The sequence below is a fragment of the Pseudomonas sp. MS19 genome (assembly GCF_013277615.1).
GTDB lineage: Bacteria > Pseudomonadota > Gammaproteobacteria > Pseudomonadales > Pseudomonadaceae > Aquipseudomonas > Aquipseudomonas marincola.
The window spans coordinates 113,129-170,799 of the sequence record NZ_VBTO01000008.1 but is presented as its reverse complement, the minus strand read 5'-3'; the positions used below and the strand labels follow the sequence as shown (position 1 = coordinate 170,799).

The following is a 57,671-nucleotide window of genomic DNA, read 5'->3' as shown; positions in this document are numbered from 1 at the left end:
GGCCACCAGCAACGCCACGACGCCAAACACCACACCGATGCCCATCGAGAAGAAGCCGGCGCAGAGCAGACCCAGGGCAATCCAGAAGGCAATCCGCAGGCCCAGTGACGAGACGCGCATGATGATCGCCGAGCCAAGAATCACAATCGCTGTCAGCGACAAACCGACCATACCGCTAAACAACGGCGTGCGGCCCGAGAACAGCAGGTAAACCAGAATGAACAGCGGGATCAGCAGATACCAGCGGGCTTTTACCGCGGCCCACGGATCCGGGCACTGATCTTTCGGCAGGCCCAGCAGGTTGGCCCGCTTGGCTTCCAGATGCACCATCCAGAATACCGAGCCGAAGTACAGAATGGCCGGCAGCAATGCCGCCTTGGCGACTTCGTAGAACGGCACGTTAATGGTTTCAGCCATGATGAACGCGACCGCACCCATCACCGGCGGCATGATCTGGCTGCCCATACTGGAGGTGGCCTCGACGCCACCGGCAAAGGCCGGGCGATAACCGAAGCGTTTCATCAGCGGAATGGTGAACTGGCCGGTGGTTACCACGTTGGCAACGCCGGAACCGGTGATCGTGCCCATCAACGCAGACGACACCACCGACACCTTGGCCGGGCCGCCGAGCTTGTGGCCGAAAAAGCCCAAGGCAAAATCAGTGAACAGCTTGATCATGCCGGCTTGTTCGAGGAACGCGCCGAACAGGATGAACAGAAAGATATAGGTCGCAGATACATAGGTCGGCGTGCCGTACAGGCCTTCAGTACCGTAGGCCAACTGATTGACCAACTGGTCGATCTCATAGCCACGATGCTGCAAATCACCCGGCAGGTATTGCCCAAGCAGGCCATAAGCCAGAAACAGCGCGCAAATAATCGGCAAGGCGATGCCCATGACCCGGCGCGCGGCTTCGAACACCAGGAACACCAGCACCAGGCCGACAAACATATCCATGCTGGTGAGGTCGCCGGAGCGCTGAATCAGGTCGGCTTCGAAAATCCATTGATACGCCGCCGTCGCCATACCGGCCAAACCCAGCAGCCAGGCCAGCGGTTGCCAAGGGCGACCCTTGCCAGTGGCGGAGAAGCTGATAAACACCGTCAGCAACAAGAAGCCAACGTGAACGGCGCGCAACACCTGGCTTGAAACCGGATGAAACGCGGCAGTGATGATCTGAAAAACAGAGAACAGCAGCGCTACGATAAACAGCGCTTTTGGCCACTCGCCGGGGTTGGCGGACAGGCCCTGATTTTGCTCGCTCATGGCGCAAACACTCTCAATATTGCTACTGCGATAGAGGTGCTAACAAAACCGACTGCCATGGCGGCACTGGCTTTATTAGGCTCCCTCTGCAAAACGCCTGCAGCCGATACCAATCACACGTTAAGCATGTTCGGCTGCATCGGTTGTTGCGATTAGCCCAGGTGCGGGGTGCCACGCCAAGGCTGCTTTGGACCGGGCGGCAGCAGCCACCCGGTCACTTTGGGCAAACGATGCTTACAGCGCGCCAACTTCTTTGTAGTAGCGCTCAGCACCTGGATGCAGTGGGATCGGCAGGTTCTTGGCAGCAGTTTCCAGCTTGATGTCCTTGGCCGCAGCGTGGGCGTTGCCCAGACGGTCTAGGTTTTCAAACATCAGCTTGGTCATCTGATACGCCGTTTCTTCCGACACGCCTTCGTGGCTGACCAGAATGTTGGTGATGGCCACAGTCGGCACATCAGCTGTCTGGTTGTCGTAAGTACCGGCCGGGATCACAGCAGCCTGATAGGCGTCGTTACCGATTTTGCTGACAACGTCGGCTGGCACCGAAACGAAGTTGATTGGCAGAGTTGCAGACAGGTCACGAATCGCCGCCATGCCCAAACCCGAAGATTGCAGGGTGGCATCCAACTGACGGTTCTTGATCAGCTCAACCGACTCGGCATAAGGCAGGAATTCGACCTTACCCATGTCTTCATAGCTCAGGCCAGCGGCCTTGAAGATTGCACGGGCGTTGAGTTCGGTACCGGACTTGGGTGCGCCCACCGAAATGCTCTTGCCTTTGAGGTCAGCCAGCGTGGTGATGCCGGACTCTTTGCTGGCAACAATCTGAATGTAGTTCGGGTAAGTACCGGCGATTGCACGCAGCTTTTTCAGCGGAGCCTTGAAGCCTGCGTCTTCCACGCCTGCCCAGGCATCCGCAACCGAGTCACCCAAAGCCAGCGCCAGCTCGCCGCGACCGGCTTGCAGCAGGTTGAGGTTTTCAACCGATGCCTTGGTGGCCTGTACGGAGGTTTTCGAACCTTCGATGCCATTGCTGTAGAGCTGCGACAGCGCAACGCCAATCGGGTAATAAACACCGCTGGTGCCGCCCGTGAGGATATTGATGAATGTCGGCGCCGCGAGTACGGCAGTGCTGGCAGTCAGCGTTGCGGCAGCAGCAAATAGGCTTAAACGTTTGGTCATTCGCATGGAAGAAGCTCCGTCGTTGTTATGGCTTTATGCAGAGTTTTCAATGTAGACGATCAGTCAGCACGTCACCGGACAGGCGACTACCTGTGCATTGAATACAGGCCTGTGATCGTTATTGTTCGTGGCCGCAGATGCACCGGCCTGACTAAAGCTATAGCAGATGCCGTGCCAAGCGGCCAAACACCCGTGCTAGAGCCATCTCGATTGAAAAACCAGCCATATCAGGCGGAAAACCGCTTATACGAAAAATCCCATAGGCAAAAATCCGCCTATTCGTCATCCACGCTGCCAGCCGGGCGATAGGTGCTGCGCTGCAGCCCATGGCGTTGCATCTTCTCATTCAGGGTGCGCCGCGGCAGACGCAGCATTTCCATCACCTGATTGATGTTGCCCTGACAACTGAGCAACGCGTTGTGCAGGCACTGCGCCTCGAATGCTTCCATCTGCTCAGCCAGCGAGCTGCTCTCGACGTGCTCGGCCGGCGCACTCAAACCCAGCGCATGACGCTCTGCCGCGTTGATCAACTCGCGCACATTGCCGGGCCAGTCATGCCCCAGCAACCGCGCCAGTTCGCTGGACGCCAGCGCCGGTGCCGCGCGTTCATGGCGCACGGCCGCCGCCTGAACGAAGTGCTCGAACAGCAGCGGAATATCTTCCCGCCGCTCGCGCAGCGGCGGCAACTGCAAGTCAGCCACATTCAGGCGATAGTACAAGTCTTCACGGAAACGTCCGGCTTTAACCTCGTCAAGCAAGTCGGGTTTGACCGCACTGATGACCCGCAGATCCACCTGAATGCTGCGGTTGGAGCCCAAGCGCTCAAGGCTTTTCTCCTGCAAAACGCGTAACAGCTTGACCTGCTGGGCCAGCGGCAGGCTTTCGATCTCGTCGAGAAACAGGGTTCCGCCGTGAGCATGCTCAATGCGGCCAATGCGCTTACCTTGTGCGCCCGTGAAAGCGCCACTCTCGTGGCCGAATAATTCGCTCTCGAACAAGTGCTCTGGAATCGCCGCACAGTTGAGCGCAACAAACGGCTTGTCGGCGCGTGGACTGAAGTCATGCAGGCAGCGCGCAACACGCTCCTTGCCGCTACCGGTGTCGCCGCGAATGAGGATATTGACCGAGGTTCCGGCCAGCTCGAGGATCTGCCGACGCAAGTTGACCATCGGTTTGGAAACGCCCAGCAACTGGCTTTCTATGCGGTTTTTGAACGCCGACTGCTGGCGCAATTCGCGGTTTTCACACACCAGCCGACGTTTATCCACAGCCCGGCGCACGCTGTCGAGCAGGCGTTCCGGGGTGAAGGGCTTTTCGATGAAGTCGTAAGCGCCGTTGCGCATGGCCTCAACCGCCATCGGCACATCACCATGGCCAGTGACCATGATCACCGGCTGGTCAGCATCCTGGGCGAGCAGTTTATCCAGCAACTGCAAACCATCAGTGCCGGGCATGCGTACATCGGTGATAACCACGCCGCTAAATTCGCGATCGACCAGATTCAGAGCTTGGGCCGCGCTGGCGCAGGCAGTGACCTCGAAGCCGGACAGCTCCAGCCACTGCTGAACCGCATCACGGATTGCCGCTTCATCATCGACTACCAAAACCTGACCGCTCATATCACCTCCTGACTGACCGGCCGCAGTGTATCGCCAACCGCAAAATTCTCTAGTGCGAAAATCATCTGCACGGCGCAATCAGTCACAGTCAACTCAGGAGACGGCTGCCAGTTTGAGGGTGAACACAGCACCCGCCGCGCTGTTTGCCGCCTCCAGTGTACCGCCCATTTCACGCACGATTCCGTACGAAACCGCCAGACCGAGACCCAGCCCCTGGCCCACTGGCTTGGTGGTGAAAAAGGGCTCGAAAACCTGCGCGAGTTGATCGCTGCTAATCCCGCCGGCGTTGTCCTCAACCCGCAAAACAGCGTGTTCGCCCTCCTGCGCAATAGTTATCCACAGCTGCGGATGCGCCTGATCCGTAAGCGCATCGAGGGCGTTATGCAGCAAATTGAGTAACACCTGTTCAAGGCGGATGGCATCGCCCATGACCATTACGTTGTCGTCTGTCTCGCGTCTGAGCTGCACATTTTCACTGCGCATGCGTGGGGCGAGTAATTGCAGGGCCTGCTCCAGCACATCATCCAGGCGCAGGCGCTCTTTAAGCCCGGACGGGCTCTTGCGCGCAAAAGTTTTCAGGTGTCCGGTAAGCCCGGCCATGCGCTGCAACAGCCCATCAATACGTTGCAGCCCTTCATGTACATCTGCCTGGCGACCGCTATCGAGCAACAGGCGCAAGCTGCCCAATTGCATCTGCATGGCTGTGAGAGGCTGGTTGATTTCGTGGGCCATTGCCGCCGACATCTGCCCCAGCGCGGCCATTTTGGCGGCATGTACCAGGCCTTCCTGCGCTTCATGCAGCTCGGCGGTGCGCAGCTCCACTTCGCGCTCCAGGCGTTCGCGAATACCGATCTGCAAACGCTGATTCTTGCGCCGCTGAACCAGATACAGCAGCAAAAATACCAGGGTCATCCAAACGCCGGCGGCGGCCAGCCGATAGCTGCGAATGCTCTCGTCAAAACTCGAAGGCTCGACCAGATAGTGCAGCGTCCAGCCTTCTTCGGGCATCAACAGGCTCTGCCACAGGTAGTCACGCTGACCATCCGGGCCATCCACTGTGCGCCGCTGCGCGTCGTTATCAATCTGCTGGCGCAAGGTGCTGGGTAAGGGTTTGAGTGCCTGTTCGGCATATTTGCGCACCTCCACCAACTCGTTGCGAACGCTGTCACTCAGCGGCTGCAGCGAACGGAAACGCCAGGCCGGGCGGTTACTCAGAATCACCACTGAATAGCCGTCAGCCACCAACAACACGCCGCTCTGCCCTGCCCACTCACGCTGCAATTGCTCGAACTCAAGCTTGACCACCAGCACGCCGATTACGCTGCCATCGTCATCGTGCACCGCATGCGAAAGGAAATAACCGGGAATTCCGGTGGTCACGCCAACGGCAAAAAAACGCCCGGCAGACTGCTTTAGCGCATCCTGAAAATACGGCCTGAAGGCGTAATTGTTGCCGACAAAACTGCTCCAGTCCCGCCAGTTACTCGCCACCAGCGCTTGCCCGCGCATATCCAGCAGATACAAGACGTTGGAACCGGCGGCCAAGTTGAGCCGTTCGAGACGCTGATTGAGTTTTTCGCGGAGCAGGCGATCTTTGGGCGCACGCAGCAGGGTTTTAATGTCGCTGTCGAGCGCCAACACCTCTGGCACCGAACGGAACCGTTCAACCAGCGCGTGTACCGATTGGGCATACAACTGCAGTTGATCCCGCGCTTCAACGCTGCGGTCCTTCCAGGCCTGATTCTGCGCATAACGTCCGGCCACCAGCATGCTCAACAGCAAGCCGATGACGATCAGCAGAACAATCCAGAACACCCGATAACGGACAAACAAGGCAGGCATGTGCAACTCATCACTCGGCAATTCAGGCATGGTAAGGCAATGCGCTGAATTGTGCAGGGTGATCGCCTGCCCTCACACGGTCAGGTCATTCGCGGGCCTTGCGGTCAGCGGTAAATATCGGCCCGGCTCCAAGGCAAATCATGCCCGCCATCGGGATACGGTCGGGTAACAAGAATCTGATGAATGTTGACCCAGTTATGCGCAAAGCCATACGAGCAGCCTGCCAGATAAAGCCGCCAGATTCGCAGCGCCTGATCCGGCACCAGCTTGCTGGCGCGGTCGAGTTGGCGCTCGAGACGCTCGCTCCACATGGCCAGCGTGCGGGCGTAATGCAGGCGCAGACTCTCGATATCGACCACTTCCAATCCGGTTTCGCTGAGCAGGCTGGTCATGGTTGCGACATGCGGCAATTCACCGTGCGGAAAAACATACTGGCCAATAAAGTCGCCAGCGCCCCGGCCAACCGGGCGGCCGTCGGTGTATTTGGAGGTAATACCGTGGTTGAGCATCAGCCCGCCCGGCTTTAATGCGCCGTATAGGCAACTGCAATACAGCGGCAGATTGGCCAAACCGACGTGCTCGAACATGCCGACGCTGACAATCTTGTCGAACTGGCCCTGCTGCGGCAGGTCGCGGTAATCCATGAACTCGAGGTTTACCTGCCCTTCAAGTCCGTCGTCTTTAACCCGTTGCCGCGCCAGTTGCAGCTGCTCTTTGCTCAACGTGATGCCAAGCACCTGCGCGCCGAATTCACGCGCCGCAAACCGCGAAAGCCCGCCCCAGCCGCAGCCTACATCCAGTAATTTATCGCCTGGTTGCAGGCGCAATTTGCGGCAGATATGGCGAAGCTTGGCTTGTTGAGCCTGCGCCAGCGTCTCATCACCCTGAGGAAAATAGGCGCAGGAATAGACCATGTCCGGGTCGAGCCAAAGGGCATAGAAGTCGTTGGAGAGGTCGTAGTGATAACTGATGGCCGCCGCGTCCACTTCCTTGTCATGAGCTTGATGCTCAGGCTCGGCTGACACGTCATCGCCCAAAACCGCCTGACTCAGGGCGTCTCCCACCTCGATTACATCGCGCATTGAGCCTTCGAGGTCGATGCGCCCCTCAACATAGGCACCGCCTAACGTATCGAGACCCGGATGTGAGAGCTGGGCAATCAGCGTCGGGTCTTTCACCACCAGCGTCACACGGGGGCTGGGGCCAAGATCGTACTGTTTGCCGTCCCACAAGCGCAGGCGTAGCGGCAGGTTGAGATTATCGAATGATTGCGGAAGATGCGCGAGCATTAGGGCCTCCAATTCTCAGTCAACAACACCTGAAAAAAAGGATAGCCCACTCACGAAAATATTCAGCTAATGAGCGCGATAGCCAAACTTAATGCGCCTGCAAAATGCCGTCGCTGAGCCACTGGCGCAGCCAAGTGACGGCTTGAACCGGCGCGTTATCACCCAGTTCAGTCAACGCTGCACATAAGCCCGAGAAGTTCATGCCTTGCACAGCCATGCCCTGCAACGCTCCAGTCTCGGCCTCGCCTAAACTGCGATAGCGGGTGACCAGTTCTTGCCGCCAAACCAGACATACACTGGGCTGCTCAAGTTTTACACTGCCTGGAAATTCACCCTGATTCTTCAGCGCTCGCCAGATGTCCAGCGTGTTAAAAGTAAATGCTTGCCATTGCACACTGGGCAACAAGCGCACCTGCAAGTTCGGCCAGTCTTCTGCCGGCAATGCCGCGACCTGCTCGAACAGCAAGGCCTGCGCATCCGGCGCATCGAACGCCAGAGTGAATGCCCACTCAAGCCGCGCCAGCTCACTCAAGGGTTGCGCTTGTTCAGGTATCAGGTGTGCATCGATAAAGTCGGCAAAGTCAGCGCCAAGCCAACGCAAGCTGAAGTGCTTGGGCGGATGGGCATCGATATACGCCTGAGCCAGGGCCGCAAACTCTTCGTCACCCAACCATTGATGCACAGCCTCAAAATCACCGCGCAGCACTTCCTGCAAGCGCGCGCGATAGGCGTTGTGATAAATCGCCAGCCCCAGATCGACATCCAGTGTCGGGCCGCCAATCAGCGTGTCGCGCAGCGCGGCATTGGGCACCGAGTCGGCGTTGAGCAGGTAGTTCTCGATTTCATTCTGCCATTCGATCAGACGCATGCAGGCTCCTTGGCAAAGGCGCGGGCGGCAATGCTGCGGGCTTTTTCCAGCTCGTCCATCAACTCCGCAAACGGCGGAAAGTGATCGTCGCGTTCGATCATCGTTGCAACGGGGCCAAAGTGACGGGCCGTGCGCTCATAAAGCTCCCACACCGGATCACACACAGGGTGATCGTGAGTATCAATCAAGTATGTGCCGTAATCGGTGTGCCCGGCCAAGTGCATCTGGCGGATCTTGTCGGCCGGTAAACTGCTGATGAATTCCCAAGGATCAAAGCCATGGTTGCGCGCACTGACATAGACGTTATTGACGTCCAGCAGCAACTCACAGCCGCTCTCGGCACTCAGCGCTGAGAGAAATTCCCACTCGGTGAATTTGTCGCCCGCACTGCGGATATAAGTCGAGGCGTTTTCCAGCACCAGCGGCCGCTCGATAACATCCTGGACTTGGCGCACGCGACTCGCCACATGGCTCAGGCTTTCTTCGGTGAAGGGCAGCGGGAGCAGGTCGTGCAGGTGATGGGCGCTGCCACGACTCCAGCACAAGTGATCGCTGATCCATTGCGGTTTGACCCGCTCGGCAAGCGCTTTCAGGCGTTTCAGGTAATCGTTGTCGAGATCATGCGGGCCGCCGATAGACAGCGAAACGCCATGCATCACCAGCGGATAGTGCTCGCCGATGGCATCGAGGTAATAGAGTGGCTTACCGCCCTCGACCATGTAGTTTTCGGAAATGATCTCAAACCAGTCGACCGCAGGGCGCTGTTCAAGAATTTCCTGATAGTAGTTGGTACGCAAACCCAGGCCGAAGCCCAGAAATTGAGATGCAGCCGGCATTGGCACTCCTCAAGGAACCTCTGAAAAAACATCGAGCCAACGCTTTGGTTTGACTGCCTTTTCAGAGGCGCCTGAAACAATCAGATAAAAGCCGCAGCGGCTCTTGTGAAGAACCGCTGCGTTTGTGCATTACTCGCCAACAGTACCTTTAGCGGCATTGCACTCAGCCAGTGACATCGCTTTGAAGCCCTGACCCTTGCAAATGCCTTGGCCTTTGCAAGCGTTGTTAGCTGTTTTGCAGTCGTTCTGGCCTTTGCAGGAGTTTACGCCGAAGCAATGGACTGGAGATTCTTCAGCCACTACAACCGTGCTCGCCATGGTGGCAAACATTGTGGCAGCAGCGAAAGCGATAGCAGCACCAGTAGCAGCAACGTTTGTTTTAGTCGACATAAGTTCATCCTCAAATTGTTTTTAAAACCAGTCGAGCAGAACTGCTCATGACTCTGGCAGGAAATTAGAGCCTGCGCTAATCGCTGCGTTACAGCACCAATCAAATTATTTGCCAGAAGTTTTACCAGAATCGCTAAAACCGCCGTGCTAGAGGCTTCGCAACCAGCCTCGCAATAATGGCAAAGCGCTATTGGTGAATCGAGATTTCTCGACGTTGTTTCAAAAATGAAACAAGCCAGCGCTCTATACCCCGCATATACGCTAGCCGGGAAAGATACTCAGGCCAGTGTTTCAAAGTTGATACAGCCGTGTCTGTTGTCCGTCCGGTCAATGAAAACGGGGGGTCAGCACGATAAATGCGCTGGATGTGTATCACCGGCGCAACAGTAAAAAGTTTTGAACTTAGGCGAAATTTTATAAGTACCTGATTAACCGTATAAAACCATTTCCGGCATGAGTTCTGCGAGTACCACCGCGCATTAACACCAGAGAGCAGTGACATCCATTTTGCGATTTGTGCGGTTTTGTAGGGAAGAACAAGGAACGCATGTCATGGAAATTATTAGAACAACGAGCTTGCTAGGGCTTATCAGTGTGGCGGCGGCGATTTGCATCGCAACGCCAGCTATTGCTGCAGATGGCATCATCGTACTCAACCGGGAAGTACAGCCTCGCGTTGCCACTCATCCTACCGACATGCCTGACCCGAATCCTACTGTGGTCAACACCAACATCTCGCGTGACGTCAACAACCTGCTCAATGGCTCTGCCAGCGGCAATCGGGTCAGCGCTGAGCTGAGTGACAGCGACTTTGCCGGTGTTACCAGTGGCTCCAGCATCAAGTCGACCATCATGCCCGGCGGCAACCTGACGGGCCTCAGCACATTCGGCACCACGCCCACTAGCACGCAAAATACTGGCGGCAATGATGTCGGCCATGCGGGCGGTGCCGGTGCGGGTTTGAGCAATACCATCAACGGTACGATTCAACGCGGGCTTGCGCCGCTGAATATGCTGGGTGGAGGCCAATAAAATGAAACATTGGCCGCTCATCGTGCTGCTTTGCGTGCCTGCGTTGGCATTGGCAGACACAGCACCGACCCATAACTCAACCATTGCCAACAGCGGCAGCTCCTACAGCGGCGCGCTGTCAGTCAATCAGGCCGCCGGGGATATGCAGCAGCAGAGCAATGCCCGGGCACTGGCTGTCGGTTCAGGCGCCAATGCCGCCATTGTGCAAAAACAAGATATTCAAATAGACGGCCTGGATTCAGTCATGAACACCAGCGCCGCGATTCAAGGCTCTGCCTTCAGCAACGGTAATGGTGCCCTTGGGGTCAACCAGTCTGCTGGCGCGGCAACTCAACAAGTCAACGCGATGAGTATCAGTGTGGGCACTGGCGTCGAGAGCATCGACGACTCGGTTCTGGCCCAAAGCATCGCTGTTTCAGGAATCTCAGGAGCAGGTGAATCAGCCACAGGGGAGAGGCGCGTCGTTACTGACGACAGCGCATTTGGAGGCAGTCGTGGCGTGGTGCAGCTGAACCAGAGTGCCGGGGTAGGTAACCGAATGGCCAACTCCCTCAGCATCAGGGTTGTGGAATGACCCTGCAGTAACACCCAACAGTAAGTCCAACACAGCAAGGCAAGGAGATACACCATGAAAACCAAAATGGTAGTAATGACGCCGATCGCTATTGCATTGGCAACCGCCATGGCCGCCACGTCCGCTTATGCCGAAAATAAAAAATCCTGGTTTCCTGAAACAGGTGCCTCGGCAACCGTGGAAGACAGCCAACTGATCCAAAACAACAAGGTAAACAACGAAGGCACTGAAAACACTGCGACTGTTGACGATGTAGGCCAATCGGCATCAGGTAACGTTGGAGTCAACGTCGTTGCCGGTACCAATAACCAGCAAGCCAACGCTGCGGCTCTGGCCAGTGCGGATGCACAATTCATCTTTGGTACCGCTGAAGCGTCTACCAACGTGACCCAGAACCTCAAAAACAACAGCGTCAAAAACTACTCAAACCCAAGCGCTGCCTCGCTCACAGGTTCGCTTAACGGTGCGAGTGGTAATGTCGGTGCCAACGTAGCGGCGGGTACTTACAACCAACAGAAGAACGACATGGCTGCCGCTGTGTCTGCCGGTGCTTTCTCTACTGCTAGCAGCAGTGCGACTCAAAGCATCAAAGGCAATACCACCAACAACTACGCCACGCTCGATTACGGCAAGGCCAAAGTTAACCTGACCCTTGAAGGCGAAGGTTCCTACACTGGTATTTCTGATCAGGTTGGCGATGTGTATCTGGATACCTGGTCGGGCCAAAGCCATACCGGTGGCACCAACACTGGCCACGTTGACGTCGACAGCGACGCTCAGGGTGCTCAGGCAGGCCCTAATGGTGAAGGCGCATTCCTCTTCGACGAGGCTGGCGACATCACCCTTGGTGGCTCTGTAACCGGCTCGATCCCGGTTGTTGCAGGGTTCAAAGCACCGGTGGTCAACACTGCTGACCTGTCCGGCTCGCTCAACCGTGTATCCGGTAACGTTGGTGTGAACATTGCTGCAGGCTCCGGTAACCAGCAGAGCAACTCGCTGGCTATAGCAGCGGGCTGCACCTCGTGCCCAACCGGGGGGGAGTAACAGCTCCTTCAATACCGAGAGGTAATGGAGGAGGTGAAAGACTCTCCTTTTAGCACCCGGTGAAACAGGGCTCCGGCTTCGGCTGGAGCCCTTCTCCCAATCAAAGGACTGACTCATGCGCGGTTTACTGCTCAGCGTTCTGCTGCTTACCTGTCCTGCGGCCTTTTCAGCCCAAGTAGGTATACCTGCCATGCAGGGTGGCGGCCTTGTGTACAAGTCCGTTGAAAGTATTCGCGAGCGCAAGTTCAGCAATCTGATCGAGCAGAAAACTGACTTCAGTTGTGGCGCCGCCTCACTCGCCACAGTGCTGTATCAGGCCTACCGTTTCGATATAGACGAGGACATGGTGATCCAGGGAATGCTGGTCAATGCTGACCACGATCTGGTGCAAAGCCAGGGCTTCTCGATGCTGGACATGAAGCGCTATGTGGAAGGTATCGGTATGCGCGCACGCGGCTACCGGATTCCGGCCAAGGAATTGGAAAAGATCAAAGTCCCGGTAGTCGTTCTACTCGATGTACGCGGCTACAAGCACTTTGTTGTTCTGCAGAAAACCGAGGGCAACTGGGTCTATATCGGCGACCCGGTTTTAGGCCACAAGCGTTATACGCTTGAAGATTTCGAGAGCGGCTGGAATGGCATCGTCTTTGCCGTCATCGGCGCCGGATATGACAAGACCAACGCTTTGCTGGACCCGCCGGTTCCACTCACCGCCAAGCATCAACTGGATCGTTTCAAACCAGTTAATGACGCCGAGTTGATGGAGTTCGGATTCATTCAAAGTGACTTCTTCTAATGGCATGTAAGGCAATGCCAAGGAGCACAATATGAAACTTCAAATCTGCCTGGCAGCAGCCTGCTTAGCTGCCAGCTTACCCATTTATGCGGCCAACCCGTTTGTCCCAGTTGAACTCAGCGACCAGGAACTCTCACAACTGCGTGGTCGTTACGTATTACCGGGCAGAATAATCAACTTCGGCATCACCATGAGCAGCTCCTGGCAAAACGCCAGCGGCCAAGTATTGGGCGCCAATGTGAGCATGCAGATTCAGCAGAACATGCCCAAGCCAGTTTTCAACGTGCAAACCTACAGCCAGTCCGGCAACAGCAGTGAAAATACCTTGGCCAGCAACTCAGGCAACGGCCAGATAGCTGGAGGCAATGGGCTGAACGCGGTGCAGGGAGTTGTGCAAAGCACCCGCTCTGCAGGCGACTACAACAGCAGCTATAACGGCGTAGACATTGAGGTTGCGCATGGCAACACTGCACCCGCGGTGAATGGCCAACCCCTCCTCAACGCCTCATCAACCAGCAGCGAAGCCGGCATGGTCAGCGTTTCGCCAACCAATGGCGGCATGCAGCTCGCCATCAATGCCAAAGACCACGGTGTGAGCCTGCAGCAACTGGGCGCCGGGGGTGTGATGCAAAGAACAGACATCTCAAGTTCCGGTAATCGCGTGGAAAATATCGCGGCTTTAAGTGTCATGTTGCGCGAAAACTCGGCTGCGGCCGGTGGCTTGGATTGTAATTGGAACCAACTAAACGCCTTACGTCCGACAGGTCTCTGATTATGAACTAGGCTGGTTTTACCTAATAACGAAAGGGAAGCCGTAACAATGCAAAAGCACTTTTCGTTGCGCTTGGTCTTATGTGCTGCGACTGTTTTCCCGGCATCGGTTGTGATGGCTGCAACTGATGCCGAAGTTAATGCACTCAAACAAGAATTAGAACAATTACGACAAAACTATGCAGCCCAACAAAATGCACTGATGGTGCTTGAGCAACGGTTGAAGCAAGTTGAAGGACAACCCGTAACACCCAACAGACGCCCTATTGTGGCGCCGGTGACGCCACCAAGTGGTACGACAACAGTTGCCAAACAAGAAGGTGCCGGATACGGCGCAGACCTACAGGATGACGGCGCGCCTGCGCGCAGCGTCGAGAACCTTTACAACGAAGCCAGCGGCTTCTTTGGTAACGGCTCGTTCAGCGTGGAAACAGGCCTGACCTACAGCCATTACGACACCCGACAACTGTTCTTGAATGGCTTCCTGGCGCTGGACACCATCTTTCTTGGCAACATTGGCGTCGACCAGATTAATGCCGACACCTTCACCCTCGATGTTACCGGGCGCTATAACTGGCGTGACCGCTGGCAGTTCGATGTCAACGTTCCGGTGGTTTACCGCGACTCGACGTTCGAGTCCGCCGGCGCGGGTGGCGCTTCGAATGCAATTACCGAAGAAACGGTTACGCGTGACCCGGACTTGGGCGATGTGAGTTTCGGGGTTGCCTACAAGTTCATCACCGAAACCGACACCCTGCCCGACGCTGTTGCCAGCTTGCGGGTTAAAGCGCCGACCGGTAACGAGCCTTACGGCATAAAGTTGCGGCCAGTACCGGGCAATGACAACCTCACCGTGCCAGAAGAATTACCCAGTGGTAACGGAGTCTGGTCGGTCAGCCCGGGGATTTCCCTGGTCAAGACAGTCGACCCGGCCGTGCTGTTCGGCAACCTTTCATACACCTATAACTTTGAGGAATCGTTCGACGATATCAGCGCTCAGCAAGGCGTAACCATTCCCGGCAAAGTTCAGTTGGGTAACTGGTTTCAATACGGCCTGGGCATTGCTTTTGCCCTTAACGAGCGCATGAGCCTGGCGATGTCTTACTCGCAACTTATCTCGCAGAAAAGCAAGATCAAACAGGACGGCCAGAGTTGGAACACAGTGCCGAGCAGCGATGCCAACGCCGCTTATTACAACATTGGGATGACCTTTGCAGTCGATCAGAACCTGAGCATTGTGCCGAACCTGTCTGTCGGCCTGACGCCCGACTCACCCGATTTCACCTTCAGCGTGAAATTTCCTTACTACTTTTGAACGTCCCCTGCAAAAACGCCCGGCATGCCGGGCGTTTTTTTATCCACAACTCAGCGGATCTGATGTTTGTGCAGCAAACGATAAAACGTCGGGCGTGAGATGCCCAGGCCGCGTGCAGCGAGTGTCATGTTCTCCGGGTATACCGCCATGGCGTGCTGTAGGGCACGACACTCCGCCTGCATCTTGTAGTGCTCCAGGGTATTTAGGTTTACGTCGATCAACTCAACCTTATCCAGCCCCAGGTCTACACGTTCTATTTGCCGGCCTTCGGCGAGTACCAAACCGCGCCTGACCCGATTGGCCAACTCACGCACATTGCCTGGCCATGCATGGGCAACCATTGCGCGCAGGGCATCTTCACTAAAGCGCTTGGGCTTGCGCCCGATTTCCTGACTGTAGAGATTGACGAAGTGACTGGCAAGAAACTGCACGTCAGACAACCGATCTCGTAACGGCGCGGTATGCACCTGCAAAACGTTCAGGCGGTAATACAGGTCTTCGCGGAAACTTCCTCCATGCACCGCCATCTCCAGATCAATGTGAGTAGCCGCAAGCACTCGCACATCAACCTTGATCGGATGGGTGCTGCCCACACGTTCAATCTGCATTTCTTGCAGAAACCGCAGCAAGTTGGCTTGCATCTCCAACGGCAGATCGCCAATTTCATCGAGAAACAACGTACCGTTATCAGCTGCCTCTATGCGCCCGATCTTGCGCTGGTGCGCCCCGGTGAATGCGCCCTTCTCGTGACCAAACAACTCGGACTGAATCAGGTGCTCGGGAATGGCCCCGCAGTTGATCGCTATAAACGGTTTATCGGCACGGCTGGATTGCCGGTGCAGCGTACGCGCTACCAACTCCTTGCCGGTGCCACTTTCGCCACGAATCAACACCGGAGACTGCGTGGGCGCCAGCTTGCTGATCAGCTTGCGCAGGTCATCGACACTTGAGCTTTCACCTAGCAACTCATCGTTGTCATCCTGCAGCTTGCAGCTTTTACGGGCGCGCAAACGTACCATTCCATATGCACGGCCCAAGGTGACATGAAACCTCGACACATCGAATGGCAGCGTGTGGTAATCGAAGCACCACTCGCCAACAAAGTCGGCAACTTCCGGCATAGAAACCACTTCAGGGCTGAGTACGGCTATCCATTCAGCCGAACTGCTTCCAAGCAGCTGCTTTAAATGTTCACGATCGCGCAGGGTGTCTGGCCCGATGGGGATGAGGCCCACATCGCAGTCACGGCTTTCAGCTTGATCGAGTACGGCGCACTCAACTTGCCAACCTGCCGAGCGCAAGCCAGGCATCAGGCTCCTGCACGCCTCGCACGGATCAATCACCAGAAGACGACGGCAGGATGGATCAGCATCGCGCATAGTGATTCCCTAAATCATGTAGTTGTCATTTCGAATAGTCCTCGCCAGGCAGAAAACACTGACCAGAATCTCAACTACGACTTGTAACTAATTATAATAAGAACAGCGATTTCAATAACTACAGATATAAATAAACAATCACTGACAGCAACAAAGCGTGAAAATATAGCCCTGTAGATAAAACATGTAATTCTTATTGGCTATATAAAACAAACTTTACAACATAATTTTTTCAATCATTTCAACTAACTATAGTTTCAATAACACCCCGGTGCACTGGCTTATCAGTTATGCAAACACCTCCAGCCGACAAGTGACTTATCCACAGCCTGCGAAAAGCCCGGAGCAATAACCTGAAAGCACGGACGCTTGGTGCACACCTGAAACGATTGAGGCGCAGACTTTTCGGAGTCTGCGCCTCAACTATTGTGCCCTCCACTTTGTGGATCACCGCGTTCTGACTGCGACTTCGCGGTTGCTGATCAATGCCAGAGTTTGATCAAACCACTCAAACGTCAACGCCCACGGCGGGCCTTCCATTTGCGAATCACCCACTTCTCCAGTTCCACTGCGAGGAAAACCAACGCACCGATGCCAATGGCAACCAACCAGTTACTGAATGGCAAAGGCTGGGTATCGAAGGCTGACTGCATGAAGGGTACATACAGCACCAGGCATTGCAGGAGAATCAGCGCCAGCGTTACGGCGAGTAAGGCGCCGTTGCGAAGCATGGCGGCGTTCAGTGAGAACTCCTCCTGCAGGCGACAGTTGAACAAGTAAGCCCACTGCGAAATGACCAGCGTGTGCAGAACCATGGTCCGGATGTGGTTGGTGTCGGCATTGTTGGCCAGCATCCACGTATCTACCGAGAACGCCGCAGCCGTGAGCAGGATGCCGACGAAAATCACCCGCCACAGGGTGAAGCCGCCAAGAATAGATTCGTGAACGTCGCGCGGCTTGCGCCGCATCATCCCAGACTCGCCGGGCTCGAAAGCCAAACCGAAAGACAAGGTGGTAGCAGTCGCCATGTTCATCCACAGAACTTGCAGCGGCGACAACGGAACCACCATCCCCGCGAGAATGGCGATAACAATGATCAGCCCTTGCGCCATACTGGTTGGCAAGACGAACAGCACCGTCTTCTTCAGGTTGTCATAGACCCGCCGGCCCTCGCGCACGGCTCCGGCGATTGTCGAGAAGTTATCGTCGGTGAGCACCATGTCGGCGGCCTCTTTGGTCACCTCAGTACCCTTGATACCCATGGCGATGCCAACGTCTGCCTGCTTCAGCGCCGGCGCGTCATTGACACCATCGCCGGTCATGCCCACAACCTGATCATTCGCTTGCAGAGCACGCACCAGCCGCAGTTTGTGTTCAGGGCTGGTCCGCGCGAACACTGAATACTGCATGGCCCGCGACTTCAACTCGCTGTCATCGATGGCCTCCAGTTCATGGCCAGTCATGGCGCGCAAGTCGGTGCCCATGCCAAGCATGCCAGCGATGGCCACGGCAGTATCCGGGTGGTCACCGGTAATCATCTTGACCTGAATACCCGCCTGCCGGCACATGGCGATAGCATCGATCGCCTCGGGGCGCGGCGGGTCCATCAGCCCGGCAATACCGAGAAAGATCATGCCCTGCTGCACATCCGGATGATCAATCTCGCTATCAGCGCCAGGCACTGGCCGGTAAGCGGCCGCCAGCATGCGCAAGCCCTGGCTGGCGATATGGCCCATCTCTCGCTCCCAGTAATCGCGATCCAGCGGTTGGATACCATCTTTACCCAACTGCTGCTCGCACATACCCAACAACACATCGGGTGCGCCTTTCAGGTAGATCAGGTTTTCATCGCCAACATCGCAGCGTCGGGCCATGTATTTGTACGATGAGTCGAAAGGAATCTTGCCCAGCCGTTTTACTTCCTGCGCAGGCAGCTCAGCCTTACGCGCCAGCACCTTGAGCGCGCCTTCGGTAGGGCCACCGACCACACCCCAGCGCCCGCTGTCATCGCGTTGCACGCTGCTGTCGTTACAGGTATCGACTGCGCGGATAAAGGCCGCGAGGTTCGGGTGATCGGCCCAGTTAATCGGCGCAGTACCACCCGCCAGCGTGATACGGCCCTTGGGCTCGTAGCTCTGCCCTTCGACGTTAAAGCTGGTATCGGCAGTCAGCACGCTCCTGACCGTCATTTCGTTCATGGTCAGAGTGCCGGTCTTGTCCGAACAAATAACGCTCATCGCACCAAGCGTCTCGACCGTCGGCAGCTTGCGAATAATCGCCTTGTTGGTCGCCATGCGCTGCACACCGATGGACAAAATCATCGAGACAATCGCTGGCAGCCCCTCGGGCACCGCCGCCACGGCCAGGCTGATCAGCGACAGCAACAGCTCGCCGAACGGGTAGTCATGCAAGAAGAAGCCGATGACAAAAAGCACCAGCATCATGCCAACGATGAGCTGGAAGATACGCTTGCCCATCTGGTCGATCTGCCGCAGCAGCGGAGTCCGGCTCTCATCCACTGTGGCGATCATGCGGTTGATCTTGCCCAGCTCGGTAGACACACCGGTCTCGACCACCACGCCCTTGGCGTTTCCCGCGCTGACACTGGTACCGGAAAACGCCAGATTGAGCCGATCAGCCAGCAGCACCTCTTGATCAATGACCTCGACCTGCTTGTCCACAGTCATGGACTCGCCCGTGAGCATCGACTCTTCGACCTGTAAGTGATGCGCCTCATACAGCCGCACATCCGCCGGAATCTTGTCGCCGGGACGCAGGATGACTATGTCACCCGGCACCAGCTCGCGGGCGTCAATCTTCATCTTATTGCCGTTGCGCACAACCTGAGCATGACTGCTGAGCATGCCGCGCAACGCCGCCAGGGATTTCTCCGCCTTGTTCTCCTGAAAAAAACCAATGGCGGCGTTGATCACTGCCACACTGAGGATCACCACCGTGTCGGTCCAGTGCCCCATCAGCGCGGTAGCGGCTGCGGCCGCCAGCAAGATATAAATCAGCACATCGTTAAAGTGCCGGGCAAAACGTAGCCAGACCGGATCAACGGCCTTGGCCGGCAAGGCATTGGCGCCCACGCGAAGCAGGCGCGCGGCTGCCTCTTCCGGAGCCAGCCCGCTGGTGCTGGTTTGCAGATCGGCCATCGCCTGCTCCGCACTCTTGCGGTACCACTGGTTCGGATGATCCTGCGTGTTGGGTTGCATCGAATCCATAAAGTCCTCCCAGTTAACGCCCTGAATGGGAAGCGGGCGCGGGACTAATCAGCACGGACGATCACCTGCTGAGGTGTTCGCCCTCACTCCTGGATGCAGGAGTCTAGACAGTAATTATCCTCCCTTGCCCGGAGGCAGATTTGATGCAGGTCATGGGTCTTTCTTCACCGGCCTGCCCCAACTCTGGACAGCTGTGGACACTGCAGTACGCGTTGGTTGCGATGTCAGCCATTTAAGAATGGCACTACGTTCTGGAGGCTAATGGGTTGCCTGTTTGATCTGACTGAGACCTGAATTGCCAGAAGGCCAGTGCATCGAGCCTTAGCCCGGTCTTTCGTGGAGAGGCAAAGGCTCGCGTTTGATGAGGCAAAAACCGAAGAACCTTGCCAAACAACGAATAGGAGTCGATATCGAGTCGCTCCGAAACTAGACTCGATAGGTATGTAACGTCACGTGAGTGGTGCGAAGCAAAGTTTCCAGCAGCCCTTTTCAGGTTGATGGCTTGCCCGTTGCTGATGACACGGCTGTGCTTGATGGCGATCAGCTCCAGCGTGAAGTTAGGTCTTGCCTACACCGGTCAATTCGCCAGTAATGTTACTGACAGTGGCGTTAGCTCCCAGCTGATTGTGGAGTTCTGTCAGCTACAGACTGTCCGCAGGTGTGGACTGTGACAGCCACACATTGACCGGCGTAATACGCTGGCCAAGGAGCAGAAAATGAAATCGTCTCTCGTAACCTGTTCAAGCTACTTGCTGGCCGCATTTATGTTGATGGCCGGCTCGATGAGCCACGCCGCCGAGGATATACGTACTGAGCGGGTACATTTCAAGAAAGGCACGAGCGGCGCGGTGGTCGAGGGCACCATCAAGGGTTACCAAGTTGTCGACTATGTATTGAATGCCCGCGAAGGCCAGCAGATGCAGGCCAGTCTGGCGACAAAAAATACAGCTACCTATTTCAACATTCTGGCGCCCGGCGAGACTGAACAAGCCATGTTCAACGGCTCCATGGACGAAAACCAGTACGAAGGCATTTTGCCGAAAAGTGGCGACTACAAGATTCGCGTTTACATGATGCGATCTGCAGCGCGCCGCAACGAGGTAGCGCCGTACCGACTTGAAATGAACATCAACGCTGTAGCTTCAACTTCTGAGGCACCCAGCAACGATGCTCTGGTGCCGGGAACAGAATTCCATGCCACCGCCTCGATCCCCTGTTCGATGACCCGAGGTCAGCCGACTGGCACCTGTGAATTTGGCGTGGTGCGCAGCGGTAATGGCGGCGGCACGGTGACGATCAGCAAAGGCGACGGAGGCCAGAGAGTCATCTTTTTCGAGAATGGCAATGCAACCGGATACGACCAGAGTCAGGCTGACACCGGTAAGTTTTCTGCCAGTAAAGAGGCCGATCTGAGCATCATCCGCATCGGTGACGAACGCTACGAAATTCCCGATGCGGTTGTATTTGGGGGCTGAAACCAAACCGCACAGAGGCGCTCATGGAATACATCGCGCAAGTTTTGATCGGTAAACCCCTGAACATACTTATCGTATCTGTTCTGTTGTTCGTGGGATTCCTTGCCGTGCGAAACAGAGCAAAACGCCCGCCGAGGCTCAGCGGCGCCTTATTGCTGGCAGCGGTTTTGTGGGCTGTTTATGCGGCCTGGGAATGGCTGATTTTGCTGTATACGCCCGAAGCAAATATCCGCGTCGACTTGCTGCTGATCTGGCCTGTGCTGACAGCTTCCCTGTTGTGGGTGGTATTTCGCTGCTTTCGATAATTGACTTTCAGCTCTACGTCTGGGTGACACCAGTCTTGCAAAGGTTGATGCGCTTGAAGGAGACACGCGTGGACGGTGCAAGGGTGCACCGTCCAGCATGATCAGAGTTTGCAGGGTTGCTGCGCGGCAGACTTAATGGCTCAAATCTGCCCTAACTGCTTACTCGACAGTAACCGATTTGGCCAGGTTGCGTGGCTGATCGACGTCGGTGCCTTTGAGTACGGCAACGTAGTACGAGAGCAACTGCAGCGGAATGGTGTACAGAATCGGTGCCAGCGCATCGTGGATGTGCGGCATGTTCACCACATGTGTGCCTTCGCCATTGCTCATGGCCGCTTGCTCATCGGCGAACACGATCAGCTCGCCGCCACGGGCGCGTACTTCCTGCAGGTTGGATTTGAGCTTTTCCAGCAGCTCGTTGTTCGGCGCAACGGTGACCACCGGCATATCAGCATCAACCAGCGCCAACGGTCCGTGCTTCAGCTCACCGGCCGGATACGCCTCAGCGTGGATATAGGAGATTTCCTTGAGCTTGAGTGCGCCTTCCATTGCTACGGGGTACTGCGCGCCACGACCGAGGAACAGGGTGTGATGCTTCTCGGCGAAGTGCTCGGAAACCTTCTCGACTACATGATCCATCGCCAGTGCTTCGCCCAGACGCGTCGGCAGGCGGCGCAGTTCGGCAACCAGTTCGGCCTCGACTTTCGGATCTAGCGTGCCACGCACCCGGCCCAATGCCAGGGTCAGCAGCATCAGAGCTACCAACTGAGTGGTGAAGGCTTTGGTCGATGCCACGCCGATTTCCGGGCCTGCGAGCGTGAGCAGAGTCAGGTCGGATTCACGCACCAGCGAGCTGATGCCCACGTTGCAAATCGCTAGGCTGGCAAGATAGCCGCCATTGCCTGGGGATAAGTCTTTGGCGTTGCGCAAGGCGGCCAAGGTGTCGGCGGTTTCACCGGACTGCGAAATGCTTACGAACAGCGTGTCTGGCTGTACCACGACCTTGCGGTAACGGAACTCGCTGGCTACTTCGATCTGGCATGGAATGCCGGCCAACTCTTCGAGCCAGTAACGCGCGACCATGCCGGCGTGATAGCTGGTGCCACAGGCGACAATCTGGATGTTCTTGGCTTTGGCAAAAATCTCGGCCGCTTGCGGGCCGAACGCCTGAACCAGAACATGATCTTCACCCAGACGACCTTCCAGCGTGCGCTGCACAACGCTGGGTTGCTCGTGAATCTCTTTGAGCATGAAGTGGCGGAACTCGCCTTTGTCCGCCGCCTCAGCGCCTTCGTGATACTGCACCTGCTCGCGGGTGACCGGCGCACCGCTGACATCCCAGATCTGCACGCTGTCACGGGTGATCTCAGCGATGTCGCCCTCTTCGAGGTACATGAAGCGATCGGTAACCTGACGCAGCGCCAATTGATCGGAAGCCAGGAAGTTTTCACCCAGACCCAAACCAATCACCAGCGGGCTGCCACTGCGCGCCGCCAGAATACGTTCCGGTTGTTTGGCGCTGATAACCGCCAAGCCGTATGCACCGTGCAGTTGTTTGACGGCGATTTTCAGCGCAGCCGCCAGGTCCGGCTGAGTTTTCAGGGTGTGGTCGAGCAGGTGCACGATCACTTCGGTGTCGGTATCAGAACTGAAGGTGTAACCGAAGCCCTTGAGCTCTTCGCGCAGGGCTTCATGGTTTTCGATAATGCCGTTGTGCACAACGGCCAGCTGATTACCGGAGAAATGCGGGTGCGCATTGCGCTCGCTCGGTGCACCGTGGGTGGCCCAACGTGTGTGCGCGATACCGACGCGACCCGGCAACGGATCAGCTGCAAGCGCAGCATCGAGTTCGCTGACCTTACCGACACGGCGACGGCGATCAAGCACGCCAGCATCATTGATCAGGGCAACACCCGCGCTGTCGTAACCGCGATATTCGAGGCGCTTGAGGCCCTCGACCAACACCGCGGTGATATTACGCTCAGCTACCGCACCGACGATTCCACACATAGTTGCTCTCCTTAAGCCTCGACACTTACGCAGATCAGATTGATCCCGCGTGCGCTCAATTGTTCACGAGCGTCTGCCGACAGGCGCTCATCAGTAATTAGGGTATTCACATTGCCCCAAGGCAATTCCAGATTGGGAATCTTGCGGCCAATCTTGTCACTCTCAACCATTACCACCACTTCCCGGGCGACTTCAGCCATGACACGGCTCAGACCCAGCAGTTCATTAAACGTCGTGGTTCCACGTTGCAGATCGATACCATCTGCGCCAATGAACAGTTGATCAAAATCGTAGGAACGCAGTACTTGTTCAGCGACCTGGCCCTGAAACGACTCGGAATGCGGGTCCCAAGTGCCGCCCGTCATCAGCAGAACGGGCTCATGCTCGATATCACGCAGGGCGTTGGCGACATTCAGCGAATTGGTCATGACCACCAGCCCCGGCTTGTGGCCGAGCTCGGGAATCATGGCCGCTGTAGTAGTGCCGCTGTCGATGATAATGCGCGCATGCTCGCGAATCCGCGCCACGCCAGCTTTGGCAATGGCCAGCTTATAAGGCGAAACCTGCTGTCCCGCATCGGCAATCAGTTCCTGCGGCATCAGCACCGCGCCGCCATAGCGCCGCAGTAACAAGCCGTTGGTTTCAAGTGCAGCGAGGTCTTTGCGAATGGTCACTTCAGAAGTCGAAAAGGCTTTTGCCAGCTCATCCACACTCACCTCTCCCTGTTCATTAAGCAGAGCAAGGATGGAGTGACGACGCTGCGGGGTGTTGCGTTTTGACATGCTAAGTTTCGATTCGAAAGATAATTGCGTGAATCAAAACCTAATGAGGCTTTTTGGTCAAGTAAAACCACAAAAAAGGCCGCCAAATGGCAGCCTTTTTTACTTATCAACAGAGCAAACGAAACTTAGTGGGGCTTTATGCACAAGGTGCTTTTATCCACAACGATTGAAAAAATCGCGTCGGGATAACTTTTGAGCCCTGCCAGTCGGCTGTGGATAAGCCTCAGCGCTTACCTAAGTCTCTTACTTGTTTTTGACTGGCCGCTTCCAGCCAGCAATATTGCGCTGCCGGGCGCGGCCGACGGCCAGGTTATCCACCGGTACTTCGCTGGTAATAACCGAACCCGCGCCTGTCACCGCGCGATCACCCAGACTGACTGGGGCAACCAATGAGCTGTTCGAGCCGATAAACACGTCTTCACCCATCACGGTGCGGTGCTTGTTGGCGCCGTCATAGTTACAGGTGATGGTGCCTGCGCCGATGTTGCTGCGCGCACCGATTTCAGCGTCGCCCAGATAGCTCAGGTGGCCCGCTTTGGCGCCTTCGCCCAGCACCGCGTTCTTCAACTCGACAAAGTTACCCACATGGGCTTTTTTGCCCAGCACAGCGCCAGGCCGCAGGCGTGCGAATGGACCGCAATCACTGCCTTCGCCCATTTCAGCGCCTTCGAGGTGGCTGTTGGTTTTGACCACAACGCCTTTGCGCAGGATCGAGTCCTTGATGAAGCAATTGGCGCCGATTTGCACGCCATCCTCGATCACCACTTTGCCCTCGAGAATCACGTTGATATCGATCATCACGTCGCGACCGACAGTCACCTCACCGCGCAGGTCGAAACGCGCTGGATCACGCAGGGTCACGCCCTGAGTCATCAGCGCACGTGCGGCGCGCTGCTGGTAATGACGCTCAAGCTCGGCGAGCTGGATTCGATCATTGGCGCCCTGCACTTCCATCGCGTCCAATGGCTGCTCAGTGGCAACAACCAGACCATCGTTGACGGCCATCGCAATCACGTCAGTCAGGTAATACTCGCCTTGCGCGTTACTGTTGGACAACCGGCCCAGCCACTCGCCGAGCTTGCTGGCCGGCACAGCAAGAATACCGGTATTGCCTTCGTTAATCAGGCGCTGCGCTTCGCTGGCGTCCTTGTGTTCGACGATAGCTTCAACCTGGCCTGCGGCGTTACGCACGATGCGGCCATAGCCGGTCGGGTCTGCCAGGGTCACGGTGAGCAAGCCCAGTTGCTGGTCGGAGACCTGCAGCAACAAACGCTCAAGGGTACTTTTTTCAATCAGCGGTACATCGCCGTACAGGATCAGTACACGCTCAGCTGTTAATGCCGGCAGAGCCTGCGCAACCGCGTGACCCGTGCCCAGCTGCTCGGTTTGCATGACAAAGTTGAGGTCATCGCCGGCCAGGCGTTCACGCACGGTGTCCGCACCGTGGCCGATGACCACATGAATGCCCTGCGGCTGAAGCTCACGCGCGGTGTCGATGACGTGGCCAAGCATGGATTTGCCGGCAACCGGGTGAAGAACCTTGGGCAAAGCTGAACGCATCCGCGTGCCTTGGCCTGCTGCGAGAATCACGATATCAAGGGACATAACGAAGATTTACCGGTGATTGAAGGTGAATTTCGAGGAGCACTGATCGACTGTTTCCTTGATCAATCAGTAGAAAAACAAAAGGGTAGCCTAAGCTACCCCTTTATTTATACACAGAGAAATCAAAGCGCTGATTAGCCGCCAAATTTCTTGCGCAGCTGCTGAACTGTACGCAGCTGAGCCGTAGCTTCAGCCAAGCGTGCAGCGGCAGAGCCGTAATCGAACTCGGCGCCTTGCTCATGCAGTGCTTTCTCAGCAGCCTTGAGGGCTTCCTGAGCGGCAACTTCATCAAGATCTGCAGCGCGCTGCACGGTGTCGGCGAGAACCTTGACCATGTTTGGCTGCACTTCGAGGAAGCCACCTGAGATGTAGAACACCTCTGCTTCACCGCCTTGCTTGATCAAGCGGATCGGACCCGGCTTGAGATCAGTGATCAGCGGCGCGTGGCCTGGAGCGATACCGATATCACCCAGGTTACCGTGCGCAATCACCATCTCGACCAGGCCGGAAAACATCTCCGCTTCTGCGCTGACGATATCGCAATGGACTGTCATAGCCATAACCTTGCCTCACATAACAGCTTGTGGATAACATTTTACACACAAGCCGATGCGCCTGTTGCCAGGCGCAAACGGTGATTACAGTTTCTTCGCTTTCTCTACGGCTTCTTCAATGCTGCCGACCATGTAGAACGCTTGCTCTGGCAAGTGATCGTAGTCGCCTTTGAGGATGCCGCTGAAGCCTGCGATGGTGTCTTTCAGGGAAACGTATTTGCCTGGAGAACCGGTGAAGACTTCGGCCACGAAGAATGGCTGAGACAGGAAGCGCTGAATCTTACGAGCACGGGATACCAACTGCTTATCGGCTTCGGACAGTTCGTCCATACCCAGAATCGCAATGATGTCCTTCAGCTCTTTGTAACGCTGCAGTACGTACTGAACGCCACGTGCGGTGTCGTAGTGCTCCTGACCAATTACCAGAGGATCGAGCTGGCGAGAGGTGGAGTCCAACGGGTCCACAGCTGGGTAGATACCCAGAGAGGCGATGTCACGAGACAATACGACGGTTGCGTCCAAGTGGGCGAAGGTGGTCGCCGGGGACGGGTCAGTCAAGTCATCCGCAGGTACGTATACGGCCTGGATCGAAGTAATCGAACCGGTCTTGGTCGAAGTGATACGCTCTTGCAGAACGCCCATCTCTTCGGCCAGAGTCGGCTGATAACCTACTGCCGACGGCATACGGCCGAGCAGTGCGGATACTTCAGTACCGGCCAGGGTGTAACGGTAGATGTTGTCCACGAAGAACAGTACGTCGCGGCCTTCATCACGGAACTTCTCAGCCATAGTCAGACCGGTCAACGCTACGCGCAGACGGTTGCCTGGTGGCTCGTTCATCTGACCGTAGACCAGGGCTACTTTGTCGAGAACGTTGGAATCCTTCATCTCGTGGTAGAAGTCGTTACCCTCACGAGTACGCTCACCCACACCGGCGAACACGGAATAACCGCTGTGCTCGATGGCGATGTTACGGATCAGTTCCATCATGTTTACGGTTTTACCAACACCGGCACCACCGAACAGACCAACTTTACCGCCTTTGGCGAACGGGCAGATCAGGTCGATAACCTTGATGCCTGTTTCCAGCAGTTCGTTGCTGCCAGCTTGCTCAGCGTAAGTTGGCGCAGGACGGTGAATGCCCCAACGCTCTTCTTCGCCGATCGGGCCAGCTTCGTCGATCGGGTTGCCCAGCACGTCCATGATACGGCCCAGGGTCTTAACCCCGACCGGTACCTGGATGTTAGTGCCAGTACTGGTTACGTCGAGGCCACGTTTCAGGCCTTCGGTCGAACCCATTGCAATTGTACGAACCACGCCGTCGCCCAGCTGCTGCTGAACTTCGAGGGTGGTTTCAGCGCCGACTACTTTCAACGCTTCATAAACACTCGGCACATGATCACGCGGGAATTCCACGTCGATAACGGCGCCGATGATTTGAACGATACGTCCGCTACTCATCTTTGGTTCCTCTGAATATTTGAACCGTTCTTAAACCGCGGCAGCGCCGCCGACGATTTCCGAAATCTCTTGGGTAATTGCTGCCTGACGCGCCTTGTTATAGACCAGTTGTAGATCACTGATCAGATCACCGGCGTTGTCGGTGGCGTTCTTCATTGCAATCATCCGCGCAGCTTGTTCAGCTGCGTTGTTCTCAACCACTGCCTGGTAAACCTGCGACTCCACGTAACGTACCATCAAGCCGTCGAGCAGCTCTTTGGCGTCGGGTTCGTACAGGTAGTCCCAGTGATGCTTGAGACCTTCATCCGGAGTCGCCACCAATGGAATCAATTGCTCCACTGTCGGCTTTTGCGTCATGGTGTTGACGAACTTGTTCGAGACCACGGACAAACGATCGATACGACCTTCGAGGTACGCATCGAGCATTACCTTGACGCTACCAATCAGATCGTTGATCGATGGTTCTTCGCCCAGGTGGCTGATCGCAGCAACTACATTGCCACCAAAGTTGCGGAAGAAGCCCGCGCCCTTGCTGCCAATTACGCAGAGATCAATCTCTACGCCTTGCTCGCGATTGCTCGCCATGTCTTTGACCAGAGCCTTGAACAGGTTGGTATTCAGACCACCACACAGACCACGGTCACTGCTCACCACCACATAACCTACACGCTTTACTTCGCGCTCGATCATGAACGGATGACGGTATTCCGGGTTAGCGTTGGCCAGATGACCAATAACCTGGCGGATACGCTCCGCGTAAGGACGGCTAGACGCCATGCGCATTTGTGCTCTGCGCATTTTGCTGACCGCCACTTTCTCCATGGCGCTGGTGATCTTCTGCGTGCTTTTGATGCTCGCAATCTTGCTGCGAATCTCTTTTGCGCCTGCCATTTGACACCTATCAGGTTAGCAAGCGAGGGCCGCTAAGCCCTCGCTGCGGCTTACCAGGTTTGGGTGGCTTTGAACTTCTCGACACCGGCTTTGAGGCCTGCGTCGATTTCGTCGTTGAAGTCACCCTTCACGTTGATCTTCGCCATCAAATCGGCGTGATCACGGTTGAAGTAAGCAATCAGAGCCTGTTCGAAAGCGCCAACTTTGGCAACTTCGATATCACGCAGGAAGCCACGTTCTGCTGCGTACAGCGACAGTGACATATCTGCGATGGACATAGGCGCATACTGCTTCTGCTTCATCAGCTCAGTTACACGTTCACCGTGCTCAAGCTGCTTACGAGTGGCTTCGTCCAGGTCAGATGCGAACTGGGCGAATGCCGCCAATTCACGGTACTGAGCCAGAGCGGTACGGATACCACCGGAAAGCTTCTTGATGATCTTGGTCTGAGCCGCGCCACCTACACGAGATACCGAAATACCAGCGTTGACCGCCGGACGGATACCCGAGTTGAACATCGAGGTCTCAAGGAAGATCTGACCGTCGGTGATCGAGATCACGTTGGTCGGTACGAACGCAGAAACGTCGCCAGCCTGGGTCTCAATGATTGGCAGAGCGGTCAAAGAACCGGTCTTGCCAGTCACGGCGCCATTGGTGAACTTCTCAACGTACTCTTCGGATACGCGCGATGCACGCTCCAACAGACGGCTGTGGAGATAGAACACGTCGCCTGGGTAAGCTTCACGGCCTGGCGGACGGCGCAGCAACAGGGAAATCTGACGATAAGCCACTGCTTGCTTGGACAGATCGTCATAAACGATCAGCGCGTCTTCACCACGGTCACGGAAGTATTCACCCATGGTGCAACCGGAGTAGGCAGAAATGTACTGCAGAGCTGGCGATTCGGAAGCCGAAGCAGCCACCACGATGGTGTTTGCCAGAGCGCCGTTTTCTTCCAGCTTGCGCACAACGTTAGCGATGGTCGATTGCTTCTGACCGATTGCTACGTAGACGCACTTAATGCCGCTGTCTTTCTGATTGATGATGGCGTCGACTGCCAGAGCAGTCTTACCGATCTGACGGTCACCAATGATCAGCTCACGCTGGCCACGGCCTACCGGGATCATGGCATCGACTGACTTGTAGCCAGTCTGTACCGGCTGATCAACCGACTTACGCCAGATCACGCCCGGTGCAACCTTTTCAACAGCGTCGGTAGCGACGTTGTTCAGCGGGCCTTTACCGTCGATTGGGTTACCCAATGCGTCAACAACGCGGCCCAGCAGTTCCGGACCAACCGGAACTTCCAGGATGCGGCCGGTGCACTTGGCGCTCATGCCTTCAGCGAGCGACGTGTACGCACCCAGTACCACCGCACCTACGGAGTCTTGCTCCAGGTTCAGTGCCATACCGTAGACGCTACCCGGGAACTCGATCATTTCGCCGTACATAGCATCGGCGAGACCGTGAATACGCACGATACCGTCAGATACGCTGACGATAGTGCCTTCGTTTCGGGCTTGGGAAGAGACGTCGAGATTCTCGATTCGTCCCTTGATGATTTCACTTATTTCGGAAGGATTGAGTTGCTGCATAGCTCTGCTGCCCCTTCAAACTCAAGATTTCAATGCTTCGGCCAGCTTCGCGATTTTGCCGCGAACTGAGCCATCGATAACCAGGTCGCCGGCGCGAATGATGACACCACCGATAAGGGCAGCATCCTCCGCGGCGTGCAGACGCACTTCTCGGCCGAGCCGTGCACTGAGAACCTTGGCGAGTTTGTCTTGCTGTTCATCGTTCAACGCAAAGGCGCTAGTAACGTCCACATCAATCGACTTTTCCTGCTCGGCTTTTAACAGCTCGAACAGTTCAGACACGTGTGGCAGCAATGCCAGACGGTCGTTTTCAGCCAGGATGTGGATGAAATTGCTAACCGATCCATCAAACTTGTCACCACACACCTCAACAAAGGTGGTGGCCTTGTCTTTACTCGTCAAACGCGGGGCCTTGAGCACGCGCTGCATGGTGTCGTCTTGCGACACCTCTGCAGCCAGGCCGAGCATGGCTGACCAATTGGCCAGCTGCTGGTGGGCCTGGGCGTACTCGAAGGCAGCCTTAGCGTAAGGTCGGGCCAACGTGGTCAATTCTGCCATGATCGCGCCCTCGCTTAAATTTCGGCTGCCAGTTTGGAAACCAGCTCCGCATGCGCGTTTTGGTCGATCGAAACGCCCAGGATCTTCTCAGCACCGCCGACAGCCAGTGCGCCAACTTGGGCACGCAGGGCGTCTTTAACGCTGTTGATTTCCTGTTCGATCTCGGCCTGAGCCTGAGCCTTAACGCGGTCAGCTTCAACGCGGGCCTGTTCACGGGCCTCGTCGACAATCTGAGTGCCACGCTTCTTGGCTTGCTCAATGATTTCAGCTGCCTGTGCTTTAGCTTCGCGCAGTTGCTGACCCGCTTTCTCTTGGGCCAACTCCAAATCACGAGCTGCACGGCTGGCAGCGTCCAGACCCTCTGCGATCTTCTTTTGACGCTCTTGCAGAGCTGTAATGACCGGAGGCCATACAAACTTCATGCAGAACATCACGAAGATGAAGAAGGCAACGGCCTGGCCAATCAGGGTTGCATTAATGTTCACGCCAACACCTCGCTCGTTCGTTGTTCAACAAACCATCTCACTCGTAATAACCGAGTGATTAGCCTGCGATTTGACCAACGAAGGGGTTCGCGAAGGTGAAGAACAGTGCGATACCAACACCGATCATGGTCACGGCGTCGAGAAGACCGGCGACGATGAACATTTTCACTTGCAGCATAGGAACCATTTCCGGTTGACGCGCAGCGCCTTCCAGGAATTTGCCGCCCAGCAGGCCGAAACCAATGGCAGTACCAAGGGCGCCCAGGCCGATTAGCAGAGCAACAGCGATCGCAGTCAGACCAACTACAGTTTCCATTTTTCCTCCCGACTTTTATGTCGTATTGGTTAAGTGTTACTAAGGTTAAGCGTTAAAGCTAAATCGTTTTCCAGCAAGCCCTTGCGGGCGTCCACCGATATCGCTGCGCACCTTTGCAGGTACGCGGTGCGCTATTAGTGGTTGTCTTCGTGTGCCATCGACAGATAGACGATGGTCAACATCATGAAGATGAACGCTTGCAGCGTGATGATCAGGATGTGGAACACAGCCCACGCCCAGTTCAGGGCAATACCCAGCGCGCTGAGCAGGAACATGCCACTGCCGAACATCACGGCAATCAGAATGAAGATCAGTTCGCCGGCATACATGTTACCGAACAGACGCAGCGCCAGAGAGATAGGCTTAGCGACCAGTGTTACGAACTCAAGCAGGAAGTTCACCGGAATCAGCAGCGCCTGAACCACAATGTTCTTGCTGCCGAACGGGTGCAGGGTCAGTTCGCCGATGAAGCCGCCGATGCCCTTGACCTTGATGCTGTAGAAAATGATCAGAGCAAACACCGACAGGGCCATGCCCAGGGTCGCGTTTGGATCGGTCGTCGGAACCACACGGAAGAAGACGTGCTCGTTGCCGGTGATTTTCTGCGCCAGAACCGGCAGGAAGTCGACCGGAATCAAGTCCATCAGGTTCATCAGGAAGATCCAGACGAAGATGGTCAGGGCGAGCGGAGCAATCAGCTTGTTACGGCCGTGGAAGGTGTCTTTGACACTGCCATCGACGAACTCGATCATCACTTCAACGAAGTTCTGCAAGCCGCCAGGCTGGCCGCTGGTTGCGCGCTTGGCTGCCATGCGGAAAATGAGAATGAAAACCAGACCAAGAACCACAGACCAACCCAGGGTATCCACATGGAATGCCCAGAAGCCCATTTCTTTAGCTTGTTCTGCTGTGTGAGCGAAACCCCAGTCACCCGAAGGCAGCTTCCCGAAAGTCAGGTTCTGCAAGTGGTGCTGGATATAGCCCGAAGCGGTTTGTTCTGCCATGTTTGCCTCAAACGCCCTAAGGTTTCAAAAATCTTGTTTTCATCAGCAGCGGTGCAAACCAGTTGACCAGTTGGGTCAGCAGGAAAACGCCAAATACTGCCAGCGCATCCAAAGGTTTCACCCCTGCAAACGTCAGCGTAAACAACGCTGCCGTCAGAATTAATTTGCCCGCCTCGCCGGCATAAAAAGACCGCACGATGGCTTGAGCTGCCCGGGCTCCGCTAAAGCGAAAAGCCTTGTGGGCAAAATACACATTAGGCAGCCATGCAATCAGGCCACCACAAAGACCGGAGTATCCTGCGATCGGGCCGCGCCACTGCCAACAGACAGCAGCCAAGAGCAGCGCAACAATCAACTGTACGACAAGAACCGGGAAGACCGGCCAACGATGGAAGGGCAGGCGATTTGGCGTGCGGGTATCCATCACTGTTTCCTGAAATCAGACCTCTGGCTTCGACGACCGGGTATCCCAACACAGTTGGCATAGTTTATGCCGTCGAAATGCGCGCAGAGTATAGGGGCGCAGGCCGCCCCATTCAACTGTCAGGTAGTGATTTCCGACTAGTGCTACATGGCTAAATGTTTCAGCGGATGTGCGCGAGCACTCCTTGCAGTTCATCCAGGGAGCTATAACGGATGACCAACTGGCCCTTGCCCTTCTGTCCATGCTTGATCTGCACGGGAGAGCCCAAGCGCTCAGCCAGACGCTGTTCCAGCCGGGTGATGTCCGGGTCTGCTTTAGCTACAGCAGCAGGCTTCTCTTTGCTGTTCAACCACTGACGAACCAGCGCTTCAGTTTGGCGCACAGTGAGGCCGCGTGCGACAACATGTCGCGCACCTTCAACCTGCTGTTCGAGGGGTAGGCCGAGCAATGCACGGGCATGACCCATTTCGAGGTCGCCATGCGAGAGCAATGTTTTAATCTCTTCCGGCAAGCTAATCAAGCGCAGAAGGTTGGTGATGGTCACACGTGACTTACCCACTGCATCAGCAACTTGCTGTTGAGTGAGTTGAAATTCCTGCTGCAGACGCTGCAACGCCATCGCTTCTTCGATCGGATTGAGGTCTTCGCGCTGAATATTCTCGATCAGCGCCATGGCCACGGCGGCTTCATCCGCCAACTCGCGAACCATTGCCGGAATCTTTTCCAGCCCGGCTTGCTGCGATGCGCGCCAGCGACGTTCTCCGGCAACGATCTCGAAACGCCCCTTGGCGATCGGGCGCACGACGATGGGCTGCATCACACCGTGGGTCTTGATCGAGTGCGCGAGTTCTTCCAGCGCAGTCACGTCCATATCCCGACGCGGCTGATACTTGCCGCGCTGGATCAGATCCAGTGGCAGATATTGCAGTTCGTTAGGATCAACCTGTGTGGCTTCTTCTTGCAGCTTATCGACGGTGGAACCGCCCAAAAGAGCGTCCAAGCCACGTCCAAGCCCGCGTTTTTTGGCGGCCATGCGCAATTCCTTATTCGATTACAGTGCGGGCGCTTTGCGAGCGTTTGCACGCTGACGGCGAACCAATTCGCCAGCCAATGCCAAATAGGCGATGGCCCCCCGCGATTGCTTATCGTAGCTCAGCGCCGGCATACCAAAACTCGGGGCTTCAGCCAGTCGTACGTTACGCGGGATGACCGTTTGATAAAGCTTGTCGCCAAAATGTTCCTTCAGCTGAGCCGACACATCATTGGTCAGGCTCATGCGAGGGTCATACATGGTGCGCAACAAACCTTCGATTCTCAGTTCAGGGTTGAGCAACTTGGCGATGCGTTGAATACTGTTGACCAGATCACTCAAACCTTCCAACGCATAGTACTCACACTGCATCGGGATGATCACGCCGTCAGATGCCACCAATGCGTTAACGGTGAGCATGGACAAAGCCGGCGGACAATCGATGAGGATGTAATCGTAGTTTTCGCGGATCGGCGCCAGCGCATTACGCAGGCGGCTTTCCTTCATTTTGACTTCAAGCAAATCAACTTCTGCAGCCGTGAGGTCACGGTTGGCCGGCAGTAGCTGGTAACCGCCATGCTCGGAGAACTGCATTGCCTCGACCAGGTTGCATTCACCGGTGAGCACGTCATAAATCGAATTTTCCAGCGCATGCTTATCCACACCACTGCCCATGGTGGCATTGCCTTGTGGATCGAGATCGATCAACAGCACGCGGCGTTTGGTGGCGACCAGAGAGGCAGCCAGATTGACGCAGGTGGTGGTCTTGCCCACGCCGCCTTTCTGGTTAGCTATTGCGAATACCTTTGCCATACTGCTTTTCCCCTTAGACCAAGCGTCGCAGTATCAACAGATGGCGCTGACCTTGGCAACCGGGAACCTTGAGAACATGCGTTGCGGTCAGACTAAAATCTTCTGGCAGCGCTTGCAGCTCATCATCCGGATGCACGCCTTTCATTGCCAACCATTGGGTATTGCTATCGCCCAAATGACGCGTCCAGTCAGAAAAGTCCTGCAGCGAACTGAATGCCCGTGAGCAAATACCACTGAATGGCTGCGCCGGCGTGAATGCTTCTACCCGGCTGTGGGTAACTTCAAGGTTGGCCAATTTCAGCTCAAGTTTTACCTGAGTCAGAAAACGGGTTTTCTTACCGTTGGAGTCCAGCAGGGTAAATTGCTTCTGCGGGAACAGGATGGCCAGTGGAATTCCTGGCATTCCGCCGCCGCTGCCAACGTCGAGCCAGTTATCCCCAGCCTCGGCGACAAACTTGACCACACTCAAGCTGTCGAGCAGGTGCCGCGAAACCATTTCATCGGGGTTACGCACCGCGGTCAGGTTATACGCCTTGTTCCACTTGATCAGCAGTTCGAGATAGCCAAGCAGCAATTGCTGCTGTTCGGCAGAAACGTCAACACCGAGTTCACGAGCACCACGAGCGAGTTCTTCTGCATGCTGGCTTGTTACGAAAGTTTTTACACCGCTCATCAAGCGCTCTGCTCCAACTGGCGACCGGCACCGCGTTTTTTAAGGTGAATCAGCAACAGCGAAATCGCCGCCGGGGTGACACCCGGAATACGTGAAGCCTGGCCCAGTGTTTCCGGGCGAGTGGCGCTCAGCTTGGCCTGAATTTCGTTGGACAGACCGGAAATCGTTGAATAGTCGATATCGGCTGGCAGCTTGGTGTCTTCACTGGCGCGCAAGCGGGCGATTTCTTCTTGCTGGCGGTCAATGTATCCCGCGTACTTGGTTTTGATCTCGACCTGTTCTGCAACTTGCGGATCAAGCGCGCCGCCACCGGTGACTTCAACCAGCCCTTGATAATCAATTTCCGGACGCGTCAGCAGGTTGAGCAAATTGTATTCATGGGTCAGCGGCGTACCGAAACGTTCGGCAATGGCCGTGCCTTGCGGCGTATTCGGGCGCACCCATGTGCTTTTCAGGCGTTGTTCTTCAAGCGCAATGGCCTCGCGCTTGGTTTCAAATGCTGCCCAACGCTGATCATTGACCAAGCCCAGTTCGCGGCCCTTTTCAGTGAGGCGCAAGTCGGCGTTGTCTTCACGCAGAATCAGGCGATATTCAGCCCGTGAGGTGAACATCCGATACGGCTCTTGCGTACCCAGGGTGATCAGGTCGTCGACCAATACGCCGATGTACGCCTCATCGCGGCGCGGACACCAGGCATCTTTGCCCTGGGCGCGAAGTGCAGCGTTGGCACCGGCCAACAAACCTTGCGCACCGGCTTCTTCGTAACCGGTGGTGCCGTTGATCTGACCTGCAAAGAACAAACCGGCAATGACTTTGGTTTCAAGGCTGTATTTCAGATCACGTGGATCAAAATAGTCATATTCGATCGCATAGCCCGGACGCACGATGTGAGCGTTTTCCATGCCGACAATCGAACGCACGATCTGAATCTGCACATCGAACGGCAATGAAGTCGAAATACCGTTCGGATACAACTCATGGGTATTCAGACCTTCCGGCTCGATGAATACCTGATGGCTCTGCTTGTCGGCAAAACGATGAATCTTGTCTTCGATAGACGGGCAATAACGCGGGCCAACGCCTTCGATCACACCGGAATACATCGGTGAACGATCAAGGTTGGCTGCGATGATTTCGTGAGTGCGCGCATTGGTGTGAGTAATCCAGCAGCTGACCTGCTGCGGATGCTGCTCTTTGCTGCCCAAAAACGACATAACTGGAATCGGTGTATCGCCCGGTTGCTCGGCCATCACCGAGAAATCCACAGAACGACCGTCAATACGCGGTGGTGTGCCGGTTTTCAGACGTCCAACACGCAGCGGCAATTCACGCAAACGGTGCGCCAGTGCTATCGACGGTGGATCACCCGCACGACCACCGGAGTAATTCTGCATACCAATGTGGATAAGTCCGCCGAGGAATGTTCCGGTAGTCAGAACTACTGAATCCGCCATGAAACGCAGTCCCATCTGGGTGACTACGCCTTTGACTTCATCGTTCTCGACGATCAGGTCGTCTGCAGCTTGCTGGAAGATCCACAGATTTTCCTGGTTCTCCAGGGTTTCGCGGATAGCAGCCTTGTACAACACGCGATCTGCTTGAGCCCGCGTAGCGCGGACTGCAGGACCTTTGCGGCTGTTGAGCACACGAAACTGAATGCCACCTTTGTCGGTCGCTTCAGCCATTGCGCCGCCGAGTGCGTCGATTTCCTTGACCAGATGGCTTTTACCAATCCCGCCAATTGCCGGGTTGCAGCTCATCTGCCCCAGCGTTTCCACGTTATGAGTAAGCAGTAGGGTTTTCACACCCATGCGTGCAGCTGCCAACGCAGCTTCGGTGCCGGCGTGACCACCGCCGATAACGATCACTTGAAAACGGGAAGGGAAATCCACCACGCACCTCGTGCCTGTACTGAAAAATGAGGCTTTTATCAGAGAACACTCGGGCCTACTTCGCTGGGTAGTCCGGCATTTCTCAAGGCGTGCCATTGCGTAATTACGCTCAAATGCCACTGAAAAGCTGAATAGCCGGTAAGTATAGGCAGTTAAGCGACCTTAAAGAAGCCTTTTGCACAAAAAATAGCCAATCAGCCCTTAGCGCCCAAACGGTCCCGATTTGGCAATGCAGACGAGTCAGCAAATAAGAATAAAAAAGAAAGAATTTTTATAAAGCTTTGTTTATATGTTTATAAAGTAGCAAGCACTTTTCTGTGGATACATTGCTACAAGCCAATAAACACGTACTGTACAGCGATGTATGGAACTGTGCTAAGCCTGCCATCTAACTGTCAGATAGCCGTCACTAAGCTGTGGATGAAAGAGCTACTTATGCACAGGGCAGTTTATCCTCAACTTTGTCACCTGCTTATGGGCAGAGCTTAGGGCCGCTTTTCCACAGGGTTTATGCACACCCATAAAAACCGTGGATAAAGAGGCCCAAAGGTCTTACTGCGGGATGACCAAGGTATTCAGGAAGAAGCCACCGCACATCAACAAAGTGAACAATATGGCGCCCATCAGCATCGGCTTAGCCCCAGCCTGCTTGAGTACACGCCATTGTGTCTGGCTACCCAGTGCTGCCATGGCCATGGCCAAAGTCAGTTGGCTGATCATCTGCAAGCTGTGGATAACCATTGGAGGTAAGGCGACCCAGCTGTTGATACCGGCTGCAGCAATGAATCCGAGAACAAACCAAGGAATGTTGATTTTGCGTGTGGCGCTCCCTGCTGTTTCTTGGCCTTTGCTCTTGCGCATCATCACGCTGCTGAGAATCAGGATGAAAGGAGCCAGCAGCATCACTCTGATCAGCTTGACCACAACTGCAGACTGCAAGGCTTCGCCGCTCACTGAGTCACCCGCAGCAACTGCCTGAGCGACCTCATGGATGGTGCTGCCGATGTAAATCCCGAAGTTATGATCAGTCATGCCGCTAAACTGAAAGATCAGTGGATAACTGAACATGGCCAGCGTGCCAAACAGCACAACAGTGGCGACAGCTACAGTCACGTGTTGTTGTTTGGCTTTAACCACAGGCTCACTGGCAAGAACTGCAGCCGCGCCGCAAATTGCGCTGCCCGCAGATATCAGGATGGACAGTTCGCGGGGCAACTTGAACAGTTTTATCCCCAGCCAGGTCCCTATCAGCAAAATGCTGGTGGTGACCATGATGTCCAGGACAACAGCTTGCCAGCCGACTTGTACGATCTGTTGAAAGCTGAGGCTGAAGCCAAACAAAATAATCCCGGTGCGCAACAGGCGTTGCTGGCAGAACCGGGTGAATGCCTGTTCCCGTGCAGTTGGCGCTTGTTGATTGAAGTGGCCATAGATAACGCCGAGCAGAATGGCCAGTGGCAGGGCGCTGAGCCCTAAATGGGCAACCGCAGGGATTTGCGCGAGAAGCAGCGAAGCGATTGCGATCAGTGGCAGTGCTATCAGAGTACGCATAGTTATTCACAAGGCTGAAAAATGTTAGGTCTAATAGTGCGCCGGTGATACTGTTAATAAAAATGGATTGTTTTAATGCGTTACATAAGCTGAGCTGAACTATGAGCGTATCGATCAGGCAACTGAAGATTTTCGAAGCCACCGCACGCCTGGGACGGCTGACTGCCGCAGCGGATGACCAAGCCATCAGCCAGTCGGCAGCGAGTCAGGCGCTGAAAGAGCTGGAATCGGAATTAGGTTATCCACTGTTCATGCGCATCGGTCGAGAACTGGTCATTACCGATGCTGGGCGCAATGCGCTACCGAAGGTGGGACAGATCCTGCAAGCACTGGACAGCCTTATGCACAGCGAGGCTGATGAAATCAGTGGTGTGCTACGCGTTGCAGCCAGTGTGACCATTGGCAGTTATTTGCTGCCTGGTCTGTTGAGCCAGTTTATCCACAACCATCCTCAGGTTGATCCCGATGTTCGCATCAGTAATACCGGAGAAGTCATCAGTGCTGTGGAAAAGGGCCAGGTCCATATTGGCTTGATAGAAGGTCCCGCCACCCATAATCATTTGCTGATTACGCCGTGGAGCGAAGACCAACTGGCAGTCTTCTGCCGGCCAGACCATCCACTCGCCGCTGTGGGTAAGTTAACCTCAGAGCAAATAGCGCAGCAGCGTTGGGTCTTGCGCGAGCATGGATCAGGCACGCGCGCGGTATTTGACGCTGCCGTTCAGCAAGTCTGTGGACAAGTTAAATTGGCGTTGGAATTGAATCGTCAGGAAGCGATCAAGCAATCGGTGAAGGCTGGATTGGGAATCGGTTGTTTGTCTGCATTGTCGATTGCAGAACAGGTAGACGCCGGTGAGTTGGTGGTTTTGCACACACCATTGGAATTACGCCGGCGCTTTTCGCTGGTTTCCCACCCCGTTGAGCAGAGCAATGCCTTGGTCAGGGCCTTTGTCGAGCACTTACAACAGCATGCCAAGGCTGAAACTGTGGATAAGTAAGCTTACTTACCGATACAGAAACTGGAAAAAATCCGTCCGAGCAAATCGTCAGAGCTGAATGCTCCGGTAATTTCGCCCAATGCTTGCTGGGCGTGACGCAGGTCTTCCGCCAACAGCTCACCAGCGCCTGCGAGTGTCAGTTGTGCATAACCATGCTCAAGGTGCGCTTGCGCTTGATTGAGCGCGTCGAGGTGACGTCTGCGTGCACTAAAGCTGCTCTCGGCAGTCTGTTGATAACCCATGCAGCTTTTCAGGTGTTCGCGCAGCAAATCCAGGCCATCTGTGGATTTCGCAGAGAGGCTGATGGTGACATGAGCGTCGCTGCTGACCTCCAGCGCAATGTTCTCGTTACTCAGGTCTGCTTTATTGCGAATCAACGTCACCTTGGCCGGATCGGGTCGAATATCGAGAAACTCGGGCCACAGGCTGAACGGGTCGCTGGCTTCAGGTGCTGTTGAGTCCACAACCAGCAAAATCCGATCGGCCTCGCTAATGGCCTTGAGGGCGCGCTCGACCCCGATCTTTTCCACATGGTCTTCGGTATCGCGCAGCCCAGCGGTATCGACCACATGCAAGGGCATGCCATCAATGTGGATATGTTCGCGCAGTACATCGCGGGTGGTGCCGGCAATCTCGGTGACGATTGCAGCTTCTCGACCGGCAAGCGCATTGAGCAGGCTGGATTTACCGGCATTCGGCCGTCCGGCAATCACAACGTTCATGCCGTCGCGCAGCAATGCGCCCTGCCCGGCTTCACGCAACACATCTAGCAAGTCTTCGCGCACAGCCTGGAGCAGGCTGAGCACATGGCCATCCGCGAGAAAATCGATTTCCTCTTCTGGGAAATCAATCGCCGCTTCAACGTAGATGCGTAGATTGATCAGGCGCTCAGTCAAGTTATGCACACGTCTCGAAAACTCGCCTTGCAGGGAGCGCACAGCATTGCGCGCTGCCTGCTCGGAACTGGCCTCGATCAAGTCGGCAATCGCCTCCGCCTGGGCCAGGTCGAGTTTGTCATTGAGAAACGCCCGCTCGCTAAACTCGCCGGGTCTGGCCAGCCGTGCGCCCAGTTGTACACAGCGGCGCAGCAGCATATCGAGTACCACGGGGCCGCCATGGCCCTGCAATTCGAGTACGTCTTCGCCGGTGAATGAGTTGGGGCCCGGGAAATAAAGCGCCAGGCCCTGGTCAATGACAGTGTCGTCTTCGGTGAAAAAATCACCGTAGTGGGCATAACGTGGGGATAACTCGCGCTGGCAAATGGCAACAGCCATTTTTGCCGCCAACGGTCCGGAGATTCGCACAATGCCCACACCGCCTCGACCCTGGGCGGTGGCAACAGCGGCAATGGTATCGCGGGCATTGTGCATAACTTTCTCCAAACGCTGAATAGCAAAACGCCCCTTGTTACAGGGGCGTTAGCTTTATCTTAGAAGCTGCGCAGCATTTAGGCGGGATTAGCGGCCTTGGTTGCAGCTTCGATCTTGCGAGTAATGTACCACTGCTGCGCGATCGACAAGCAGTTGTTCACAACCCAGTACATAACCAGACCAGCAGGGAACCACAGGAAGAAGAAGGTGAAGATGATTGGCATCATTTTCATAACCTTGGCCTGCATTGGGTCCGGCGGAGTCGGGTTCAACTGCTGCTGGATAAACATGGATGCACCCATGATGATCGGCAGAATGAAGAACGGATCCTTGATCGACAGGTCAGTGATCCAGAACATCCAAGGTGCCTGACGCATCTCGACGCTTTCCAGCAGTACCCAGTACAGCGCAAGGAATACCGGCATCTGTACCAGAATCGGCAAGCAGCCACCCAGCGGATTGATCTTCTCTTTCTTGTAGAGCTCCATCATTCCCTGAGACATTTTCTGGCGGTCATCGCCAAACTGTTCTTTCAGAGCGGCCATCTTCGGCGCAACAGCACGCATACGTGCCATCGACTTGTAGCTCGCTGCAGACAGCGGGAAGAAGATCAGCTTGATGATGCAGGTCAGGACGATGATCGACCAACCCCAGTTACCCAGCAGGCTGTGGATATGTTCGAGCAGCCAGAAAATCGGCTGGGCAATGAACCACAAAATACCGTAATCGACTGTCAGTTCCAGGCCTGGTGCCAATGAACCCAGGTGTTTCTGGATTTTTGGACCGGCATACAAGGTCGCGCCAATTTCACCTTTGCTACCGGCAGCAATGCTGACGGATGGGCTGGTGTAACCGACGATGTAGTTGCCTTGGCTGTCTTTACGGGTTTGGATCACGTTGCTGTTATTTTGATCCGGTATCCAGGCCGTCACAAAATAATGCTGCAACCAGGCAACCCAACCACCGTTTACAGTTTCTTTAACCGGTTGTTTGTCGATGTCCTTCATCGAAACTTTTTGGTAGTTCGACTCAGGAGTTGCCATCGCAGCGCCGAGGTAAGTCGCGGTGCTGGTTGCGGTTGTTTTCGACGGGTCATCGCTGTTGTCGCGCTTGAGCTGGGCAAACATGCTGCCGCTCCAGGCTTCACTGCTCTGGTTGTCGATCAGGTATTTCACATCAACCTGATACGAGGACGGATCAATACAGCCAGGCTTTTTCAGCATCTGCTCTTTGGCTGAACATTCTGGGTTCAGGCCACGCTTGAAGCTGAAACGCTTGATGTAGTTGATGCCGCCTTCGTTCAGTGTCAGATCAACCACCAGCTCATTCTGACCTTCAGCCAGTTGGTAGTTCTTCTGGGCACTGTTCCACAGCGCACGACCGCTGGATTTGTCCGGTGCATTGCTGCCGATCAGGCCGCTTTGCGCCAGATAAATGCGCTCGCCACCGTTGTCGAACAACTGAAATGGAACATCCGGGCGATCCTGACGACGTGGATACTGCGGCAGGGTCAGCTGAACAACATCACCGCCACGTGGATCGATGGCCAGATCAAGAACGTCGGTTTTAACCCGAATCAGTTCATTGCTGTTGGCGATTGCCGAGGTATCCGGCTTCAGCTGTTCGCTGTTGGTGCTCGGAATGTCGTCATGGTTACCAGTGGTAGCTACCGGGGTATCCGGCAAATCAGCACTATTTGGTGTGCTGTTGACTGTCACATTCTGAGTCGGCAGGTCTGCTTGGCCGTAATCCTGGTTCCATTGAAGAACCATCATATAGGACACGACTGCCAGGGCGACGATCAGGATCGAGCGTTTGATATCCATGATTATTCGGCCATCGAAGAGGTACGGGATTTATGCACAGGAGGAACCGGATCGTAGCCGCCGGGATTCCACGGATGACAGCGGCCCAGCCGACGTACGGTCAGCCAGCTACCGCGCATGAAACCATGTTGATCAATGGCTTCATACGCATAGCAGGAGCAGCTTGGATAAAAGCGACAGTGACTCGCCATCAGAGGGCTGATGGCGTAGCGGTAGAACTGGATTGGGATCAAAGCCAGTTTACGCATGGGCACCGTCACTTATCCCAGTCGGCGCGTTAGCACCAGGACTGGGTTTACTACGAGCAAGACGTTTCCAGAGTTTGCTGAATTGGTGTGCCACTTCAGCATTATCCAGATCGCCAAAACCTTTACGCGCCACAACCACGATGTCCCAGCCCACCAGATTTTCCTGGTTGAGGCGGAACGATTCGCGGATCTGGCGTTTCAGTCGGTTGCGTTCGACCGAGAGCTTGACGCTCTTTTTACCAATCACCAAACCCAAGCGGGGGTGATCTAAGTCGTTGTCACGCGCTAGCAGCAGGACATTTCTGCCCGGAGCTTTACCGCTGGGGGAGTCGAAGACTGCCTTGAATTGGTGCGGAGTAAGCAGGCGCTTATCCCGACCGAAGCCTCGACTCACCACAAGACAGAAATATTAAACGGCGAGACGAGCACGGCCCTTGGCGCGGCGACGCGACAGGACAGCACGGCCGTTCTTAGTAGCCATGCGTGCACGGAAACCATGGGTGCGAGCGCGTTTGATGGTGCTAGGTTGGAAAGTGCGTTTCATGGTGTGTTACCTGATTGATCGACAACGGGCCGGAATGGCCCCCGTTTTAAGAGACCGGCGATTGTAGAGAAAGCCGAGCCATAGGTCAATTTCCAACCAATACCGATTAGCAGGTAATTCGCCGGTCAATAGAAATATAAGGAAGAGATTATTTAAAGCTTTCTTGTAATGCTTGTAATACTTACACAGGCCATTATCTGTGGATAAGTACTTGGAGGCCAGTATCTTCGGTTATTACAGCGTTTGGCAAGTCTGTCAGAAAGCCGTGCTGCCGTTGTTCAGTTCAGGCGCACAAGCTGAGGATGAAAGGTGTTTTTATCCACAGGCAGGTTTTTCACAGGGTTTCGGTCCGGGTTATGCAAAGCCCTCATATGGTGTTATCCACAGAGTAAATTTCTGCAATGAATAACTTTTACGTTTCATTAACACATTGATTTTGCATAGCCATAAAGCACGTTTTCATGTGGATAACTTTGCTGGCGGACGATACAATGGCGGCTGATTTTGGCTAGATGCCATACGATTTAGGGGATATCAGTGTCTGTGGAACTTTGGCAGCAGTGCGTAGAGCTTCTGCGCGATGAACTGCCTGCTCAGCAATTCAACACCTGGATACGTCCATTACAAGTTGAAGCCCAAGGCGACGAGCTTCGTGTCTATGCACCGAACCGTTTTGTGCTCGATTGGGTCAATGAAAAGTATGTAGGCCGCTTACTCGAGTTGTTGAACGAGCGCTCGGACGGTCATGCGCCTGCTCTTTCCTTATTAATAGGCAGCCGCCGCAGCCCTGCTCCGCGTCTGGCTCCTCAGGCGCCCGTGCAGCAACCACCTGCTCCGCAGCCGAAAGCACCTGAGCCAGTTCAGCCCGAACGCCAGGAGCCTGTGTATAACGAGCCGCAAGAGTCGGATCCGTCACGTTCGCGGTTCGACACCATGGCGCAGGGCGGTGGGACTCAGCCTCCGGCTCAGCAGCCGCAGCGCCACGAACGCTCAGTACAGGTTGAGGGTGCGCTGAAGCACACCAGCTACCTCAATCGCACCTTTACCTTCGACAACTTCGTTGAGGGTAAATCCAACCAATTGGCCCGCGCTGCAGCCTGGCAGGTTGCCGATAATCCAAAGCACGGCTACAACCCGCTGTTCCTTTACGGCGGCGTCGGCTTGGGTAAAACCCACCTTATGCACGCTGTGGGTAACCATTTGCTGCAGAAGAATCCGAACGCCAAGGTTGTTTACCTGCACTCGGAGCGTTTTGTTGCGGACATGGTCAAGGCGTTGCAGCTCAACGCTATTAACGAATTCAAGCGCTTCTACCGCTCGGTGGACGCGCTACTGATCGACGACATTCAATTCTTTGCCAAGAAAGAGCGTTCACAGGAAGAGTTTTTCCACACGTTCAACGCACTGCTTGAAGGCGGTCAGCAGGTCATTCTTACCAGTGACCGTTACCCGAAAGAAATTGAAGGGCTGGAAGAGCGTCTGAAATCGCGTTTCGGTTGGGGCCTGACCGTTGCGGTCGAGCCGCCCGAGCTTGAAACCCGTGTTGCGATTTTGATGAAGAAAGCTGATCAGGCAAAAGTTGATCTGCCGCACGATGCTGCCTTCTTTATTGCACAACGCATCCGCTCCAACGTGCGTGAACTTGAAGGCGCACTCAAACGTGTTATTGCGCACTCCCACTTCATGGGCCGTGATATTACGATTGAGTTGATTCGTGAGTCGCTAAAGGACCTTCTGGCACTTCAAGATAAGCTGGTTAGCATTGATAATATTCAGCGTACGGCTGCTGAGTATTACAAGATCAAGATCTCCGACTTACTGTCCAAGCGGCGTTCACGTTCGATTGCACGGCCTCGTCAGGTGGCGATGGCGTTGTCGAAAGAGCTCACGAACCACAGTTTGCCGGAGATTGGTGATGCGTTTGGCGGTCGTGACCACACAACGGTGTTGCATGCTTGCCGCAAGATTGCTGAACTTAGGGAATCCGACGCGGACATCCGCGAAGACTACAAGAATCTACTGCGAACACTGACTACTTAACCAAGGCTGTTGCCTGGCCCGTTACTGGCGCAAGTAACGCAGTAGGCCTACAACAGACTCTTAGAATTCGTATCGCAATTTCACGAGGCAAGGGACTAGACCATGCATTTTACAATTCAACGCGAAGCCCTGTTGAAACCCCTGCAACTAGTCGCCGGCGTAGTTGAACGCCGTCAGACCTTGCCGGTTCTCTCTAACGTACTGTTGGTTGTTGAAGACCAGCAGCTGTCGCTGACCGGTACTGACCTTGAGGTCGAACTGGTGGGCCGCGTAGCGCTCGAAGATGCTGCAGAGCCAGGTGAAATCACCGTGCCTGCGCGCAAGCTGATGGATATCTGCAAGAGCTTGCCGAGCGATGCCCTGATCGATATCCGCGTGGAAGATCAAAAGCTGCTGGTTAAAGCCGGGCGCAGCCGTTTCAGTCTGTCGACCTTGCCTGCCAATGACTTCCCGAGTGTCGAGGAAGGCCCAGGCTCACTGACGTTCAATCTGGTGCAGAGCAAATTGCGTCGCCTGATTGAACGCACCAGCTTCGCAATGGCTCAGCAGGATGTTCGCTACTACCTCAACGGTATGCTGCTTGAAGTACAAAGCGGCGTGCTGCGCGCTGTAGCAACCGACGGCCACCGTCTGGCGATGTGCTCGATGCAGGCTGAGATTGGTCAGGCTGATCGTCACCAGGTGATTGTGCCGCGCAAAGGTATCCTCGAACTCGCACGTCTGCTCACCGAGCAAGATGGCATGGTCAGCATCGTTCTGGGTCAGCATCACATCCGTGCTACCACCGGTGAATTCACCTTCACCTCCAAGCTGGTAGACGGCAAATTCCCGGATTACGAGCGCGTATTGCCACGCGGTGGCGACAAGCTGGTGGTTGCAGATCGTCAGGGTCTGCGTGAAGCGTTCAGCCGTACCGCTATTTTGTCGAACGAAAAGTATCGCGGTATTCGCCTGCAGCTTGCAGAAGGCCAGCTGAAAATTCAGGCCAACAACCCTGAGCAAGAAGAAGCCGAAGAAGAGATTGCAGTTGATTACAACGGCAGCTCGTTGGAGATTGGTTTCAACGTCAGCTATTTGCTTGATGTGCTGGGCGTGATGACAACTGATCAGGTGCGTTTGATTCTGTCCGATTCGAACAGCAGCGCACTGGTGCAAGAAGCAGACAACGACGACTCTGCTTACGTCGTTATGCCGATGCGCCTGTAACCACTCAATGTCCTTAAGCCGCGTCACTGTCACCGCGGTGCGTAATCTGCACCCGGTGACAATCTCCCCCTCCCCGCGAATCAACATCCTTCATGGCGCCAACGGCAGCGGTAAAACCAGCCTGCTTGAAGCCATTCATCTCCTCGGTTTAGCGCGCTCATTTCGCAGCGCTCGCCTGCTCCCGGTTATCCAATATGAGCAACCTGTATGTACGGTGTTTGGCCAAGTGCAGTTGGCCGATGGTCGTTTAAGCAGTCTGGGTGTTTCACGCGAGCGCCAGGGTGAGTTTCAAATTCGCATCGACGGTCAGAATGCACGCAGCGCCGCTCAGCTAGCTGAGACCTTGCCGCTGCAACTGATTAATCCGGATAGTTTCCGCTTGCTCGAAGGCGCGCCGAAGATTCGTCGGCAGTTTCTCGATTGGGGAGTGTTCCACGTGGAACCTCGATTCATGTCTGCATGGCAACGCTTGCAGAAGGCCCTCAGACAGCGGAACTCATGGCTCCGGCATGGTACACTTGACGCCGCGTCACAAGCGGCCTGGGACAGGGAACTGTGCCTCGCCAGCGACGAGATAGACACGTATAGGCGCGCCTATATTCAAGCGCTGAAACCGGTGTTTGAAAAGACCCTGAGTGAGTTGGTCGAGCTGGAAGGTTTGACGCTAAGTTATTACCGGGGTTGGGACAAGGATCGCGAGCTACAGGAAGTACTGGCTACTTCACTGCCTCGTGACCAGCAGATGGGACATACTCAATCTGGTCCGCAGCGCGCCGATTTGAGATTGCGTTTAGGCGCACATAACGCCGCTGACATCCTCTCACGAGGCCAGCAAAAATTAGTTGTCTGTGCTTTGCGTATTGCGCAAGGCCACTTAGTTGAAAAGGCCAAGCGTGGCCAATGTATCTATCTGGTGGATGACTTACCGTCAGAACTGGATGAGCACCATCGCCGCGCTTTGTGCCGTTTGTTAGAAGACTTGAACTGCCAGGTGTTTATCACCTGTGTAGACCATGAATTGTTGCGGGAAGGCTGGCGCACGGAAACGCCAGTTGCCATGTTCCACGTGGAACACGGCAGCATCACCCAGACCCACGACCACCAGGAGTGAAGGCATGAGCGAAAACCAAACGTACGACTCCAATAACATCAAGGTCCTAAAAGGCCTGGATGCCGTACGCAAGCGACCTGGTATGTACATCGGTGACACCGACGATGGCAGCGGTCTGCACCACATGGTGTTCGAGGTGGTGGATAACTCGATCGACGAAGCGTTGGCTGGCCATTGCAGCGAGATCACCATCACCATCCATCCGGACGAGTCGATCACTGTTCGCGACAACGGTCGCGGCATTCCGGTGGACATCCACAAGGAAGAAGGCGTCTCTGCAGCTGAGGTCATCATGACCGTGTTGCACGCCGGCGGTAAGTTCGACGACAACAGCTACAAAGTGTCGGGTGGCTTGCACGGTGTGGGTGTTTCGGTAGTAAACGCACTCTCCAAAGAACTGGTGATGACTATTCGCCGCGCCGGAAAGATCTGGGAGCAGACCTATTTCCATGGCGTGCCACAGGCGCCCATCGCAGCAGTAGGCGACACTGATACCAGCGGCACGCAGATCCACTTCAAGCCGTCTGAAGATACCTTCGCCAACATCCACTTCAGCTGGGACATTCTGGCTAAGCGTCTGCGCGAACTGTCGTTCCTTAACTCGGGTGTGGGTATCGTCCTCAAAGACGAACGCAGCGGTAAGGAAGAGCTGTTCAAGTATGAAGGTGGTCTGCGCGCATTCGTTGAGTACCTCAACCAGAACAAGACCGCAGTCAACCAAGTATTCCACTTCACCGTTCAGCGTGACGATGGCGTGGGCGTAGAAGTCGCCCTGCAGTGGAACGACAGCTTCAATGAGAACCTGTTGTGCTTCACCAACAACATTCCACAGCGCGACGGTGGTACGCACCTCGCGGGTTTCCGCTCTGCCCTCACCCGTAACCTCAATGCTTACATTGAGCAGGAAGGCCTGGCCAAGAAACACAAAATCGCCACCACTGGCGATGACGCCCGCGAAGGCCTGACCGCGATCATTTCGGTAAAAGTACCGGACCCCAAGTTCAGCTCGCAGACCAAAGACAAGCTGGTATCGTCTGAGGTTAAAACTGCTGTTGAACAAGAGATGGGCAAGTACTTCTCGGACTTCCTGTTGGAAAACCCCAACGAAGCCAAAGCCGTCGTCGGCAAAATGATCGACGCTGCGCGTGCCCGTGAAGCGGCGCGTAAAGCCCGCGAAATGACCCGCCGTAAAGGTGCGCTGGATATCGCTGGTTTGCCGGGCAAACTGGCCGACTGCCAAGAGAAGGACCCTGCCCTCTCTGAACTCTACATAGTGGAAGGGGACTCCGCGGGCGGTTCTGCTAAGCAGGGTCGTAACCGCAAGACTCAGGCGATCCTGCCGTTGAAGGGTAAGATTCTCAACGTCGAGAAAGCGCGCTTCGACAAGATGATCTCATCGCAAGAAGTCGGAACGCTGATCACTGCTCTCGGCTGTGGTATCGGCCGTGAGGAATACAACATCGACAAACTGCGTTATCACAACATCATCATCATGACCGATGCTGACGTCGACGGTTCGCACATTCGTACCCTGCTCCTGACATTCTTCTTCCGTCAGTTGCCGGAGCTGGTTGAGCGCGGCTACATCTACATTGCTCAGCCACCGTTGTATAAAGTGAAGCGCGGTAAGCAGGAGCAGTACATCAAAGACGACGAGGCCATGGAAGAATACATGACTCAGTCGGCTCTTGAAGACGCCAGCCTGCACGTGAACGAAGGCGCCCCTGGCCTCGCTGGTGAAGCGCTGGAGCGTCTGGTTAACGATTACCGCCTGGTGATGAAGACCCTCAAGCGTTTGTCGCGCCTGTACCCTATGGAGCTGACCGAGCACTTTGTCTATCTGTCGGGTGTTAGCGTTGAGCAACTGGCAGATAAAGGCATGATGGAAATCTGGCTCAGCCAGTTTGAAGCTCGTCTGAAAACCATGGAGAAGTCGGGCCTGGTTTATAAGACACGTCTGCATGAAGACACTGAGCGTCACCTGTGGCTGCCGGAGATCGAACTGATCTCGCACGGTAACTCCAGCTACATCGTGTTCAACCGCGACTTCTTCGCCAGCAACGATTACAAGACTGTCACCAGCCTTGGCGATCAGATCAACAGCCTGCTCGAAGAAGGTGCCTACGTGCAGCGCGGCGAGCGCAAGAAGCCGGTAACCACCTTCAAGGAAGCCCTGAACTGGTTGATGACCGAAAGCACCAAACGCCACAGCATTCAGCGCTACAAAGGTCTTGGCGAAATGAACCCGGACCAACTCTGGGAAACCACAATGGACCCAGACGTACGCCGCATGCTCAAAGTGCGCATCGAAGACGCCATTGCCGCGGATCAGATCTTCAACACCCTGATGGGCGACGAAGTAGAGCCACGCCGTGACTTCATCGAGACCAATGCTCTGGCGGTTTCTAACCTGGACGTTTGATGAGGTTTGTAGGTGGGCAAAGTTAATTGCCACCCCCTATAAATAAAAAACCCAGATTGCCGAGAGGCGTCTGGGTTTTTTATTCAGCGTAGGATGGCAGCTGTAGCTAGCTAACTTGGGATGAACCAGTAACACCGCTCACCCAAAGCAATTCGGAGTGCTATGACAGTGCACGAGCTGTAAATCACAGGATCTTATTGGAGGGTTATTGGACAACTCGCCACTCGCCCTCACTGTTCTTTGTAAAGCTGATGGTCGATACCGACGTCTTCTCGACTCCAAACATTTTGGCTGTGGCTTCAACGCTGCACTGGAAAACGTCATCGCGTGACTCTTCGCAGTTCTTTACATCTTTAACTTTGATCATGTCGGTGAGATTGATCTTAAGCCCCATACTCTTTGCTGCAGCCATAGAATCATTGATATCAGTCATCAGAGCCGCTTGAGCGTCTTCAACGCTAGGGGCCCCGCCGCCACACCCCGCAAGTAGAGCCGCTACTGTGATAAGGCCTGCTTGTAATGAATTACGTATTACTTCCATGAAAACCTCTTAGATGTTGAATCTTATGATTTGGCCTGTACAGGGATAATCGCTCATCGTCCATTTCGGGAGGATTCAGAGCGTGTACCGCCAAATGTGATAAGGCAGAAAATGTGCTGTTGGAGAGTGTGTTCTTGTTGACGCTCAACGATGGGTCCACATTCGCCATGTGCACTGATTGCAACTTCACCTGTAAAAAAGCATGCGCTGCGGCTGTTGTATCAACAGCCAGGTACCTTTCAGGCATCTCGCCGTGATGAGCTGCGATGGATGCTCATACCTCGAACGTTGGAGTCATGCTGTCCGAATGAGGTATGAGCGCAATACCGGCTTCAGCGAAGATCTGTGCTCAAACTGGGGGTTCCGAATCCAGATAAAGTTGCATTAGATGCACTTAGATACTGAGACCAGAAACTGTTAAGCGCATCCATAGTCTTGCCAGACCTGTAAGCGTGCTTAACCGAGTCTGTGACCAGGCCCGCGCCAGAGACGTAAACACGAGAGCCTTGCAGGTCAGCGAATAGCCCTTTGCTTTGTGCAAGTTGGAGCTCTTTACTGACATTGAGCTGCTTGATCTGATTAGCTGCGTAAAAGCTGGTGTATTCAGAGTGTTCAAGCATGTCCGAGATCAGCAGGACTACACGCTCATGTACGCCTTGCTCGCGTTGCATGTCCTCACCCACTTTGTGCAGTGAGTTCATGATTTCGCTCTTAGGAATATCTTGCCGAGCGTCACGAAGACCTTTGACAAACTGCTGGCCAAAGCCACTCTGGAAGGCCTTTTTCTGAGTGCTGAGACACAGATCGAGGCTACGTAACTTACGCATATTCACGTCATCACGTACCTCTCCTTCAAGCGGCATATCAAGCTCACCGGCATAGGCCAAGCGTAAATATTCACCTGGTAGAAATGCCGAAAAAGTGTAGAGCTTGACGCGATCACCGGCCTTCACGAAGCGATCGATTTGTCCCCAGCTGTTACGCTGCAAGTCCTCTGGCATCGGAATTGTTTGGTCGATGATGACCACCAACTCGCGACCGCTACTCGCGGGTTTTAATTCGGTTAGACCACTGCGCATATAGCAGCTTTGCAGATCGTTGCGTTCAGCTGCTAACGCTGCACAAGGCAGCGCTAGTGCAAGGATCAATGCCTTGGCGATTTTCACGACATTGCTTCCTCTTTCTTGGCAGGAAAAAGGCCCAGCGCTTTAAGAGCTAGCTGCTGCTCGCGATATTCACGCAGTTGTTCCTCTGAAATATCCAGCGCACGACTGGTGACTGCCAGGCTCTCATCTGAGACACCTGTTACATCAGGGAAATCAGAGGCTTTAATCGTTACAGTGGGTTCAGCTTTCGCGACCACAGGCGCTTGGACCTCGACCACAGGGGCTGTGCCGGCAGGTATTTGAGTTTGTTCCGGCGCTAGGGTAATCGGTTCAGCTTGTATAAGACTGCCGGTTGTCAGGCTTTCTTCTGAGAGACTCGTTACATCAGGCAGCTCACCAGAGTTCATCGCGACAGCGGGTTCAGTCCTTGCCACTACAGGCGCCTCAGCCTCGATCACGGTGACTGTTTCGACAGGCGCTTTAGTCGGAGTTAGAGGCTCAGAACTTACAGTTTTTTGCGTAACCTTGTCCGCTTTGTACTTTACATAGGCAAGGAAATTGCGGTGTGACGTCTCCGTGCCATCCAACGCGCTGAGCACACTTGAGCTGGTTTGGTCGCGGCTAGATAGCAGAGTCTGTAACCGACGCAGCTTGTCGTCCGCATGGCTGGCGATGGCAATACGCTTTTGCTCCATGGCGTCCATCATTTCTTCTGCCGTTGCGTACTTATGTGTCAGGCGCCATGCCGTGTACGAGTGTGTGCCGGCAAAGTAATACCGACTGGCCAGCCAGATACTGATCCCTTGAATAGCGATATAAATCAACGACAACATAATGTATGTCGTCAAACTGGCCTGGCGAATGGCTGCCATTTTGTCTTCGATAGTCGCTTCCTGAGCTTCGTCGTTGATGGCCTGCGATTCTTCTGGAAGATCGAATGGCGAGCCGAAGCTGCTGTCATTTTGTGCAGAAGCTTCTACACGCATGCTGTTGACCATCTCTGTCTCGATGCTGTCGAGTGTGGCGGAACGTACGACAAAGGCGCCAATGGCCATACATGCGACGAAAACACCACAGACAATGAGCCAGAGAAACTTGCGTGAAACGTTGGAGTTAACATCTTTTACACGTGTCAGCAGCTGTTCATAGTCAGGACTGTTGCTATCAGATAGCGAGTCTTCCAGATTGATTGCTCGGCTTGCTTTTAGGCTGCGCGAGCGTTTGCTTGTCTCTTCTCCCTGCCACCAGTGGCGTGCTCGAGAAATCAAGGTGTTGTGGTGCACGGTATGGCCTGCCGCTTCGGCGAAAATTGCAGAGGCAACAGCCAGCAAAATGGCCGTACCAGCCGTCAGCAAATGACGATCATTGGTAGACGCATCCATGTTCATCCAGCCGGCAAGCACATAGGCGAAACCCATCGCCTCAATCAGCACCAGACCCACAACCAGAAACAGAACCCAAGCTGGTCGAGGCGAACGGCCAGCTTCACCGGCCTTGGCAAGATAGTCGAGTGAGGCGTTATAGGCATTAGGGCCTTTCATGTACTTCTTAAATTCTTGGTAGTAATCACCGGCAAGCTTAACTTCATGGTTAATCCATCCATCGCTATCAACGGATGAAGGCTTGCGTGAAAGGCGGGCGACGGTGCCAATCAGGGGGAAACTGTGCCAAATGCGAAGTAGGAAATAGGACACTTGCTCCCAGTATTTCCAGACCAGAACGGCGCTCGCAAGCAACGCTAGGATGCCTGTTGTGAGCATTTGATGAGCGAGAATCAGTGATTTAAGTGCAGCTAAGGATAAGTCTTCCATTTCGGACTTCCGTGACTTTGTTTATTTGGTGGCAGGAATTGGCATGTAGGACGTGACATAAGCTTCGGAGCCTGCTGCATAGAACAGCGCGCCCTCGGTCACTTTGGCGTTGCCTTTACTGAACACGAGATCCATGCAGGAAACTGATGCTTTTGTGTCAGTGGCGAACACTCGATAGAGCACTTGGCTTTCACCTTCGTAGGTGTTTGCCAGCGCTTTAATCGATTGAGCCTTGTTTTTAGTATTTTTGTCGTAGTTTTCAACTACTTGCAGGATTGGCTGGCGATCAACTTGAGCGTTTTCGCGCAGGATAGAGACCGGCGACACTGTTACCAGATGTCCGTTAACTGTGTTGGCCCAAACACGGTTGTTGTATCCCGGTAAGTAATCTTTGGTTGCGTGACGCTTTAGCGGTGTGCCGTCTGCCAAACTTAGTACTTCACCGGCATTACGTGGCATATCGGCCTCACAGCTGGCCATAGGCATATCGCTTGCGTGCGCGGTACCGATCAATTCAAAACCACTCTGCTTAGGCTTGATGTTCTGCGCCATGGACCAGCTGTACGCATCGGCAGGTTGACCTGCGAAGTCGACTGCGGGTTTCGGCTTATTTATTGGAAGAGCAGAAGTAGAAGGTGCGGTAGTCGCTGGTTCAGTACTGGATTTCTGAACAATTTTTGGTGAATTCTCAGCTTTAGGCTTTGTAGCCTGATGCGCAGTTGCCAGTTTAGGTTTGGCTGTAGATGTTCCGTATTGCAGGTACTTTGTATTTCCAGCTTCAGACTGTGCTCGCATCACCAGAGCCTGCTCATTGGCTAGCTCGACAATCTCTACCCGGCGGTTCTGGCCTCGCGTGAAAGGGTCGCTGTTATCTGCAATCGGGCGTGAAGATCCCGCACCCTGGTAGTAAATAGAGCTTGCAGGAATGCCGGCCTGCATAAGCAACCTTCCAACGGTTTTGGCGCGTCGCTCAGATAGCTTTTGGTTAAATTCGCTGCTGCCGGTTGCATCGCTATGACCAACCACCAGCAAGCGCCTCTCTTGAAGTTCTTTTGCGGCGGATTGCTGGTTGGAAGATTTAGCTTTGGAATACATATTTGCCAGCTTAGTAACCGCTCGCTGGCCATCTGTAGTGAGTTGATCAGAACCTGAGGCAAACATGCCATTGTCTTCGATCTGAGTTACCAAACCTGCTTCTTTAGGCACCGAAGTCACTACTGCACTTGAAGCAACAGTCAGTTGCTCTGTAGTGATTTTCAAGTTTTCTTCCTTGGCAATGCGGTCAAGTTCTTTCAGGCGTGACTGCCAGGCATAACCAAGGGCACAACCCAGAGCAGCACCAACGGCGCCGCCAGCTATTGCACCTTTTTCCCCATTGATCGCGAAACCCGCAGCGGCCCCACCCACAATGCCAACTCCGCAAAGTACGGCCATTCCGTAATCCTTGCCTAATGTATTTGCAGAGTCTTTAAGGCTTTGAACCTGCTGGCTGGAGCAACCTGCTGCAGTGAGGAAAGCGCAACTCAGCGCTGTAAGGCGAAACGTTATTTGCATGACGGCTCCTTGCCGATCTAAATATTGGCGTTGGCTATTTGACGCTTATTGAGGTGGGGAATTTACAACGGGATATATCAAAAGGCCACCATAACCATTCGTCGGCAGGTTTTCTTTGCCCATTTGAAGGTGTATAGAACTGCCAAGGAGAAATGCGTCAGGCGTTATTGCACTGGAATTTAGCAATCAAAAATCAGAGGGTGTTTGTTATTCCCGCGATTCAATCACCCCATATGTGAGCCGCTTTAAAACCTAATTGTCAGCGGCACATCACACGACCTTCAGGGTGGGGCGTATGAGGCGATAACGCCTTGACCGAGCCGAGGTTCGCTTTTTTATATAACGCGCATTACACGCTATTTGAGATGCGTATCTGCGGGCGTCAGATATTGTTAGGCAGCATCAAATTGCAGCTAGAGAGGATCTGAGGCGGGGAGGAGTATTACGGGGTTCTGAAAGCAATGAAGGGAGCCGAGGCTCCCTTCAAATAATGCTTTAGCGCTGTTTTTATTATTTCGATCTATTGTTTTTATTTTGATCGCTGTTGCCTAACTGTTCGTTGATCCATCTGGATCCAAGGAAAACGTATTTTTTTGGATGCTGGTATTACTCTTGTCGCTCCAGAATCTGGGTTGATCCAATCAGTCCAGCTACCTTCAGGTAGTTTTATTATTTTCGATCTGATTGCCGTGTTACCCGGAAAAAGCTAACCCTTTCCAAAAAAATCTGTTTGCTACTCATCTGGCCTGTTGTTGTTTTTATGTCAGATTCGTTAGGTTTTTTGTTGCTGATCTTATTGTTGTTGTACCACTAACAAAGCATTTGCCGTGCCAGTTTTTTGTAAGTCCTTTAAAAACAAGGGCTTACGTAATCAGGCCTGGTTTGATTGAGCGAAGATTTAGCAATAGTGTTCCCTTCCCACCCGAATCGGTTACGCCTGAATTGGCCGAGGTAACAGATCGGTCACAATAGTGGTGTATGGCGAGGTAATAGCCAGGCCACACGACTCCACACCCAAGCGCGATGTATCGGCGGACTCGGATAGCCAGATAAGAAGCGTGCAGGCAGTGTTTGCTGATCTGGGTTTGGCGATGCTCTGCCCAGGCTTTGGCGTTTTGAGTGTGAGGGGGGGGTTGCGCTCAGCGCAGAGTTGCTCTGCGCTGAGTATTGGAACGGCGCTTAGCCTTTTTCTGGGGCTGCTGTTGTGGCCGTGGCGTCTGCCGGCAGGCAACCGATGTCTTTTTGCGCCTGACATACCCAAGCGAATGCCCGGTCGTTGAGTTCGGCGATGGCGCGAGGGCCGGTGCCTTCGGCATGCATTAGCGGGCCAATCACCACTTGTACGGTGCCGGGATTTTTATCCCAGCCTTGTTTTGGCCAGTACTTGCCGGCGTCATGCGCGATTGGCAGAACCGGCAGGTTGGCGTTTACCGCCAATGAGGCGCCGCCGCGTGAGAATTTGCCGATCTGGCCGGATGGAATCCGTGTGCCTTCAGGGAAAACCAGAACCCAGCAGCCCTGCTCCAAGCGCTCGTGGCCTTGTTTGGCGAGTTGCTTGAGTGCAGCTTTAGGGTTGCTGCGGTCGATGGCGATGGGCTTGAGCATGGCCATGGCCCAGCCGAAAAACGGTACGTACAACAGTTCGCGCTTAAGTACCTGGCTGAGGGGTTCGAACAGGGCCGAGAGGAAGAAAGTTTCCCATGTGCTCTGGTGGCGGGAGAGGATTACGCAGGGCTTGTCCGGAATATTTTCCATGCCTTTAACTTCATAGTTGATGCCAACTACGACTTTGGCGAGCCACACAGCCACTGTGCACCAGGCTTGGTTAACGAAACGATAGCGCTGACGGAACGGCAGGAACGGCGCGACGAAAACGCTGATGGTGCACCATATGAACGAGGTGGTAGCCAGAAGGAAGTAGAACAGAAAAATTTGTATGGCCCGCAGTATCGACATAAGAGCTTTTACCGTCGCAGGCAGAGCCTGCTTTATGAGTTGAGGAGCTGGGCAGCAACTGCTGCCAGGTCATCGAAGATCAAG

51 protein-coding genes (2 of these 51 running past the window's edge) are annotated in these 57,671 nt (G+C 54.8%); 13 read left to right on the top strand and 38 right to left on the bottom strand.

The window, feature by feature from the left end; translation table 11 throughout:
• The 8 genes from FEZ62_RS07980 to FEZ62_RS07945 all read right to left on the bottom strand — a co-directional run.
• Positions 1-1,266, bottom strand: the 5' portion of a protein-coding gene (locus tag FEZ62_RS07980) for a TRAP transporter permease (protein ID WP_069900008.1). The gene continues 762 nt to the left of window position 1, outside the view; only the first 1,266 of its 2,028 coding nucleotides appear in the window; the start codon lies at positions 1,264-1,266; the stop codon falls past the left edge of the window.
• Between the two features lie 234 nt (positions 1,267-1,500).
• On the bottom strand, positions 1,501-2,454 hold the full coding sequence (locus FEZ62_RS07975; protein ID WP_069900009.1) for a TAXI family TRAP transporter solute-binding subunit: 954 nt from the start codon (positions 2,452-2,454) through the stop codon (positions 1,501-1,503).
• Positions 2,455-2,723: 269 nt separating this feature from the next.
• Positions 2,724-4,067 carry a sigma-54 dependent transcriptional regulator gene (locus tag FEZ62_RS07970; RefSeq protein ID WP_172927346.1) on the bottom strand — a complete coding sequence of 448 codons (1,344 nt, stop codon included), beginning with the start codon at positions 4,065-4,067 and terminating at the stop codon, positions 2,724-2,726.
• Between the two features lie 93 nt (positions 4,068-4,160).
• A complete protein-coding gene (locus FEZ62_RS07965) occupies positions 4,161-5,909 on the bottom strand; it encodes an ATP-binding protein (RefSeq protein WP_172927345.1) in 1,749 nt (582 codons plus the stop codon).
• A 104-nt stretch (positions 5,910-6,013) separates the two neighbouring features.
• Positions 6,014-7,198: a C17 cyclopropane fatty acid synthase CfaB gene (cfaB, locus tag FEZ62_RS07960; RefSeq protein ID WP_172927344.1), complete on the bottom strand. Its 1,185-nt coding sequence runs from the start codon at positions 7,196-7,198 to the stop codon at positions 6,014-6,016.
• An 88-nt stretch (positions 7,199-7,286) separates the two neighbouring features.
• Positions 7,287-8,066: a DNA-binding domain-containing protein gene (locus tag FEZ62_RS07955; protein WP_172927343.1), complete on the bottom strand. Its 780-nt coding sequence runs from the start codon at positions 8,064-8,066 to the stop codon at positions 7,287-7,289.
• The gene (locus FEZ62_RS07950; protein ID WP_150547961.1) at positions 8,057-8,902 is read right to left on the bottom strand and encodes a DUF692 domain-containing protein; all 846 of its coding nucleotides are present in this window, start codon (positions 8,900-8,902) and stop codon (positions 8,057-8,059) included. The genes FEZ62_RS07955 and FEZ62_RS07950 overlap by 10 nt, the downstream gene beginning before the upstream one ends.
• A gap of 129 nt (positions 8,903-9,031) precedes the next feature.
• The gene (locus FEZ62_RS07945; RefSeq protein ID WP_069900014.1) at positions 9,032-9,292 is read right to left on the bottom strand and encodes a hypothetical protein; all 261 of its coding nucleotides are present in this window, start codon (positions 9,290-9,292) and stop codon (positions 9,032-9,034) included.
• Positions 9,293-9,844: 552 nt separating this feature from the next.
• Between FEZ62_RS07945 and FEZ62_RS07940 the strand changes: the two genes are divergently transcribed.
• From FEZ62_RS07940 to FEZ62_RS07915, 6 genes are all read left to right on the top strand, one after another.
• Positions 9,845-10,324, top strand: coding sequence for a hypothetical protein (locus FEZ62_RS07940; RefSeq protein WP_069900015.1), 480 nt, complete (start codon positions 9,845-9,847; stop codon positions 10,322-10,324).
• 1 nt (position 10,325) lies between these two features.
• On the top strand, positions 10,326-10,898 hold the full coding sequence (locus tag FEZ62_RS07935) for an adhesin (protein ID WP_090512479.1): 573 nt from the start codon (positions 10,326-10,328) through the stop codon (positions 10,896-10,898).
• 54 nt (positions 10,899-10,952) lie between these two features.
• Positions 10,953-11,942 carry a hypothetical protein gene (locus FEZ62_RS07930; RefSeq protein ID WP_172927342.1) on the top strand — a complete coding sequence of 330 codons (990 nt, stop codon included), beginning with the start codon at positions 10,953-10,955 and terminating at the stop codon, positions 11,940-11,942.
• A gap of 115 nt (positions 11,943-12,057) precedes the next feature.
• Positions 12,058-12,738 carry a C39 family peptidase gene (locus FEZ62_RS07925; protein WP_069900018.1) on the top strand — a complete coding sequence of 227 codons (681 nt, stop codon included), beginning with the start codon at positions 12,058-12,060 and terminating at the stop codon, positions 12,736-12,738.
• A gap of 31 nt (positions 12,739-12,769) precedes the next feature.
• Positions 12,770-13,510 carry a hypothetical protein gene (locus FEZ62_RS07920; RefSeq protein WP_172927341.1) on the top strand — a complete coding sequence of 247 codons (741 nt, stop codon included), beginning with the start codon at positions 12,770-12,772 and terminating at the stop codon, positions 13,508-13,510.
• 48 nt (positions 13,511-13,558) lie between these two features.
• Entirely contained in the window at positions 13,559-14,824 is a 1,266-nt protein-coding gene (locus FEZ62_RS07915) for a transporter (protein WP_069900020.1), read from the top strand.
• A 50-nt stretch (positions 14,825-14,874) separates the two neighbouring features.
• Here FEZ62_RS07915 and FEZ62_RS07910 read toward each other — a convergent pair whose 3' ends face one another.
• Complete coding sequence (locus tag FEZ62_RS07910; RefSeq protein WP_172927340.1) at positions 14,875-16,203, bottom strand: sigma-54 dependent transcriptional regulator; 1,329 nt, start codon at positions 16,201-16,203, stop codon at positions 14,875-14,877.
• A gap of 515 nt (positions 16,204-16,718) precedes the next feature.
• Positions 16,719-19,430 (bottom strand): cation-transporting P-type ATPase, encoded by a 2,712-nt coding sequence (locus FEZ62_RS07905; protein WP_172927339.1) that lies wholly within the window; start codon positions 19,428-19,430, stop codon positions 16,719-16,721.
• Between the two features lie 716 nt (positions 19,431-20,146).
• On the opposite strand from FEZ62_RS07905, the gene FEZ62_RS07900 reads away from it, so the two are divergent.
• Positions 20,147-20,905 carry a hypothetical protein gene (locus tag FEZ62_RS07900; protein WP_172927338.1) on the top strand — a complete coding sequence of 253 codons (759 nt, stop codon included), beginning with the start codon at positions 20,147-20,149 and terminating at the stop codon, positions 20,903-20,905.
• Between the two features lie 23 nt (positions 20,906-20,928).
• Positions 20,929-21,210, top strand: coding sequence for a hypothetical protein (locus FEZ62_RS07895; RefSeq protein WP_172927337.1), 282 nt, complete (start codon positions 20,929-20,931; stop codon positions 21,208-21,210).
• Positions 21,211-21,369: 159 nt separating this feature from the next.
• On the opposite strand, the gene glmS is transcribed toward FEZ62_RS07895, so the two are convergent.
• The 17 genes from glmS to FEZ62_RS07810 all read right to left on the bottom strand — a co-directional run bounded on the left by glmS (position 21,370) and on the right by FEZ62_RS07810 (position 38,854).
• Positions 21,370-23,220 carry a glutamine--fructose-6-phosphate transaminase (isomerizing) gene (gene glmS, locus FEZ62_RS07890; protein WP_172927336.1) on the bottom strand — a complete coding sequence of 617 codons (1,851 nt, stop codon included), beginning with the start codon at positions 23,218-23,220 and terminating at the stop codon, positions 21,370-21,372.
• A gap of 11 nt (positions 23,221-23,231) precedes the next feature.
• The gene (locus FEZ62_RS07885; RefSeq protein ID WP_069900033.1) at positions 23,232-24,002 is read right to left on the bottom strand and encodes a DeoR/GlpR family DNA-binding transcription regulator; all 771 of its coding nucleotides are present in this window, start codon (positions 24,000-24,002) and stop codon (positions 23,232-23,234) included.
• Between the two features lie 243 nt (positions 24,003-24,245).
• Positions 24,246-25,607, bottom strand: a complete 1,362-nt coding sequence (gene glmU / locus FEZ62_RS07880; RefSeq protein WP_172927335.1) for a bifunctional UDP-N-acetylglucosamine diphosphorylase/glucosamine-1-phosphate N-acetyltransferase GlmU — start codon at positions 25,605-25,607, stop codon at positions 24,246-24,248.
• 134 nt (positions 25,608-25,741) lie between these two features.
• Entirely contained in the window at positions 25,742-26,167 is a 426-nt protein-coding gene (locus FEZ62_RS07875; protein WP_069900035.1) for a F0F1 ATP synthase subunit epsilon, read from the bottom strand.
• Between the two features lie 78 nt (positions 26,168-26,245).
• On the bottom strand, positions 26,246-27,622 hold the full coding sequence (atpD, locus tag FEZ62_RS07870) for a F0F1 ATP synthase subunit beta (protein WP_150547971.1): 1,377 nt from the start codon (positions 27,620-27,622) through the stop codon (positions 26,246-26,248).
• Positions 27,623-27,652: 30 nt separating this feature from the next.
• Entirely contained in the window at positions 27,653-28,513 is an 861-nt protein-coding gene (gene atpG, locus FEZ62_RS07865; protein WP_069900037.1) for a F0F1 ATP synthase subunit gamma, read from the bottom strand.
• 50 nt (positions 28,514-28,563) lie between these two features.
• Complete coding sequence (atpA, locus tag FEZ62_RS07860; protein WP_069900038.1) at positions 28,564-30,108, bottom strand: F0F1 ATP synthase subunit alpha; 1,545 nt, start codon at positions 30,106-30,108, stop codon at positions 28,564-28,566.
• Between the two features lie 21 nt (positions 30,109-30,129).
• The gene (locus FEZ62_RS07855; RefSeq protein ID WP_069900039.1) at positions 30,130-30,666 is read right to left on the bottom strand and encodes a F0F1 ATP synthase subunit delta; all 537 of its coding nucleotides are present in this window, start codon (positions 30,664-30,666) and stop codon (positions 30,130-30,132) included.
• 14 nt (positions 30,667-30,680) lie between these two features.
• Positions 30,681-31,151 carry a F0F1 ATP synthase subunit B gene (locus FEZ62_RS07850; RefSeq protein ID WP_090512500.1) on the bottom strand — a complete coding sequence of 157 codons (471 nt, stop codon included), beginning with the start codon at positions 31,149-31,151 and terminating at the stop codon, positions 30,681-30,683.
• Between the two features lie 58 nt (positions 31,152-31,209).
• Positions 31,210-31,467, bottom strand: a complete 258-nt coding sequence (atpE, locus tag FEZ62_RS07845; RefSeq protein WP_003097235.1) for a F0F1 ATP synthase subunit C — start codon at positions 31,465-31,467, stop codon at positions 31,210-31,212.
• Positions 31,468-31,601: 134 nt separating this feature from the next.
• Complete coding sequence (gene atpB / locus FEZ62_RS07840) at positions 31,602-32,471, bottom strand: F0F1 ATP synthase subunit A (protein ID WP_069900041.1); 870 nt, start codon at positions 32,469-32,471, stop codon at positions 31,602-31,604.
• A gap of 16 nt (positions 32,472-32,487) precedes the next feature.
• On the bottom strand, positions 32,488-32,895 hold the full coding sequence (locus FEZ62_RS07835) for a F0F1 ATP synthase subunit I (protein WP_172927334.1): 408 nt from the start codon (positions 32,893-32,895) through the stop codon (positions 32,488-32,490).
• 160 nt (positions 32,896-33,055) lie between these two features.
• The gene (locus FEZ62_RS07830) at positions 33,056-33,928 is read right to left on the bottom strand and encodes a ParB/RepB/Spo0J family partition protein (protein WP_150547972.1); all 873 of its coding nucleotides are present in this window, start codon (positions 33,926-33,928) and stop codon (positions 33,056-33,058) included.
• Positions 33,929-33,946: 18 nt separating this feature from the next.
• Positions 33,947-34,738, bottom strand: coding sequence for a ParA family protein (locus tag FEZ62_RS07825; RefSeq protein WP_069900044.1), 792 nt, complete (start codon positions 34,736-34,738; stop codon positions 33,947-33,949).
• Positions 34,739-34,751: 13 nt separating this feature from the next.
• Entirely contained in the window at positions 34,752-35,411 is a 660-nt protein-coding gene (gene rsmG, locus FEZ62_RS07820; RefSeq protein ID WP_172927333.1) for a 16S rRNA (guanine(527)-N(7))-methyltransferase RsmG, read from the bottom strand.
• A complete protein-coding gene (gene mnmG, locus FEZ62_RS07815) occupies positions 35,411-37,303 on the bottom strand; it encodes a tRNA uridine-5-carboxymethylaminomethyl(34) synthesis enzyme MnmG (protein ID WP_172927332.1) in 1,893 nt (630 codons plus the stop codon). Before mnmG ends, rsmG begins: the two co-directional genes overlap by 1 nt.
• A gap of 552 nt (positions 37,304-37,855) precedes the next feature.
• On the bottom strand, positions 37,856-38,854 hold the full coding sequence (locus FEZ62_RS07810; protein ID WP_172927331.1) for a YeiH family protein: 999 nt from the start codon (positions 38,852-38,854) through the stop codon (positions 37,856-37,858).
• A 101-nt stretch (positions 38,855-38,955) separates the two neighbouring features.
• On the opposite strand from FEZ62_RS07810, the gene FEZ62_RS07805 reads away from it, so the two are divergent.
• Positions 38,956-39,852, top strand: coding sequence for a LysR substrate-binding domain-containing protein (locus FEZ62_RS07805; protein WP_172927330.1), 897 nt, complete (start codon positions 38,956-38,958; stop codon positions 39,850-39,852).
• A 2-nt stretch (positions 39,853-39,854) separates the two neighbouring features.
• Here FEZ62_RS07805 and mnmE read toward each other — a convergent pair whose 3' ends face one another.
• The 5 genes from mnmE to rpmH all read right to left on the bottom strand — a co-directional run bounded on the left by mnmE (position 39,855) and on the right by rpmH (position 43,840).
• Positions 39,855-41,222 (bottom strand): tRNA uridine-5-carboxymethylaminomethyl(34) synthesis GTPase MnmE, encoded by a 1,368-nt coding sequence (gene mnmE / locus FEZ62_RS07800; protein WP_172927329.1) that lies wholly within the window; start codon positions 41,220-41,222, stop codon positions 39,855-39,857.
• Between the two features lie 77 nt (positions 41,223-41,299).
• Positions 41,300-43,048 (bottom strand): membrane protein insertase YidC, encoded by a 1,749-nt coding sequence (gene yidC / locus FEZ62_RS07795; protein WP_069900049.1) that lies wholly within the window; start codon positions 43,046-43,048, stop codon positions 41,300-41,302.
• Between the two features lie 2 nt (positions 43,049-43,050).
• Positions 43,051-43,296, bottom strand: a complete 246-nt coding sequence (gene yidD, locus FEZ62_RS07790; protein WP_069900050.1) for a membrane protein insertion efficiency factor YidD — start codon at positions 43,294-43,296, stop codon at positions 43,051-43,053.
• On the bottom strand, positions 43,289-43,690 hold the full coding sequence (gene rnpA / locus FEZ62_RS07785; RefSeq protein ID WP_170827746.1) for a ribonuclease P protein component: 402 nt from the start codon (positions 43,688-43,690) through the stop codon (positions 43,289-43,291). The genes yidD and rnpA overlap by 8 nt, the downstream gene beginning before the upstream one ends.
• 15 nt (positions 43,691-43,705) lie before the next feature.
• Entirely contained in the window at positions 43,706-43,840 is a 135-nt protein-coding gene (gene rpmH / locus FEZ62_RS07780; protein ID WP_003213577.1) for a 50S ribosomal protein L34, read from the bottom strand.
• Positions 43,841-44,377: 537 nt separating this feature from the next.
• Between rpmH and dnaA the strand changes: the two genes are divergently transcribed.
• The 4 genes from dnaA to gyrB all read left to right on the top strand — a co-directional run bounded on the left by dnaA (position 44,378) and on the right by gyrB (position 50,619).
• Positions 44,378-45,880: a chromosomal replication initiator protein DnaA gene (gene dnaA, locus FEZ62_RS07775; RefSeq protein WP_090512526.1), complete on the top strand. Its 1,503-nt coding sequence runs from the start codon at positions 44,378-44,380 to the stop codon at positions 45,878-45,880.
• Positions 45,881-45,982: 102 nt separating this feature from the next.
• Entirely contained in the window at positions 45,983-47,086 is a 1,104-nt protein-coding gene (gene dnaN, locus FEZ62_RS07770) for a DNA polymerase III subunit beta (protein WP_172927328.1), read from the top strand.
• 7 nt (positions 47,087-47,093) lie between these two features.
• On the top strand, positions 47,094-48,197 hold the full coding sequence (gene recF / locus FEZ62_RS07765) for a DNA replication/repair protein RecF (RefSeq protein ID WP_090512528.1): 1,104 nt from the start codon (positions 47,094-47,096) through the stop codon (positions 48,195-48,197).
• A 4-nt stretch (positions 48,198-48,201) separates the two neighbouring features.
• Positions 48,202-50,619, top strand: coding sequence for a DNA topoisomerase (ATP-hydrolyzing) subunit B (gene gyrB, locus FEZ62_RS07760; protein ID WP_069900054.1), 2,418 nt, complete (start codon positions 48,202-48,204; stop codon positions 50,617-50,619).
• A gap of 205 nt (positions 50,620-50,824) precedes the next feature.
• Here the strand turns inward: gyrB and FEZ62_RS07755 are convergent, their stop codons facing one another.
• The 6 genes from FEZ62_RS07755 to gmhB all read right to left on the bottom strand — a co-directional run.
• Positions 50,825-51,160: a hypothetical protein gene (locus tag FEZ62_RS07755; protein ID WP_172927327.1), complete on the bottom strand. Its 336-nt coding sequence runs from the start codon at positions 51,158-51,160 to the stop codon at positions 50,825-50,827.
• A gap of 332 nt (positions 51,161-51,492) precedes the next feature.
• The gene (locus FEZ62_RS07750; protein ID WP_172927326.1) at positions 51,493-52,326 is read right to left on the bottom strand and encodes a hypothetical protein; all 834 of its coding nucleotides are present in this window, start codon (positions 52,324-52,326) and stop codon (positions 51,493-51,495) included.
• Positions 52,323-54,077 carry a hypothetical protein gene (locus FEZ62_RS07745; RefSeq protein ID WP_242454916.1) on the bottom strand — a complete coding sequence of 585 codons (1,755 nt, stop codon included), beginning with the start codon at positions 54,075-54,077 and terminating at the stop codon, positions 52,323-52,325. The genes FEZ62_RS07750 and FEZ62_RS07745 overlap by 4 nt, the downstream gene beginning before the upstream one ends.
• 21 nt (positions 54,078-54,098) lie before the next feature.
• On the bottom strand, positions 54,099-55,631 hold the full coding sequence (locus FEZ62_RS07740) for an OmpA family protein (protein WP_172927325.1): 1,533 nt from the start codon (positions 55,629-55,631) through the stop codon (positions 54,099-54,101).
• Between the two features lie 1,179 nt (positions 55,632-56,810).
• Positions 56,811-57,587 carry a lysophospholipid acyltransferase family protein gene (locus FEZ62_RS07735; protein WP_090512532.1) on the bottom strand — a complete coding sequence of 259 codons (777 nt, stop codon included), beginning with the start codon at positions 57,585-57,587 and terminating at the stop codon, positions 56,811-56,813.
• A gap of 32 nt (positions 57,588-57,619) precedes the next feature.
• Positions 57,620-57,671: the 3' portion of a D-glycero-beta-D-manno-heptose 1,7-bisphosphate 7-phosphatase gene (gmhB, locus tag FEZ62_RS07730; protein ID WP_172927324.1), read on the bottom strand. 482 nt of this gene lie beyond the right edge of the window; 52 of the gene's 534 nt are visible here — the last part of the coding sequence; its start codon lies off the right edge, out of view; its stop codon occupies positions 57,620-57,622.

Bases quoted from the DNA above. Each gene is read 5' to 3' on its own strand.
- FEZ62_RS07970 (WP_172927346.1), bottom strand. From the start codon at position 4,067: ATGAGCGGTCAGGTTTTGGTAGTCGATGATGAAGCGGCAATCCGTGAT.
- atpG (WP_069900037.1), bottom strand. From the start codon at position 28,513: ATGGCAGGCGCAAAAGAGATTCGCAGCAAGATTGCGAGCATCAAAAGC.
- FEZ62_RS07745 (WP_242454916.1), bottom strand. From the start codon at position 54,077: ATGGAAGACTTATCCTTAGCTGCACTTAAATCACTGATTCTCGCTCAT.
- glmS (WP_172927336.1), bottom strand. From the start codon at position 23,220: ATGTGTGGAATCGTCGGTGCGGTAGCTGAGCGTAATATCACCGCGGTG.
- FEZ62_RS07755 (WP_172927327.1), bottom strand. From the start codon at position 51,160: ATGGAAGTAATACGTAATTCATTACAAGCAGGCCTTATCACAGTAGCG.
- yidC (WP_069900049.1), bottom strand. From the start codon at position 43,048: ATGGATATCAAACGCTCGATCCTGATCGTCGCCCTGGCAGTCGTGTCC.
- gyrB (WP_069900054.1), top strand. From the start codon at position 48,202: ATGAGCGAAAACCAAACGTACGACTCCAATAACATCAAGGTCCTAAAA.
- FEZ62_RS07810 (WP_172927331.1), bottom strand. From the start codon at position 38,854: ATGCGTACTCTGATAGCACTGCCACTGATCGCAATCGCTTCGCTGCTT.
- FEZ62_RS07965 (WP_172927345.1), bottom strand. From the start codon at position 5,909: ATGCCTGCCTTGTTTGTCCGTTATCGGGTGTTCTGGATTGTTCTGCTG.
- FEZ62_RS07740 (WP_172927325.1), bottom strand. From the start codon at position 55,631: ATGCAAATAACGTTTCGCCTTACAGCGCTGAGTTGCGCTTTCCTCACT.
- FEZ62_RS07805 (WP_172927330.1), top strand. From the start codon at position 38,956: ATGAGCGTATCGATCAGGCAACTGAAGATTTTCGAAGCCACCGCACGC.
- atpE (WP_003097235.1), bottom strand. From the start codon at position 31,467: ATGGAAACTGTAGTTGGTCTGACTGCGATCGCTGTTGCTCTGCTAATC.
- mnmE (WP_172927329.1), bottom strand. From the start codon at position 41,222: ATGCACAATGCCCGCGATACCATTGCCGCTGTTGCCACCGCCCAGGGT.
- cfaB (WP_172927344.1), bottom strand. From the start codon at position 7,198: ATGCTCGCGCATCTTCCGCAATCATTCGATAATCTCAACCTGCCGCTA.
- dnaN (WP_172927328.1), top strand. From the start codon at position 45,983: ATGCATTTTACAATTCAACGCGAAGCCCTGTTGAAACCCCTGCAACTA.
- atpB (WP_069900041.1), bottom strand. From the start codon at position 32,471: ATGGCAGAACAAACCGCTTCGGGCTATATCCAGCACCACTTGCAGAAC.
- FEZ62_RS07935 (WP_090512479.1), top strand. From the start codon at position 10,326: ATGAAACATTGGCCGCTCATCGTGCTGCTTTGCGTGCCTGCGTTGGCA.
- FEZ62_RS07945 (WP_069900014.1), bottom strand. From the start codon at position 9,292: ATGTCGACTAAAACAAACGTTGCTGCTACTGGTGCTGCTATCGCTTTC.
- FEZ62_RS07950 (WP_150547961.1), bottom strand. From the start codon at position 8,902: ATGCCGGCTGCATCTCAATTTCTGGGCTTCGGCCTGGGTTTGCGTACC.
- recF (WP_090512528.1), top strand. From the start codon at position 47,094: ATGTCCTTAAGCCGCGTCACTGTCACCGCGGTGCGTAATCTGCACCCG.
- FEZ62_RS07920 (WP_172927341.1), top strand. From the start codon at position 12,770: ATGAAACTTCAAATCTGCCTGGCAGCAGCCTGCTTAGCTGCCAGCTTA.
- atpD (WP_150547971.1), bottom strand. From the start codon at position 27,622: ATGAGTAGCGGACGTATCGTTCAAATCATCGGCGCCGTTATCGACGTG.
- FEZ62_RS07835 (WP_172927334.1), bottom strand. From the start codon at position 32,895: ATGGATACCCGCACGCCAAATCGCCTGCCCTTCCATCGTTGGCCGGTC.
- FEZ62_RS07735 (WP_090512532.1), bottom strand. From the start codon at position 57,587: ATGTCGATACTGCGGGCCATACAAATTTTTCTGTTCTACTTCCTTCTG.
- FEZ62_RS07940 (WP_069900015.1), top strand. From the start codon at position 9,845: ATGGAAATTATTAGAACAACGAGCTTGCTAGGGCTTATCAGTGTGGCG.
- FEZ62_RS07885 (WP_069900033.1), bottom strand. From the start codon at position 24,002: ATGTCAAAACGCAACACCCCGCAGCGTCGTCACTCCATCCTTGCTCTG.
- FEZ62_RS07910 (WP_172927340.1), bottom strand. From the start codon at position 16,203: ATGCGCGATGCTGATCCATCCTGCCGTCGTCTTCTGGTGATTGATCCG.
- FEZ62_RS07925 (WP_069900018.1), top strand. From the start codon at position 12,058: ATGCGCGGTTTACTGCTCAGCGTTCTGCTGCTTACCTGTCCTGCGGCC.
- FEZ62_RS07825 (WP_069900044.1), bottom strand. From the start codon at position 34,738: ATGGCAAAGGTATTCGCAATAGCTAACCAGAAAGGCGGCGTGGGCAAG.
- FEZ62_RS07955 (WP_172927343.1), bottom strand. From the start codon at position 8,066: ATGCGTCTGATCGAATGGCAGAATGAAATCGAGAACTACCTGCTCAAC.
- FEZ62_RS07905 (WP_172927339.1), bottom strand. From the start codon at position 19,430: ATGGATTCGATGCAACCCAACACGCAGGATCATCCGAACCAGTGGTAC.
- FEZ62_RS07900 (WP_172927338.1), top strand. From the start codon at position 20,147: ATGAAATCGTCTCTCGTAACCTGTTCAAGCTACTTGCTGGCCGCATTT.
- FEZ62_RS07930 (WP_172927342.1), top strand. From the start codon at position 10,953: ATGAAAACCAAAATGGTAGTAATGACGCCGATCGCTATTGCATTGGCA.
- FEZ62_RS07855 (WP_069900039.1), bottom strand. From the start codon at position 30,666: ATGGCAGAATTGACCACGTTGGCCCGACCTTACGCTAAGGCTGCCTTC.
- atpA (WP_069900038.1), bottom strand. From the start codon at position 30,108: ATGCAGCAACTCAATCCTTCCGAAATAAGTGAAATCATCAAGGGACGA.
- rsmG (WP_172927333.1), bottom strand. From the start codon at position 35,411: ATGAGCGGTGTAAAAACTTTCGTAACAAGCCAGCATGCAGAAGAACTC.
- rpmH (WP_003213577.1), bottom strand. From the start codon at position 43,840: ATGAAACGCACTTTCCAACCTAGCACCATCAAACGCGCTCGCACCCAT.
- yidD (WP_069900050.1), bottom strand. From the start codon at position 43,296: ATGCGTAAACTGGCTTTGATCCCAATCCAGTTCTACCGCTACGCCATC.
- FEZ62_RS07875 (WP_069900035.1), bottom strand. From the start codon at position 26,167: ATGGCTATGACAGTCCATTGCGATATCGTCAGCGCAGAAGCGGAGATG.
- glmU (WP_172927335.1), bottom strand. From the start codon at position 25,607: ATGTCCCTTGATATCGTGATTCTCGCAGCAGGCCAAGGCACGCGGATG.
- FEZ62_RS07895 (WP_172927337.1), top strand. From the start codon at position 20,929: ATGGAATACATCGCGCAAGTTTTGATCGGTAAACCCCTGAACATACTT.
- FEZ62_RS07830 (WP_150547972.1), bottom strand. From the start codon at position 33,928: ATGGCCGCCAAAAAACGCGGGCTTGGACGTGGCTTGGACGCTCTTTTG.
- FEZ62_RS07915 (WP_069900020.1), top strand. From the start codon at position 13,559: ATGCAAAAGCACTTTTCGTTGCGCTTGGTCTTATGTGCTGCGACTGTT.
- FEZ62_RS07975 (WP_069900009.1), bottom strand. From the start codon at position 2,454: ATGCGAATGACCAAACGTTTAAGCCTATTTGCTGCTGCCGCAACGCTG.